At 71.8% G+C, this 57,139-nt stretch carries 51 protein-coding genes and 3 pseudogenes (2 of these 54 cut by a window edge); 33 read left to right on the top strand and 21 right to left on the bottom strand.

What is annotated here, in order from left to right; translation table 11 throughout:
• Positions 1-938: the 5' portion of an acyl-CoA desaturase gene (locus AB0M82_RS05350; RefSeq protein ID WP_364717882.1), read on the bottom strand. The gene continues 1 nt to the left of window position 1, outside the view; only the first 938 of its 939 coding nucleotides appear in the window; it begins with the start codon at positions 936-938; only part of the stop codon is in view: it crosses the left edge, with 2 bases visible at positions 1-2.
• Positions 939-1,199: 261 nt separating this feature from the next.
• Here AB0M82_RS05350 and AB0M82_RS05345 point away from each other — a divergent pair, with 261 nt between their 5' ends.
• Positions 1,200-1,427 (top strand): hypothetical protein, encoded by a 228-nt coding sequence (locus AB0M82_RS05345; protein ID WP_364717880.1) that lies wholly within the window; start codon positions 1,200-1,202, stop codon positions 1,425-1,427.
• Between the two features lie 71 nt (positions 1,428-1,498).
• Here the strand turns inward: AB0M82_RS05345 and AB0M82_RS05340 are convergent, their stop codons facing one another.
• The 5 genes from AB0M82_RS05340 to AB0M82_RS05320 form a co-directional block, all read right to left on the bottom strand.
• On the bottom strand, positions 1,499-1,702 hold the full coding sequence (locus tag AB0M82_RS05340; RefSeq protein WP_072479091.1) for a cold-shock protein: 204 nt from the start codon (positions 1,700-1,702) through the stop codon (positions 1,499-1,501).
• Between the two features lie 98 nt (positions 1,703-1,800).
• Positions 1,801-3,096 carry a class I SAM-dependent methyltransferase gene (locus tag AB0M82_RS05335; RefSeq protein WP_364717878.1) on the bottom strand — a complete coding sequence of 432 codons (1,296 nt, stop codon included), beginning with the start codon at positions 3,094-3,096 and terminating at the stop codon, positions 1,801-1,803.
• Positions 3,078-4,484, bottom strand: coding sequence for an FAD-binding oxidoreductase (locus AB0M82_RS05330; protein WP_364717877.1), 1,407 nt, complete (start codon positions 4,482-4,484; stop codon positions 3,078-3,080). The genes AB0M82_RS05335 and AB0M82_RS05330 overlap by 19 nt, the downstream gene beginning before the upstream one ends.
• 100 nt (positions 4,485-4,584) lie before the next feature.
• A complete protein-coding gene (locus AB0M82_RS05325; RefSeq protein ID WP_364717876.1) occupies positions 4,585-5,124 on the bottom strand; it encodes a hypothetical protein in 540 nt (179 codons plus the stop codon).
• Positions 5,121-5,558: a DUF6292 family protein gene (locus AB0M82_RS05320; protein WP_364717874.1), complete on the bottom strand. Its 438-nt coding sequence runs from the start codon at positions 5,556-5,558 to the stop codon at positions 5,121-5,123. Before AB0M82_RS05320 ends, AB0M82_RS05325 begins: the two co-directional genes overlap by 4 nt.
• Before the next feature lie 216 nt (positions 5,559-5,774).
• Here AB0M82_RS05320 and AB0M82_RS05315 point away from each other — a divergent pair, with 216 nt between their 5' ends.
• Complete coding sequence (locus AB0M82_RS05315) at positions 5,775-6,215, top strand: DUF6292 family protein (RefSeq protein WP_364717872.1); 441 nt, start codon at positions 5,775-5,777, stop codon at positions 6,213-6,215.
• 7 nt (positions 6,216-6,222) lie between these two features.
• Positions 6,223-6,723 carry a flavin reductase family protein gene (locus AB0M82_RS05310; protein ID WP_364717871.1) on the top strand — a complete coding sequence of 167 codons (501 nt, stop codon included), beginning with the start codon at positions 6,223-6,225 and terminating at the stop codon, positions 6,721-6,723.
• Between the two features lie 12 nt (positions 6,724-6,735).
• On the opposite strand, the gene AB0M82_RS05305 is transcribed toward AB0M82_RS05310, so the two are convergent.
• Positions 6,736-7,191 carry an ATP-binding protein gene (locus AB0M82_RS05305; RefSeq protein WP_364717869.1) on the bottom strand — a complete coding sequence of 152 codons (456 nt, stop codon included), beginning with the start codon at positions 7,189-7,191 and terminating at the stop codon, positions 6,736-6,738.
• A gap of 114 nt (positions 7,192-7,305) precedes the next feature.
• Between AB0M82_RS05305 and AB0M82_RS05300 the strand changes: the two genes are divergently transcribed.
• The 7 genes from AB0M82_RS05300 to AB0M82_RS05270 all read left to right on the top strand — a co-directional run bounded on the left by AB0M82_RS05300 (position 7,306) and on the right by AB0M82_RS05270 (position 21,008).
• Complete coding sequence (locus AB0M82_RS05300; protein ID WP_364717868.1) at positions 7,306-9,180, top strand: prolyl oligopeptidase family serine peptidase; 1,875 nt, start codon at positions 7,306-7,308, stop codon at positions 9,178-9,180.
• Between the two features lie 130 nt (positions 9,181-9,310).
• Positions 9,311-11,545 (top strand): tetratricopeptide repeat protein, encoded by a 2,235-nt coding sequence (locus tag AB0M82_RS05295; RefSeq protein WP_364717866.1) that lies wholly within the window; start codon positions 9,311-9,313, stop codon positions 11,543-11,545.
• A 58-nt stretch (positions 11,546-11,603) separates the two neighbouring features.
• A complete protein-coding gene (locus AB0M82_RS05290) occupies positions 11,604-11,864 on the top strand; it encodes a hypothetical protein (RefSeq protein ID WP_364717864.1) in 261 nt (86 codons plus the stop codon).
• Positions 11,865-12,302: 438 nt separating this feature from the next.
• Positions 12,303-16,856, top strand: a complete 4,554-nt coding sequence (locus tag AB0M82_RS05285) for a HAMP domain-containing protein (protein WP_364718030.1) — start codon at positions 12,303-12,305, stop codon at positions 16,854-16,856.
• A complete protein-coding gene (locus tag AB0M82_RS05280) occupies positions 16,853-19,249 on the top strand; it encodes a SpoIIE family protein phosphatase (protein WP_364717862.1) in 2,397 nt (798 codons plus the stop codon). Before AB0M82_RS05285 ends, AB0M82_RS05280 begins: the two co-directional genes overlap by 4 nt.
• Positions 19,250-19,372: 123 nt before the next feature.
• Positions 19,373-20,254 carry a hypothetical protein gene (locus AB0M82_RS05275; RefSeq protein WP_364717861.1) on the top strand — a complete coding sequence of 294 codons (882 nt, stop codon included), beginning with the start codon at positions 19,373-19,375 and terminating at the stop codon, positions 20,252-20,254.
• A gap of 94 nt (positions 20,255-20,348) precedes the next feature.
• Positions 20,349-21,008, top strand: a complete 660-nt coding sequence (locus tag AB0M82_RS05270; RefSeq protein ID WP_364717860.1) for an HNH endonuclease family protein — start codon at positions 20,349-20,351, stop codon at positions 21,006-21,008.
• A gap of 2 nt (positions 21,009-21,010) precedes the next feature.
• Here AB0M82_RS05270 and AB0M82_RS05265 read toward each other — a convergent pair whose 3' ends face one another.
• Entirely contained in the window at positions 21,011-21,838 is an 828-nt protein-coding gene (locus AB0M82_RS05265; protein WP_364717859.1) for a fructosamine kinase family protein, read from the bottom strand.
• A gap of 53 nt (positions 21,839-21,891) precedes the next feature.
• Between AB0M82_RS05265 and AB0M82_RS05260 the strand changes: the two genes are divergently transcribed.
• Positions 21,892-22,248: an MmcQ/YjbR family DNA-binding protein gene (locus tag AB0M82_RS05260; protein WP_364717857.1), complete on the top strand. Its 357-nt coding sequence runs from the start codon at positions 21,892-21,894 to the stop codon at positions 22,246-22,248.
• 58 nt (positions 22,249-22,306) lie between these two features.
• Here AB0M82_RS05260 and AB0M82_RS05255 read toward each other — a convergent pair whose 3' ends face one another.
• Positions 22,307-24,379, bottom strand: a complete 2,073-nt coding sequence (locus AB0M82_RS05255) for a putative Ig domain-containing protein (protein WP_364718028.1) — start codon at positions 24,377-24,379, stop codon at positions 22,307-22,309.
• A gap of 107 nt (positions 24,380-24,486) precedes the next feature.
• A complete protein-coding gene (locus AB0M82_RS05250; RefSeq protein WP_364717856.1) occupies positions 24,487-24,708 on the bottom strand; it encodes a hypothetical protein in 222 nt (73 codons plus the stop codon).
• A 470-nt stretch (positions 24,709-25,178) separates the two neighbouring features.
• Between AB0M82_RS05250 and AB0M82_RS05245 the strand changes: the two genes are divergently transcribed.
• From AB0M82_RS05245 to AB0M82_RS05235, 3 genes are all read left to right on the top strand, one after another.
• The gene (locus tag AB0M82_RS05245; protein ID WP_364717855.1) at positions 25,179-25,802 is read left to right on the top strand and encodes an SUMF1/EgtB/PvdO family nonheme iron enzyme; all 624 of its coding nucleotides are present in this window, start codon (positions 25,179-25,181) and stop codon (positions 25,800-25,802) included.
• Positions 25,803-25,891: 89 nt separating this feature from the next.
• Positions 25,892-27,112, top strand: coding sequence for a phospholipase D-like domain-containing protein (locus tag AB0M82_RS05240; protein WP_364717853.1), 1,221 nt, complete (start codon positions 25,892-25,894; stop codon positions 27,110-27,112).
• 100 nt (positions 27,113-27,212) lie between these two features.
• Positions 27,213-27,578, top strand: a complete 366-nt coding sequence (locus AB0M82_RS05235) for a DUF488 family protein (RefSeq protein WP_364717851.1) — start codon at positions 27,213-27,215, stop codon at positions 27,576-27,578.
• 39 nt (positions 27,579-27,617) lie between these two features.
• Here the strand turns inward: AB0M82_RS05235 and AB0M82_RS05230 are convergent, their stop codons facing one another.
• Positions 27,618-28,661, bottom strand: coding sequence for a LacI family DNA-binding transcriptional regulator (locus tag AB0M82_RS05230; protein WP_364717850.1), 1,044 nt, complete (start codon positions 28,659-28,661; stop codon positions 27,618-27,620).
• A 195-nt stretch (positions 28,662-28,856) separates the two neighbouring features.
• Between AB0M82_RS05230 and AB0M82_RS05225 the strand changes: the two genes are divergently transcribed.
• From AB0M82_RS05225 to AB0M82_RS05155, 15 genes are all read left to right on the top strand, one after another.
• Positions 28,857-30,374, top strand: coding sequence for a sugar ABC transporter ATP-binding protein (locus AB0M82_RS05225; RefSeq protein ID WP_364717849.1), 1,518 nt, complete (start codon positions 28,857-28,859; stop codon positions 30,372-30,374).
• On the top strand, positions 30,371-31,411 hold the full coding sequence (locus tag AB0M82_RS05220; RefSeq protein WP_364717848.1) for an ABC transporter permease: 1,041 nt from the start codon (positions 30,371-30,373) through the stop codon (positions 31,409-31,411). Before AB0M82_RS05225 ends, AB0M82_RS05220 begins: the two co-directional genes overlap by 4 nt.
• Positions 31,404-32,411 (top strand): ABC transporter permease, encoded by a 1,008-nt coding sequence (locus AB0M82_RS05215; RefSeq protein ID WP_364717847.1) that lies wholly within the window; start codon positions 31,404-31,406, stop codon positions 32,409-32,411. Before AB0M82_RS05220 ends, AB0M82_RS05215 begins: the two co-directional genes overlap by 8 nt.
• 5 nt (positions 32,412-32,416) lie before the next feature.
• The gene (gene rhaS, locus AB0M82_RS05210) at positions 32,417-33,478 is read left to right on the top strand and encodes a rhamnose ABC transporter substrate-binding protein (protein WP_364717846.1); all 1,062 of its coding nucleotides are present in this window, start codon (positions 32,417-32,419) and stop codon (positions 33,476-33,478) included.
• A 55-nt stretch (positions 33,479-33,533) separates the two neighbouring features.
• Positions 33,534-33,878, top strand: coding sequence for an L-rhamnose mutarotase (locus AB0M82_RS05205; RefSeq protein ID WP_364717844.1), 345 nt, complete (start codon positions 33,534-33,536; stop codon positions 33,876-33,878).
• Complete coding sequence (gene rhaI, locus AB0M82_RS05200; RefSeq protein WP_364717843.1) at positions 33,875-35,050, top strand: L-rhamnose isomerase; 1,176 nt, start codon at positions 33,875-33,877, stop codon at positions 35,048-35,050. The genes AB0M82_RS05205 and rhaI overlap by 4 nt, the downstream gene beginning before the upstream one ends.
• A 2-nt stretch (positions 35,051-35,052) precedes the next feature.
• A complete protein-coding gene (locus AB0M82_RS05195; protein ID WP_364717842.1) occupies positions 35,053-37,122 on the top strand; it encodes a bifunctional aldolase/short-chain dehydrogenase in 2,070 nt (689 codons plus the stop codon).
• Between the two features lie 10 nt (positions 37,123-37,132).
• Positions 37,133-38,554, top strand: coding sequence for an L-fucose/L-arabinose isomerase family protein (locus AB0M82_RS05190; protein WP_364717840.1), 1,422 nt, complete (start codon positions 37,133-37,135; stop codon positions 38,552-38,554).
• Positions 38,555-38,559: 5 nt separating this feature from the next.
• Positions 38,560-39,966, top strand: coding sequence for a rhamnulokinase family protein (locus AB0M82_RS05185; RefSeq protein WP_364718026.1), 1,407 nt, complete (start codon positions 38,560-38,562; stop codon positions 39,964-39,966).
• A gap of 68 nt (positions 39,967-40,034) precedes the next feature.
• Positions 40,035-40,523 (top strand): DinB family protein, encoded by a 489-nt coding sequence (locus AB0M82_RS05180; protein ID WP_364717838.1) that lies wholly within the window; start codon positions 40,035-40,037, stop codon positions 40,521-40,523.
• A gap of 134 nt (positions 40,524-40,657) precedes the next feature.
• Entirely contained in the window at positions 40,658-43,882 is a 3,225-nt protein-coding gene (locus AB0M82_RS05175) for a TIM-barrel domain-containing protein (RefSeq protein ID WP_364717836.1), read from the top strand.
• Between the two features lie 83 nt (positions 43,883-43,965).
• On the top strand, positions 43,966-45,027 hold the full coding sequence (locus AB0M82_RS05170; RefSeq protein ID WP_364717834.1) for a hypothetical protein: 1,062 nt from the start codon (positions 43,966-43,968) through the stop codon (positions 45,025-45,027).
• Between the two features lie 212 nt (positions 45,028-45,239).
• Entirely contained in the window at positions 45,240-45,674 is a 435-nt protein-coding gene (locus AB0M82_RS05165; protein WP_364717832.1) for an XRE family transcriptional regulator, read from the top strand.
• 19 nt (positions 45,675-45,693) lie between these two features.
• The gene (locus AB0M82_RS05160; RefSeq protein ID WP_364717830.1) at positions 45,694-46,284 is read left to right on the top strand and encodes a hypothetical protein; all 591 of its coding nucleotides are present in this window, start codon (positions 45,694-45,696) and stop codon (positions 46,282-46,284) included.
• 9 nt (positions 46,285-46,293) lie between these two features.
• Positions 46,294-47,382 (top strand): hypothetical protein, encoded by a 1,089-nt coding sequence (locus tag AB0M82_RS05155; protein ID WP_364717829.1) that lies wholly within the window; start codon positions 46,294-46,296, stop codon positions 47,380-47,382.
• An 18-nt stretch (positions 47,383-47,400) separates the two neighbouring features.
• On the opposite strand, the gene AB0M82_RS05150 is transcribed toward AB0M82_RS05155, so the two are convergent.
• Positions 47,401-47,934: a 2'-5' RNA ligase family protein gene (locus AB0M82_RS05150; RefSeq protein ID WP_364717828.1), complete on the bottom strand. Its 534-nt coding sequence runs from the start codon at positions 47,932-47,934 to the stop codon at positions 47,401-47,403.
• 55 nt (positions 47,935-47,989) lie between these two features.
• Entirely contained in the window at positions 47,990-48,409 is a 420-nt protein-coding gene (locus AB0M82_RS05145; RefSeq protein ID WP_364717827.1) for a hypothetical protein, read from the bottom strand.
• A 156-nt stretch (positions 48,410-48,565) separates the two neighbouring features.
• On the opposite strand from AB0M82_RS05145, the gene dinB reads away from it, so the two are divergent.
• Positions 48,566-49,756 carry a DNA polymerase IV gene (gene dinB / locus AB0M82_RS05140; RefSeq protein WP_364717825.1) on the top strand — a complete coding sequence of 397 codons (1,191 nt, stop codon included), beginning with the start codon at positions 48,566-48,568 and terminating at the stop codon, positions 49,754-49,756.
• A gap of 31 nt (positions 49,757-49,787) precedes the next feature.
• On the opposite strand, the gene AB0M82_RS05135 is transcribed toward dinB, so the two are convergent.
• Together AB0M82_RS05135 and AB0M82_RS05130 are read right to left on the bottom strand one after the other, a co-directional pair.
• On the bottom strand, positions 49,788-50,246 hold the full coding sequence (locus AB0M82_RS05135) for a class I SAM-dependent methyltransferase (RefSeq protein ID WP_364717824.1): 459 nt from the start codon (positions 50,244-50,246) through the stop codon (positions 49,788-49,790).
• A 49-nt stretch (positions 50,247-50,295) separates the two neighbouring features.
• Positions 50,296-50,565, bottom strand: a pseudogene (locus AB0M82_RS05130) (SAM-dependent methyltransferase); the annotation flags it as partial.
• Between AB0M82_RS05130 and AB0M82_RS05125 the strand changes: the two are divergent.
• Complete coding sequence (locus AB0M82_RS05125) at positions 50,447-50,701, top strand: hypothetical protein (protein ID WP_364717822.1); 255 nt, start codon at positions 50,447-50,449, stop codon at positions 50,699-50,701. The pseudogene AB0M82_RS05130 and the gene AB0M82_RS05125 sit on opposite strands and share 119 nt — an antisense overlap.
• An 82-nt stretch (positions 50,702-50,783) precedes the next feature.
• Entirely contained in the window at positions 50,784-51,194 is a 411-nt protein-coding gene (locus AB0M82_RS05120; RefSeq protein ID WP_364717821.1) for an Lsr2 family protein, read from the top strand.
• A gap of 543 nt (positions 51,195-51,737) precedes the next feature.
• On the opposite strand, the gene AB0M82_RS05115 is transcribed toward AB0M82_RS05120, so the two are convergent.
• Positions 51,738-52,475, bottom strand: a complete 738-nt coding sequence (locus tag AB0M82_RS05115; RefSeq protein WP_364717820.1) for a GntR family transcriptional regulator — start codon at positions 52,473-52,475, stop codon at positions 51,738-51,740.
• A 105-nt stretch (positions 52,476-52,580) separates the two neighbouring features.
• On the opposite strand from AB0M82_RS05115, the gene AB0M82_RS05110 reads away from it, so the two are divergent.
• The gene (locus AB0M82_RS05110) at positions 52,581-52,979 is read left to right on the top strand and encodes a ketopantoate reductase C-terminal domain-containing protein (RefSeq protein ID WP_364717819.1); all 399 of its coding nucleotides are present in this window, start codon (positions 52,581-52,583) and stop codon (positions 52,977-52,979) included.
• On the opposite strand, the pseudogene AB0M82_RS05105 reads toward AB0M82_RS05110, so the two are convergent.
• The 5 genes and pseudogenes from AB0M82_RS05105 to AB0M82_RS05085 all read right to left on the bottom strand — a co-directional run.
• A pseudogene (locus AB0M82_RS05105) lies at positions 52,953-54,170 on the bottom strand (ISL3 family transposase). The gene AB0M82_RS05110 and the pseudogene AB0M82_RS05105 overlap by 27 nt on opposite strands.
• Before the next feature lie 158 nt (positions 54,171-54,328).
• Positions 54,329-55,558, bottom strand: a complete 1,230-nt coding sequence (locus tag AB0M82_RS05100) for a DUF222 domain-containing protein (RefSeq protein ID WP_364717817.1) — start codon at positions 55,556-55,558, stop codon at positions 54,329-54,331.
• 113 nt (positions 55,559-55,671) lie between these two features.
• Positions 55,672-55,836: pseudogene (locus AB0M82_RS05095) on the bottom strand (IS66 family transposase); the annotation flags it as partial.
• The gene (locus AB0M82_RS05090) at positions 55,785-56,549 is read right to left on the bottom strand and encodes a transposase (RefSeq protein WP_364717816.1); all 765 of its coding nucleotides are present in this window, start codon (positions 56,547-56,549) and stop codon (positions 55,785-55,787) included. The gene AB0M82_RS05090 and the pseudogene AB0M82_RS05095, both read right to left, overlap by 52 nt.
• A gap of 385 nt (positions 56,550-56,934) precedes the next feature.
• A protein-coding gene (locus AB0M82_RS05085) for a response regulator transcription factor (RefSeq protein WP_364717815.1) crosses the window boundary here: on the bottom strand, positions 56,935-57,139 show its end. The gene runs 464 nt beyond the window's last position; only the last 205 of its 669 coding nucleotides appear in the window; its start codon lies off the right edge, out of view; the stop codon is at positions 56,935-56,937.

Genomic DNA, 57,139 nt, shown 5'->3' with positions numbered 1-57,139 from the left:
CACCGGGCCATGGCCGCCAGCCGCTTCGCGGTCGGCCAGCGGACCTGCCAGGCCCAGCCGAACTTCTCGAACACCCAGATCACGCGCGCGGAGATGTCGATCTGCCCCCGCTGGACGCCGTGGCGCGCGGACGTCGGGTCGGCGTGGTGGGAGTTGTGCCAGGACTCGCCCATCGACAGGATCGCCAGCGGCCAGAAGTTGGCCGAACGGTCCCGGCTCGCGAACGGCCGCTCGCCGATCATGTGGCAGATCGAGTTCACCGACCACGTCACGTGGTGCTGGAAGGAGATCCGCGCCAGACCGGCCCAGAGGAACGCGGTCAGCGCGCCCCACCACGAAAGCGTGATCAGGCCGCCGAGCAGGGCCGGAAGCAGCAGGCTCGTCACCACCCACAGCGGGAAGAGGCGGTCGACGACGCGGAGGTCGCGGTCGGCGGCCAGGTCGGGGGCGAACCGGTCGACGTTGGTCTTGTCCCGTCCGAAGAGCCAGCCCATGTGGGCGTGCCAGAAGCCGCGCGCCAGCGCCGCCGGGGACGTGCCGAACAGCCACGGCGAGTGCGGGTCGCCCTCGCGGTCGGAGAAGGCGTGGTGACGGCGGTGGTCGGCGACCCAGCCGATCACCGGGCCCTGCGCCGCGAGGCCGCCGGCGACGGCCAGCGCGATCCGCAGTGCCCGCTTCGCGCGGAACGCGCCGTGGGTGAAGTAGCGGTGGTAGCCGATGGTGATGCCGAGGGTCGACACCACGAAGAACGCGCCGCCGATGATGAGGTCGAGCCAGCTGACGCCCCAGCCCCAGAACACCGGGACGGCCGCGCCGAGCGCGAGGAACGGGACGAGCAGGAACGTGCGGATGGTGATGAGCTCGGCCAGTGTCTGCCGGCCGGAAAGCACCGGTTTCGGCGCCGGGCGCGCGGGTTTGACGGGTGTGGCTGTGGTCAAGGCACTACTCGATTCGAAGTCTTCGCCGCGCCGGATCGAGCCGCGCGGAAGGCCGGGGAGCGAACACACCCGGCGGGGCAACAGTGAGCTGGTGGGGGAGGGGGCGTGGTCGCCGCTCCTGATCGGCGATCGGCCCCCGCGGGCCACGTGAACGGAAGTGAGACCGGCTCGGACGCCGGCGTACGAGGTGCTCCCGCTCCTTCGAGGCTACATGAACGCCGGCCTCCCGCAGCGCGGACGCGGGCCGCGTACGGTGGGGCGATGGCATCCCCAGCAGGCGGACCTGCGCTGGAACAGACTCTCTCCGAGTGGCTCAAGGCCCGTGCCGAGACCCACCGGCACCTCGACGGCGCCGTCACCCCGGTCGACGCGGGCTGGGCCCAGCGGCTGGCCGACCTCCTCGCGACGGAGCAGTCCTGGCAGGTGCAGTACACCGAGCTCGTCGCCCTCGGCACGCCGGAGCACCGGTTCCCGTCATCCAACCGATGACGGCCGGTGCGATGACGGCGAAAAAGAAGACCCCCGCCCGGTGAGGGGCGGGGGCCTTCGTGCCTCGTGGCTCAGATGACGCTTACGCGCTGGGCCTGCGGGCCCTTCTGGCCCTGGCCGATTTCGAACTCCACGCGCTGGCCCTCGTCGAGCGACTTGAAGCCGTTGCCCTGGATCTCGGAGTAGTGGACGAAGACGTCCGGTCCCCCGCCGTCCTGCGCGATGAAGCCGAAGCCCTTTTCACCGTTGAACCACTTGACACTGCCCTGAGCCATACCAATACCTACTCTTTGTAGTGAGCCTGGGCGCCCCATTCGGACGCCCGGTCTCGTGACCATCATTCCATTACCCGCCCGAAGACGCGAGACCGGTCTCAGACTCCCCAGTCGGGGCGCAGCGGCATGCCCATTCCGCCCTCGCTGTCGGTCCGGACGCCCAGGATGTGGTGCAGCTCGATCTCCCGGCGTTCGAAGGCCAGCCGGCAGGCCGCGAGGTAGAGCGCCCACACCCGGGTGCGCCCGGCGCCGGCCTCGGCGACCGCCTCGTCCCAGTGCTCGTCGAGGTTGGCGCACCACCCGGCCAGCGTCGTCGCGTAGTGCTCGCGCAGGTTCTCCGAGTGCCGGACTTCCAGGCCGGCGTCGTGCATGGCCGTGACGAGCTCGCCGGGGGCCTCCAGTTCGCCGTCCGGGAAGACGTAGCGGTCGATGAACCCGCGGGAGCGGTGGGCGACGCTGGTGTCCGGGTTGGTGATGCAGTGGTTGAGCAGGCGCCCGTGCGGCTTGAGCTTGCCGGCGAGGAAGCGGAAGTACCCGGGCACGTTGCGCGCGCCGATGTGCTCGGTCAGGCCGATCGACGAGATCGCGTCGAACCCCGTTTCGGTGACATCCCGGTAGTCGAGGTGGCGGATCTCGGCGCGGTCGGCGAGGCCGAGGGCCACGATGTTCTTCTGCGCCCACTGCGCCTGTTCACGCGAAAGTGTGACGCCGAGCGCTTCGACGCCGTAGTGCCGGACGGCGTGCGCGACCATCCCGCCCCAGCCGCAGCCGACGTCGAGCAGCCGCATCCCGGCCTTGAGGCCGAGCTTGCGGCAGACCAGGTCGAACTTGTTCGCCTGCGCCTCCTCCAGCGTCGCGTCCGCGGACGGGAACACCGCGCACGTGTAGGCCATCGACGGGCCGAGGACCAGCTCGTAGAACCGGTTGGACACGTCGTAGTGGCTGGCGATGGCCTCGCTGTCGCGTTCCTTCGAATGCCGCAGCGCGGTCATCCCGCGCCGGAACCGGCTCGGGTGCTCCTCGGCCGGCGGCTTGACCACCCGGAGGTGGCGGGGGCCGAGCTTGCGCAGCAGCCACAGCCGGTCGGCCGGGGTGAGCTGGTCGACCTGGGCCGCCAGCGCGCGCAGGGCGGTGTAGAGGTCGCCGGTGACGTCGAGCGCGCCGGCGACGTACGCGCGGGCGAGGCCGAGGTCGCCGGGGGAGGACATGAGGTAGTCCAGCGCGAGCGGCGAGCGCACTTCGATGGACACCGGCGCGTCGGGCGCGCCGCTGCTGCTGCCGTCGTAGGCGGTGATCGACACCTCGGCGCGCGGGCCGAGCAGGCGCTCGAAGACAGCGCCGACCGTGGTGGTCTCCTGGGGCACGTTCGTTCCTTTCACCTGCGGCGGACGCATTTTTCGTAGAGGCCGAGCAGCCGCTCGCCCGGGTCGTAGATCCGCTTGAGCTCGCGGTAGGCGTCGCCGTTGTACAGCCGCCAGAACTCGTCCTCGGTGTAGAAGCTGTCCGAGTAGAGCGACTTGTGGCCGCCGAGCCGGGTGACCTCGGCTTCGATCATCCGGTTGTGCGCGCCGTCGCGCTCGCCGGGGTCCAGCGGCACGGCCGACCAGAAGCCGAAGTTGACGTAGAGCTCGGCCGGGTCGAGCTCGTAGAGCGGCCAGCGCACGTCACCGGGCCGCTGCCGCAGCGGGCAGATCCACACCGGACTGATCGGGATCTCCCGCTCGAAGAACTCGAGGAACTCCGCGGCCCGGCGGAGCGGGACCTCGATGTCCTGCACGATCGTCTCTTCGGGCGGCAGGCGCCGCAGCCGCAGCAGCCGCTCGGCGATCCGGAACCGGCGGTCGAGCGCGACGGCCTTCCAGTACACCGAAGACCGCAGGAACCGGCGGCCGAGCAGCAGCCTCGGCAGCCGGTGCTGGACGCCGAAGGCGCGGGAGCACCAGAACCAGTCGGTGTCCCAGCGCCACAGGTAGTCGCGGACGGTGAGGTGGTCGGTCTCACGTCGCCGGATCGAGTGGTAGTAGATGTCCAGCCAGGTGTAGTCGCTGGTCGCGGGCGCGGTGTCGGTGAACGTGGCCAGGGTGAGGTAGAGCTCGTCCGGGCCGAACACCGTGCCGTCGACGAAGTCGACGTGCTCGCCCTGGTGCTCGCTCTTCGCGCAGACCTCGCCGAGCGCGGCGAAGTAGCTGTCGCGGTCGTGGTGGCGGACGTGGCGCAGCCGCACGAACGGCTTCACCGGCTCCAGGAGGATCCGCAGCCGCAGCGCGTAGCCGAGGGTGCCGTACGAGTTGGGGAAGCCGTGGAACAGGTCTCGGTGCTCGTTGTCCGGCGTGGCGACGACGATCCGGCCGTCGCCGGTGAGCACCTCCAGTTCGAGCACCGACTCGTGCGGCATGCCGTTGCGGAACGACGAGGACTCGATGCCGAGGCCGGTCACCGCGCCGCCGAGGGTGATCGTCTTCAGCTGCGGCACGACCAGCGGCATCAGCCCGTGCGGCAGCGTCGCGTCGACGAGCTGTTCGTAGGTCACCATCCCTTCGACGTCGGCGGTGCGGGTCTCGGGATCGACGCGCAGCACGTGCGTGAACCCGGACACGTCCAGTCCGGGGTGTTTCGCCGCGGCGCGGGAGCGGAAGAGGTTCGACGTCCGCTTCGCCAGCCGGATGGTGGCTTCGCCGCTGATCGCGGTGAGCTGCCGTCTCAGTGCGTCGACGCGGGATTCGTGCTCGGGGAAGGCCGGGCCCGGACGGGCTTCGGGCACCCCGGCCTGATGGGTGGTCACACCTTGATCCTGCCTCACCGGGAGGACGGACGCACACTCCCGGCCGGCTGGGTTTTCCACCCTCCCGGGAGCCGGGATCCGCCCGCGCGCGCCGGGACGATCAGGCGGCCGCGCGGAGCGGGGTCTCCTCGGCCACGAGCGTTTCGGCGTCGGCCAGCAGGGCGTCGACCTCCCGCAGCCGGGCGGCGGTGCGGCGCTCGACGGCGGCCAGGCGCTCGGCCCGCCGGCGGGCGTCGTCGACGATGCCCGTGGCCCGCGCTCGGGCGTCGGCGTCGCGGCGTAGCGCTGTCTCCTCGGCTTCCCGGACGATCGCGGCGGCCCGGTGCCGGGCCGTGGCGACGATCCCGGCCGCTTCCGCGTGGGCCAGTTCGAGCAGGTGGCGGACGCGGTCGCCGACGGCCGCCGGGTCGGCGGGCGTCCGGCAGAGCCGGTCGGCGCGGGCGCGCAACGCGGCGTTGTCGGCGCGGGCCTGTTCGAGCCGCCGCGCCAGGTTCTCGGCCTCGGCGACGGCGGCGTCGCGGTCGGCCGTGAGCAGGCGGAGCTCGCCGAGGAGTTCCTCGATCCGCTCGTCGACCTGCTCGCGGTCGTAACCGCGGAACGTCAGCGCGAAGCTCTCCGGCAGGGGCAATGGCGCGGTCATCGGGCGGCGGCCGGCCGGCGCAGCAGCGCGGCGAGCCCGTCGGCGTCGCCCGCGGTCCGGAGGGTGACCGGGTCGGGCCGTCCGACGGTGTGGTCGTCCTCGTGCAGCGCGGCGACGAACCGCGCGACCCGGCGCGGCGACGGGACGACCGCCGGGCCGCCCAGGTAGCGCAGGACGATCAGGTCCTCGCCCGAGTGCGTCTCGATCGCCGCCGCCCAGCCGCGCTCCTCGTCCCAGAGCAGCGCGACGTCGCGGTCGGGGTAGTGCGGCAGCCGGGTGTCGAGGGCGACGTAGGCCGAAACCGGGCGGTCGTGGTCGACGGTGCACGACTCGAGGCCGATCCCGAGCTCGGCGGTGACGTCGCGGAGGTAGTCGAGCAGCGCGGGGACGGCGGGGTGCTGGTAACCGGTCGGGAGTTCGATCGATGCGGTCACGGGTGGTGCGAAGCCTTTCTCGGAGTGGGAGCCGGCGCGCTCCCGGGGTTCGTCAGGTCCTTCTGTTCTAACATGTCATCGAAAGGATGACAAGAAGAATGTCGCCGGAATGATGACGCAGTGCCGGGGCTTATGTCGGGATTGATCGGGCCGGCACCGGGGTATCCGGCGCTCGGACCGCGGGAACCCCGCGGCGGGACGGGAAGCGAGGCGGCGTTGAGCATTCTGATCGACTTCGGGCGCGACACGGAGTTCTCGTTCGAGCGGCGGTTGCGCGGCTACTTGGGCGCGGTGGCCAGGGCCGTCGGGGTGGGGCTGGAGTCCTGCACCCTCGACGCGGGCGCGCCCGCCGCCGCGTACATCGCCCTCGACTGGCGGCTGGCCCGCTTCCCCGGCCACGACCTCGCGCTCGTCTGGGACGAGGTGCACGGCTGGGCGGCGGCGATCGAGGACGCGACCGGCGAGGCCGCGACCGTCCTGTGCTACCTCGGCGGCGCGGTGCTGCCCGAACCCCGCGCCGTGGTCCGGTTCCTCGCCGCGGTGCGCGCCGGCGACCCGGACGCGGGAACGCTCGACGCGCCGGTGCTCCGCGAGGCCGGCGATCACGAGCAGCTGCTGACGCTGGTTCCCGACGTGGCGGTCCGCGGTCACGGGTAGGCACGGGGTGACCGGCGAGAACGGGCCACCGGACTTCGACGCCTTGGTCGGGGTCCTGGACTACCCCATGTACATCGTCACGTGCGCCGACGGCACGCGCGCCGCGGGCTGCCTGGTCGGCTTCGCGGCGCAGTGCAGCATTTCGCCGCCGCGGTTCATGGTCTGGCTGTCCGACAAGAACCACACGCGCGAGGTCGCGCGAGGAGCCGAAGTGCTGGCCGTGCACCGGCTGACCACGGCACAGAAGGACCTCGCGCGGCTCTTCGGCGGGACGACGGGGTTCGACGCCGACAAGTTCGCCCGCTGCCGCTGGCACCGCGGGCCTCGCGGCGTCCCGGTGCTCGACGACTGCCCCCGCTGGTTCGCCGGCGAGATCCTCGGCCGCGAGGTCACCGGCGATCACGTCGCGCACCTGCTGCGCCCGATCGCCGCCGCGGCCGGCGGGGAGGCCGGCCGGCAGCTGGGCTTCCAGGACGTCCGCGACCTCGAACCGGGCAACGAGGCCTGAACCGGGGCGGGTTCAGGCCTCGCGGAAGAGGTAGCCGGGCACGAGCGCCCAGACGACCTTCCCGGGCGCCGCGGCCCGGACGCCCCAGTGGACGGAGAGCCGGCCGACCAGCTTCAGGCCGTGCCCGCCACCGACCGACACGCGGCCGATCGCGGCGTCGTCGTCGGCCACCTCGACCAGCATGCCCCGCCGCTCGCGGGTGACCCGCAGCCCCGATGGCCGTGCGGTGTGCCGGTAGGCGTTGCCGACGAGTTCGTCCACGACCAGCAGCGGCGCGCCGAGCGGCTCGTGGCGCCCGAAGCCGAGGCAGGCGGCCACGGTGGAGCGGATCCGGCGGAGCGCGGGCCGCCCGGTCAGGTCGAGGGTCACCTCCGCCGCGAGGGCCACGCGCAGGCTGAGCTGCTCGACGGCCTGGTCCCACTCCGGCGGCCGCAAGTCTTCCGAGCTCGCCGCTTCTCCGCCGTTCATCGCCACCGCTCCCTCGCGCCGGATCTGCTTTACGAGGTGTTCGGTGCCGCCCGCGACGTGGATGGGTCGGGTTCGGGGATGGCAGACTGGCGCCGACGGGAAGAGGGGGCGGCTGTGGGGGAGCTGACGGCGGAAGCCGTGACCGATCGGGTGGTACCGCGGACGCCGCGCGTCTCCCCGGACGGCCGGTGGGTCGCGTTCGTGACCGGCACCGTGGGCCGGGCGGGGCGGCATCCGGTCAGCGCGCTGTGGGTCGCCCCCGCCGACGGCAGCGCGCCGCCACGGGAGCTCGCGCCCGCCACGGCCGAGAACCACGCACCCCGCTGGGCGCCGGACTCCGGCTCGGTCTTCTTCCTCTCGGACCGGGCCGAGCGGGGCACCGCGCGGCTGTACCGGGTGGGCCGCACCGAGGGTGATCCGGAACCGCTGACCGCCGCGGGCATCAGTGGGTACCTCCCGCTGGCGGACCCGGGGCGGATCGTGGTGCTCGCGCCGGACGAGCGGGAGCGGCCGGCCGATCCCCGGATCCGCACGGTCTCGGCAAGCCGTCCGCCGGTCTGGGACACCGAGGCCCGCCCCGACCGGCTGTGGCTCCTCGACTCGCCGACCGGCGCCCCGCGTCCGCTCGGCGACTTGGGCGCGCGGCACGTCGTCGAGGTGGCGGCCCGGCCGGACGGGGGCGCCCTCGCCGTGCTCACCTGGTCGGTCGCCGACCTCGACCCCGGCCAATTCGAACCGGGGCTCCACCTCGTCGACCCCGCCTCCGGGGCCACCCGGGACCTCGGCACGCCGGCGCTCGAAGCGTCGTCCCTCACCTGGTGGCGCGACGAAACCGGCTGGCGCCTCTGCTACCTCGGCCTCACCCCGCCCGCCCTGGTCGGCGGCCGCGCCGTGTTCGACGTCGGCGACCGGGGCGGGACGCACCGCAATCTGACCTTCGGGATGAGTGTCTGCCCCGTCGAGCTGGCCGAGACCGACGGTGGCCCGCCGCTGGCGTTGTTCGCCGAAGGCCTGGACACCACCGTCCGGCGGCTCGACCCGGCCACGCGCCGCTTCACGGAGGTCTCGCGGGCCCGGGGTCAGCTGGCGTCCTTGACCGTGGGCCGCGAGGTCCTCGCGGTGGTCGCGAGCACCGCGGCCGAGCCCGACGCCGTCCACGCCGGGCCACCGGGCGGGCCGCTCGCCCGCCTCGGCGAAACCGCTCTCCCCGGAATCCGGTGGGGCACCCAGGAACGCCTGTCCTACCGCGCTCCGGACGGCCTGGCCCTCGACGGCCTCCTGGTCCTCCCGCCCGGCACGACCCGCGACGACGGTCCCTTCCCGCTCGTCACGCTGGTCCACGGCGGGCCGTACGGCCGCTACGCCGACCGGTTGAACCTGGGCTGGTACCCCTCGGGCCAGTGGCTCGCGGCCGCCGGGTTCGCGGTGTTCCTGCCGAACGCGCGGGGCGGCCTCGGCCACGGGCACGCCTTCGCGGTGAGCGTCGCCGGAGCGGTGGGCGGTCCGGACTGGACCGACGTCCTCGCCGGGATCGACCTCCTCGTCGACGAAGGCGTCGCCGACCCGGGGCGGCTCGGGATCGGCGGCGGGAGCCAAGGCGGGTTCATGGCCGCGTGGGCCGTCGGGCAGACCGATCGCTTCGCCGCCGCTCTCGTCTCGGCGGGTGTCACCGACTGGCCCCTGCTCGCCGCCACCGGCGAGCTCACCCGGTTCGAAGCGGCCCTCGGCGGCCGGGAGAACAGCCCGATCACCCACGCCGCCAACATCCGGACTCCCGTTCTCATCCTGCACGGCGAGGACGACACCAACGTCCCGCTCTCGCAAGCGGAACTGCTGCACCGCGCGCTCCGCGGCTTCGGTGCCGAGCACGAGTACGTCGTCTACCCCCGGGAGGGCCACTCGATCCGCGAGCGCGACCACCAGATCGACGTCCTGAACCGGTCGCGGGAGTGGTTCTCGCGGTGGCTCACACCTGTTCGCCCAGCTTGAACTCCGCCTGCCCGGCACCGAACGAGAAGCCGTCCGCGCCGACGGTGACCGTCCGGGGGAACCCGCGATTCCCGCGCCGGTGGCGCCCGGTCGGCTCGCCGTGTGATCCTCGTCCGGGAGGAGGGGCGGGATGGATTCGTTCGGGGCGCGGCTGCGCCGGCTTCGGCGGGCGGCCGGGCTGACCCAGGAGGCGCTGGCCGAGGCGTCCGGACTCAGCGCGCAGGCCGTGGGCGCCCTCGAACGGGGCGACCGGCGGTTCCCGCACCGCGAAACCCTCGACCGGCTCGCCGACGCCCTCGGCCTGGCCGGCGAAGGACGGTCGGACTTCGCCGCCGCGGCCGCGCGCCCGAGGACGCCGGCGCGGTCGGCCGTCGTGCCGCGCGAGCTGCCCGGCGGGATCGCGGCGTTCACCGGCCGGGAAGCCGACCTCGACCGCGTGCTGGGCCTGCTGGCCGAACCACGCGAGGGCGTGGTGGTCGCCATCGCCGGAATGGCCGGAATCGGCAAGACGGCGCTGGCGCTCGAGGCCGGGCACCGGCTCGCCCGGCGCTTCCCCGACGGGTCGCTGCACCTGGACCTGCGCGGGCACGCGGCCGACCCGCCGGACCCGCTCGACCTGCTCGACCGGCTGATCCGCGAGCTCGGCGGCGAGCCGCCGACGCCGTTGTCGCCCGGCTCCGCGTCGGCGCGTCTCCGCACGCTGCTGGCCGGGAAGCGGGTGCTGCTGGTGCTCGACAACGCCCGCGACGCCGCGCACGTCGAGCCGCTGCTGCCCGGGGCGGGCGGCTCGGCGGCGATCGTGACCAGCCGCGCCGCGCTGCCGGACCTGCCGCAGGCGCACCAGGTGCTGCTGGACGTCCTGCCCGAGTCCGACGCGCTGCGCCTGCTGGCGGCGGAGATCGGCGCGGACCGGGTCGCCGCCGAGCCGTCCGCGGCGCGGGCGGTGGCGCGCCTGTGCGGGTACCTGCCGCTCGCGCTGCACCTCGCCGGCGCGCGGCTGGCGACGCGGCCGGCCTGGCCGGTCGCCCACCTCGCGCACCGGCTCGACGACGAGCGCCGGCGCCTCGACGAAACGGGCGTCCGGCCCGGCTTCGCGCTCGCGTTCGGCGCGCTGGAGGCCACCGATCCCGCCGCGGCCCGCGCTTATCCGCTGCTGTCCCTGCTCGACGTCCCGGAACTGTCGGTGCCGATCGCCGGCCGGTTGCTCGACGTGCCGGACCGCGAAACCGAAGCCCTGCTGGACCGGCTCACCGACGAGCACCTGCTGACCTCGCCCGCCCCCGGCTGGTACCGGCTGCACGACCTGCTCCGGCTCTACGCCCGGGAGCACGCCGAACGGCTGACCGCGGCCGAACGGGCCGCGGCGATCACCCGCGTCGTCGAGCTCTGCGCGGCGATGGCGTGGCAGAGCATGGCGCTGGTCTCGGCGGCTTCGCACCGCCACGAGTGGGCCGCCGGGCGGTGGTCCGTGCCGGCCGCTCCAGCTTCTTCAGCATCTTCGGAGGAGGTCTTCGGCTGGCTCGATCGGCACCAGGCGCACCTCGTGACCGTCGTGCGGCAGGCCGCGGCCACGCCGGGGGTGCCCGCCGAGACGATCGCCGCCGTCGGGCTCGGCCTGTTCGAGTACCACCGGGCGCGAGCCCGGTGGCGCGACGCCATCCAGGTCGACGAGGTGGCACTGGACCTGGTCGACGGCGTCGACCCGGTGGCGGCCGCGACGCTGCGCAACGACCTCGGGGTCGCCGAGGCCGAGCTCGTCCACGGCGGCGAAGCAGCCGACTTCCGGCGGTCCCACGCCCACCTCCGGCGGAGCCTCGCGGACTGGGAGGAGATCGGGAACCCGCGCCAGCTCGCGGCCGCCCTCAACAACCTGTGCTTCGTGTTCGGCCTCGGCGACGACGTCGACGCGGCCATCGAGTTCGGCGAGCGGAGCCTGGCGCTCAACCGGTCGCTCGGCCTGCGCCACGTCGAAACGCTGAACCTGGTCAACCTCGGCGTGCTGTACGGGCGCCAAGGCGACCCCGAGCGCGAGCTGGCGTACGCCACCGAAGCGGTGGCCGTCGGCGAAGGTACCGATGACCTGCGAGGCACGGCCTACGGCTGGCTGCGGATCGGCGTCGTGCACCGCGAGCTGGGCCGGTACGACTCCGCCGTGGCGGCGCTGTGCCGCAGCGTCGAGCTCTGGAGGGCCGCGGGGGTCCGGCTCTACGAAGCGATGACGCTCGCCGAACTGGGCCGCGCCCACCGGGGCCTGGCCGACCGCGACCGGGCGCGGGCGGTGCTCACGGAGGCGCTGGCGCTGCTGCGGGAGTACGGCGGTGCGGAGCGCGCGGCCGAGGTGCGGGCGGAGCTGGAACGCTTGTGACGGTGGCGGTCAGGTAGGGCCGCGGCCGGTGGGTGGCGGCGCAGGTCACCTTGCCCGCGTGCGGTCCGCAGGCGAGCTGGACGGTGTCGCGCACCCGGTGGACGAGGACGAGCCGGACCCGCGGATCCGCGGCCGCGCCGGCGGGCACGCCGACGAGGGCGGCCGCCGCGAGCAGCACGGCCGGAACCATCCTCCAGGCGGTCGTCACCAGTGCCTCCCTCCCCCCGAAGCCGCGGCACGCCGATCTTCGCGGCGCGCCGCCGGCGACGACAGCGACAACCTCTACAACCGGCCTCCACGAACGGCCCACGTCGGGTGAACCTCCGCCGCGGAGGGTGACGCCGCGGGCGCTGACCGTGCGCACGACCACGCCCGGCAGGCCGCGGAGCGGACCGCGGCGCGCGGGCGAACGGAAGGGCCGGCTCTGCTGGCGACACTTTCTCGGCGCTCCACAATGGAGTGTCTATTTCGGACACGAATCCAGGGCGCGACGAAGCGCGGCGACGTCGTCGAGCAGACGTCACCGGGCGTTGTGCCGGCGTTCGGCCGAATGGCCCAATGGGGCCGGATGGCCTGGGAGGAAAGGAAAGGCTCTTGAGCACCGCCTGGGGAGCACGCGCGGATTCGGGTGCAGCTGGTTGCTCAACTGTTGCCGCTCAGCATAGTGCAGCTGCACTATGCTGAGCCTCCGGCGTGCACGGCGAGACGGCGCAAGGGTGCCGACAAACGAAGAAACGGGTGGCGGATGGGTGGGGCAATGGTCGACGGCGGGCGCCCGGGTACGGACGCTTCGGGCGTGGGCGAGGCGGGGGAGCAGGAGCTGCGACGGCTCCTCGCCGGCCTGACCGCGGTGCGCGACGGCGACTTCGGCATCCGGCTGCCGGGCGGCGCCGACGGCCTGCTCGGCGAGATCGCGACGGTCTTCAACGGCATGGCCGACCAGCTGTCGCTGTTCACCTCCGAGGTCACCCGCGTCGCGCGGGAGGTCGGCAGCGAGGGGCAGCTGGGCGGGCAGGCGAAGGTCCCCGGCGTGTCCGGCACGTGGAAGGACCTCACCGACTCGGTGAACGCGATGGCCGGCAACCTCACCACCCAGGTCCGCGACATCGCGCAGGTGGCCACCGCGGTGGCCAAGGGCGACCTGTCGCAGAAGATCGACGTCGACGCGCGCGGCGAGATCCTGGAGCTCAAGGACACCGTCAACACGATGGTGGACCAGCTGTCGTCGTTCGCCGACGAGGTCACGAGAGTGGCCCGCGAAGTCGGCAGCGAAGGCCGGCTCGGCGGGCAGGCCCAGGTGCCCGGCGTCGGCGGCGTCTGGCGCGACCTCACCGACTCGGTGAACTTCATGGCGGGCAACCTGACCGACCAGGTCCGCAACATCGCCCAGGTGACGACGGCGGTGGCCAAGGGCGACCTGTCGCAGAAGATCACCGTCGACGCCCGCGGCGAGATCCTGGAGCTCAAGAACACGATCAACACGATGGTGGACCAGCTGTCGTCGTTCGCCGACGAGGTCACGAGAGTGGCCCGCGAGGTGGGCACCGAGGGACGGCTGGGCGGCCAGGCCGACGTCAAGGGTGTCTCCGGCACCTGGCGCGACCTCACCGACTCGGTGAACTTCATGGCGGGCAACCTGACCGACCAGGTCCGCAACATCGCCCAGGTCGCCACCGCGGTGGCCAAGGGCGACCTGTCCCAGAAGATCAACGTGACCGCCCGCGGCGAGGTCCTGGAGCTCAAGGACACGCTGAACACGATGGTCGATCAGCTGTCGGCGTTCGCGGACGAGGTCACCCGCGTGGCGCGCGAGGTGGGCACCGAGGGCCGCCTCGGCGGCCAGGCCGACGTCAAGGGCGTGTCGGGGACCTGGAAGGACCTCACCGAGTCGGTCAACGTCATGGCCGACAACCTCACCGCGCAGGTCCGCTCGATCGCCCAAGTCACCACCGCGGTCGCGCGCGGCGACCTGTCGCAGAAGATCCGGGTCGACGCCCGCGGCGAGATCCTCGAGCTCAAGGACACCATCAACACGATGGTGGATCAGCTGTCCGCGTTCGCGGACGAGGTCACCCGGGTGGCGCGCGAGGTCGGCACCGAGGGCAACCTCGGCGGGCAGGCGACCGTCCGCGGCGTGTCCGGGACGTGGAAGAACCTCACCGACAACGTCAACGTCATGGCGTCCAACCTGACCGGCCAGGTCCGTTCGATCGCGCAGGTCGCCACGGCGGTCGCGCGCGGCGACCTGTCGCGCAAGATCACCGTCGAGGCCAAGGGCGAGGTCGCGGCGCTGGCCGACGTCATCAACACGATGGTCGACACGCTTTCCGCGTTCGCCGACGAGGTCACGAGAGTGGCGCGCGAGGTCGGCACCGAGGGCATGCTCGGCGGGCAGGCGCGGGTGCCGAACGTCGCCGGCACGTGGAAGGACCTGACCGACAACGTCAACTCGATGGCGAACAACCTCACCGGACAGGTCCGCAACATCGCCCAGGTGACCACCGCCGTCGCGCAGGGCGACCTGACCCGCAAGATCGACGTCGACGCCCGCGGCGAGATCCTCGAGCTCAAGACCACGATCAACACGATGGTCGACCAGCTCTCGGCGTTCGCCGCGGAGGTCACGAGAGTGGCGCGCGAAGTCGGCAGCGAAGGCCGGCTCGGCGGGCAGGCCGAGGTCGAAGGCGTGTCCGGCACCTGGAAGCGGCTCACCGAAAACGTCAACGAGCTGGCCGGGAACCTCACTCGCCAGGTCCGGGCGATCGCCGAGGTGACCAGCGCGGTCGCCGAGGGCGACCTGACCCGGTCGATCACCGTCGACGCCTCCGGCGAGGTCGCCGAGCTGAAGGACAACATCAACTCGATGGTGGAGTCGCTGCGCGAGACGACGCGGGCGAACCAGGAGCAGGACTGGCTGAAGTCGAACCTGGCCACCATCACCGGGCTGATGCAGGGCCGCCGGGACCTCGCCGTCGTCGCGGCGGCGGTGATGGACGAGCTCGTCCCGCTGGTCAACGCCCAGTACGGCGCGTTCTACCTGGCGGACGACACCGCCGAGGTCCCCGAACTGCGGCTGGTCGGCGCGTACGGCCACCCGGAGATCGGCACCGTCGGTGACGGCCCCGCCGTGCGCTTCCGGGTCGGGCAGTCACTCGTCGGGCAGGCCGCGCGCAGCCGCCGCCCGATCGTGGTCGACGACGTGCCGCCCGGCTACGCCACGATCTCCTCCGGCCTGGGCAGCACGGCGCCGGCCAGCCTGATCGTGCTGCCGATCGTGGTCGAGGACCAGGTGCTCGGCGTGCTCGAACTGGCGTCGGTGCACGGCTTCACCGCGGTGCACCGGGCGTTCCTCGAACTGCTGATGGAGCAGATCGGCGTCAACGTCAACAGCATCGTCGCCAACGCCCTCACCGACGAGCTGCTCGGCGAGTCGCAGCGGCTGACCGCGGAGCTGCAGGCCCGCTCGGAAGAACTGCAGGCGCGGCAGGAAGAACTCCAGTCCTCCAACGCCGAGCTGGAGGAGAAGGCGGCGCTGCTGGTCACGCAGAACCGCGACATCGAGACGAAGAACCTGGAGATCGAGCAGGCCCGCCAAGAGCTGGAGGCCCGCGCGCAGCAGCTGACGCTGGCGTCGAAGTACAAGTCGGAGTTCCTGGCCAACATGAGCCATGAGCTGCGCACCCCGCTCAACAGCCTGCTGATCCTCGCCCAGCTGCTCGCGCAGAACCCGACCCGCAACCTCACCGCGAAGCAGGTCGAGTACGCGGGCATCATCCACTCCGCGGGCTCGGACCTCCTGCAGCTGATCAACGACATCCTCGACCTGTCGAAGGTCGAGGCCGGGAAGATGGACCTCACCCCGGAGCAGGTGTCGCTGCGCGGCCTGCTGGACTACGTCGAGGCGACGTTCCGGCCGATGATCGCGCAGCGCAACCTCGACTTCCGGATCACCGTCGCGCCCGGCTCGCCCACCGAGCTGCTCACCGACGACTCCCGGCTGCGGCAGGTGCTGCGCAACCTGCTGTCCAACGCGGTCAAGTTCACCGAGGTCGGCGGGATCGAGCTGCACATCGAGCCGGTGGACCTCGACCGGCTGCCCCGGCCGCTGCGCGCGCACGGGCCCGCCGTCGCGTTCCGGGTCACCGACACCGGCATCGGGATCGCCGAGCACCAGCTCGAGTCGATCTTCGGCGCCTTCCAGCAGGCCGACGGCACGACCAGCCGCAAGTACGGCGGCACCGGGCTCGGCCTGTCGATCAGCCGCGAGATCGCCCAGCTGCTCGGCGGGTTCATCACCGCCGACAGCACTCTCGGCGAGGGCAGCACGTTCACCTTCTCGCTGCCGGTCGCGCGGCCGGACTTCGCGACGCTCCCCGCGGGCGAGCACCCGTCCACCGCGATCGCGGAGGGCGACTCCGGGGCCGGTACCCCGGTGCCCGGGCCGCGTCCGCACCGGCGGCTGCTGGTCGTGGAGGAGCGCCAGCACGGGCTGCTGACCCTCGTCGCCGAAAGCGCCGCCTCGGACCTGGCCGACAGCCGGGACATCGGCCACTCACCCGCCGACGTCGAAGTGGTCACGGCGGTCGGCACCCAGGAGGCCGTGGCCGCCCTCGCCACCGACGCCTACCACTGCGTGGTGCTGAACCTGGACCTGCCGGACCGGACCGCGTTCACCTTTCTCGACGCGATGCAGGGCGACAGCGCGCTGCGGCTCGTGCCGGTGCTCGCGCACAACAGCCGCCGCCTCGACGTCGAGCTGGCGGAGCTGGTGCGGTCCCGCGCGGACGTGCAGTCGCTGGAAGTGCTGTCCGGGCTGGACGAGCTGCGCGAGCGGATCGCGCTGCACCTCTCGGCGGAGAAGCCGGGCGCGGTCCTGCCGCTGGTCCGCGCGGACGAGCAGGCCGCGCCGGTGCGGGCCGCCGACGTCGACACCACCCTGGCCGGGCGCACGGTGCTGATCGTCGACGACGACCCGCGCAACGTCTACGCGCTCACCGGGATCCTGGAGCTGCACGGGATGGAGGTGCTGCACGCCGAGGACGGCCGCAAGGGCGTCGACACCGTCGCCGCGCACCCCGGCATCGACCTGATCCTGATGGACGTGATGATGCCGGAGATGGACGGCTACACCGCGACGGCGAAGATCCGCGCGATGCCCGGGCACGCCGGGATCCCGATCGTCGCGGTGACGGCGAAGGCGATGCCGGGCGACCGCGAAAAGAGCCTCGCGGCCGGCGCCACCGACTACGTGACCAAGCCGGTCGACGCGGACGATCTGATCGCCCGCATCAAGCGGCACGTGACGGCGTGACCGGGGACGAGCGGTCGCCGGAGGACCAGGGCGTCCCCGGGCCGCCCGCCGAGGTGTCGACCAACCTCGCCCGGCTCGCCGACACCGTCGCCCGGCTGCGCGACGAGGTCGACCACGCGCAGGCGGTCGCCGACGGCCGCGCGCTGATCGAGCTCGCCAAGGGCGTGCTGATGGAACGGCTGCGCTGCACGCCCGCGGACGCCGCCCGGCAGCTGGAGAGCCTGGCCGGGCGCGCCGGGATGACGGCGCTGGAATTCGCCGCGGACGTCGTCGGCGAGGCCGCCGAGGACCGGATTTCCGAGGTGGCCCGGGAGTTCCTGGCCCGCGCGGACGGCGAAGAGTCCGTGGCGGTGCGGCTGCGCACCGCGGAGAGCGGCGTGCTCGCGGCCGGGGACACCCAGCGCGTCGCGGAGTCCATTTTGGAGCACGCGCTGCGGCCGATGGGCGCCACCGCCGTCGCGGTGTGGCTCGCCGGGCCCGACGGGTCGCTGACGCTGGCCGGGTCGGCCGGGTTCTCCGCCGAGGAGGCCGCCCGCTGGCGCTACGTCCCACCCGGCGTGGCGACCCCCGCCCGCAGCGCGCTGATCGAGCGCGACACCGTCTGGGCGCCCACCCTTTCCGCCGCCGGGCTGCCGTCGATCGGGCAGCACACGCTGGCCGGTGGCGGGCGGGTCGCGGTGCCCACCGGCACCGGCGGGCGGATCATCGGCGTCGTCGAGATGTGCTGGCCGGACCCGCTGCCCGCCGAACCCGGGCGGCAGCGCCGTCAGCTGGAGGCTCTCGCGGAGCTGTGCGCGCACACCCTCGACACCTGGGACGGCGTGATCGCGCCGGTCCGGGTGACGGGCCAGTCCGGCGACTTCGGTGACTTCATCGGTGAGCTGGTGGACTTCGTCGACGGCCTGCACGACCCGGCCGTGCTGCTTTCGCCGTGCGTCGACGGCGGCCGGCTGAGCGACTTCCGCGTCCACCACGCCAACATCCGGTTCGCCGACCCCGGCGGCCGGCCCCGCAGCCGGATCGTCGGCACCCGGCTGCTCGAGGCGTACCCGCTCGCGGCCGGGGAAAGCGGCCTGCTCGACAAGATCCAGCGCGTCTACGCCACCGGCGAGCCGTTCCGCGCCGACAACATGGCGATCACCACGCTGGTCGACCAGGTGCCGCTGACCGTCATCACCGACGTCAGCGTCACGCGCTTCGCCGGCAACGTGCTGCTGGTGCTGCGCATCCAGGACGACGCGGCGAAGCTCGCCGTCCTGCTGCAGCACGCCCAGCGGCTCGGCCGGATCGGCGGGTTCGAAGAGAACGTGGTGACCGGGGTGATCACCTGGAACACCGAGCTGTTCGCGTTGTACGGGCTGCCGCCGGACGCCGAGCCGCTGTCGCTGCACGAACTGGCCGGGCACGCGCACTCCGACGACGCGCTGTCGATCGGCCGGTTCCTGCGGGCGGTGCTGCACCACAAGCGCCCGTCGTCGACGGCGTTCCGGCTGCAGCGCTCGGACGGCGTCGCGCGGCACATCCGGGTGGTCGCCGAGCCGGTCGTCGACGGCCGGGGCGAGCTGGTCGCGGTCCGCGGGGCCTACCAGGACGTCTCGGCACAGCACTGGACCGAGGTGGCGCTGGCCGCGACGCGGGACAGGCTGGCCGAGACCGAGCAGCAGGCGATCGAGCGCAACCGGCTCGCGCTGCAGCTGCAGCAGGCGATCATGCCGCCGGCCAAGGGCCCGATCGACATGCCGGGCCTGCGCGCCGCCGTCCGGTATCGGCCGGCGGAGAAGGAGCACCTCGTCGGCGGCGACTGGTACGACGCGGTCGCGCTGCCGACCGGGGAGATCCTGCTGTGCGTCGGCGACGTGGCGGGGCACGGCATCGACGCGGCGACGGGGATGGTGAGCCTGCGCAACGCGCTGCGCGGCCTCGCGGCGACCGGCGCCGGGCCGTCGCAGCTGCTGACGTGGCTGAACCTGGTGGCCTACCACCTCACCGACCATGTCACGGCGACCGCGGTCGCGGCCGTCTACAACCCGGCCGACCGGAAGCTGCGCTGGGCCCGGGCGGGACACCTGCCGCCGATCGTGCGGCGCCGCAGCGGCGAGGCGACGACGTTGCCGCTGATCCAGGGCTCGCTGCTCGGCGCGGTCCGCGACGTCGTCTACCAGGAAGAGGAAGTCCAGCTCGACGAGGGCGACATCCTGCTGATCTACACCGACGGCCTGATCGAGCGCCGGGACCGCCCGGTGCAGGAGTCGGTGTCCCGTCTGGTGACGCTGGTCGACGGCCACGACGGCGGGCTCGAGCACCAGCTGGACCGGCTGCTGACGTACAGCACGGCCGACACGGACGACGACACCTGCGTGGTCGGCATCGAGGTCACGGGCATCAGGGGTTGACCGCCAGGCCCGTGCTACACACGGTGGTGTTCGATCACTCGTTCGGCTGCTGGGGCGGCGGCCGGTCCGCCTCCTACGGTCGAGGGGAATGCTCGCCGTCTCGGCAGGGGAGGGGTGACCGGCGTGCTAGTGGCCCTTCAGCACACCGGCGACGACCGGCGCCTCCCCGCGGCGGCGGAGCACCTGGTGCGGTTGCTGCGGTCGTGGGTACCGGGTCCGGACCACCTCACCGGGCTGGCGCTGGCCGGGATCAGCGTCCCGAGCCGGCTCGGGCCCCGGTTCGTCGACGCGCTGGTGTTCACGCCGCGCGGCGTGATCGTCATCGTCGCGCACGAGCCGGGCCCGGAGCGGCGGCCCGGTCCGGGCGAGCGGGCCGGAGCGGGCGTGGCGGCGGTGCGGGCCGCGCTCGCGGGGCACGACGGGGGCCGGTATGTCACGGGCCTGGTCGCGGTGGTGCCGCCGACGGCGGATTCGCGGGGGAGCGAACCGGAAGCTGACCCGCCCGGGCGTGAGCCGGCGGAGGACTCGCATGGCCGCGAGCCGACACCGGACCCCCGCGAACCCGAGGCCGGCCCGGGAGTGGCCGTCGTGCTCGCCGATCCGCGCGGTCTCCGGCGGATCATCGGGCAGCACAACCGGTGGCGGACCGTCTGGTCGGCCGACGACGTTCTCGACGCCTGCTACGCCCTCTCCCTCGCCCATCTCGCTCCGTCCCGGGCGGCGCTGCTCGCCGAGGGGTTCCCGGCGCGGCTGCCGGCGGTGTCCCAGCTTTCCCGGCTGCCGCCGCTGCCCGTCGTGGTTCCCCTGCCGCCCGCGCCGCCGCCGCCCGTCGTCGAGGACGAGCCGCCGCTCGTCTCGCCGGCGCGCGGGCCGGTCTCCGCCGTCTTCCCGCGGCCGCGGCCGATCCGGCAGGTGCCGTGGGGGCTGGTCGTGGTGCTGATCCTGCTCGTCGCGGCGGGTGCGGTGGCCGCGGTCGTCGTCGCGCAGGTCTTCCACGGCTCGTGAGCCGCCACGCTCGGTTCGCGTCAACTAGGCCATCTGCACCGTTTCCCCGCGCCGTCTCCTGGGCACCTCCCGGTAGATGTGAAAGGGGTTCACAATGCCGCGCTCGCTTGTCCTCGCCCTGGTGGCCGTCCTCGCGGGCGCCACCCTGACCAGCTGCAAGGTCCCCGACGAACTGGCGTCCGGGACCCAGCCGGGCGCGACGGCCGCCGCCCCGCCGATCGCGCCCGCCGAGGCGCGGACCCAGCTGGCGGCGCTCAAGGTCGCGGTGCGCGGCACCATGGACGGCTACGACCGCGAAGCGTTCCCGCACTGGGACAAGGTCGACGCCAACTGCGACGTCCGCGAGCAGGTGCTCAAGCGCGACGGCAAGGACGTCAAGACCGACGCGCAGTGCGCCGCGAAGTCCGGCACCTGGGTCAGCCCCTATGACGGCGAGACCTGGCACAAAGCGTCCGATGTGGACATCGACCACGTCGTCCCGCTCGGCCAGGCCTGGGTGAGCGGCGCGAACAAGTGGACGCGGGAACGCCGCGAACAGTTCGCGAACGACCTCGTCCGCCCGCAGCTGAAGGCGGTCACCGACAACCTCAACGAGCAGAAGAGCGACAAGGCCCCGGACGCGTGGAAGCCGCCGCTGGTGTCGTACTGGTGCGCCTACGCCACCGACTGGATCGTGGTGAAGAGCAACTACGGCCTGACGATCACCGTGCCCGAGAAGAACGCGCTGACGACCATGCTCGAACACTGCGGCTGACGTCAGCCGAGCGCCCGCGCGGCCGCGACCGCCTGCCCGGCGTACGACCCTCCGAACAGGACGGTGTGCACGAGCAGCGGGAACAGCTGGTGCAGCCCGATCCGCTCGGCCCAGCCGTCGGCCAGGGGAGCGATCTCCTCGTACGCGGCCAGGACGCGGTCGAGGTGCGGGCAGCCGAACAGCCACAGCATCGCCAGGTCCGTCTCGCGGTGCCCGCCGTGCGCGGCCGGGTCGATCAGCCAGGCCTCGCGGCCGTCCCACAGGACGTTGCCGTTCCACAGGTCGCCGTGCAGCCGCGCCGGTGGTTCGGTCAGCGCCGGGAGCCGGCGGCAGGCACGTTCGAACAGCGCGGCCTCGGCGCTGCCGAACGTCCCCGCGTCGACGGCCCGGCGGACGTACGGCAGCACCCGGTGCTCGGCGTACCAGGAAGCCCAGTCGCCGGCCGGAACGTTCGCCATCGGCGCCAGGCCGATCCACGCGTCGGCGGGCCCGTCCGGGGGAGCCGCGCCGAACGCCGGCGCCCCGGCCGCGTGCAGCCGCGCCAGTCCGCGCCCGAGCCGTTCGGCCGCCGGCGCGGACGGCTGCCCGGCCGGGACGCGGTCGATGACCAGCCAGTCCTCGTCGTGGCCGGCGACGGCCGGCACCGGAACCGAGGCCGCCGAAGCCAGCCAGCGCAGGCCGGCCGCCTCGGCCGCCGTGGCACCCGGCGCGTGTCCCCGCTTCACGACGACCACGCGGCCGTCGTCGAGGACGGCTTCGCGGAGTTCTCCCGCCATCCGGCGCGTCTCGGTGACGGCGTGCCCGGTGAGCCGGGCCACGGGCTCGCTCATGTCCCGCACGGTACCGACACGCTACGGTTGCTGCCGTAGACAGGGGAGCGACGGTGACAGTGCGGGTCCAGGAATTCGAACGTGTGCTCGGCGAGCTGGCGGAGGTCCAGCGGTCCGAAGCACGTGACTACTCCTCGTTCAGCGTCCGTGGCAAGCGGTTCGGCTACTTCTGGCCGCGGACCCGGACCGTCGGTCTGAAGCAGACGATCTCCGAGCAGCTGGCGCTGGTGTCGGAACGGCCGGACGTGTTCGAGCCGCAGTTCACCGCCGGCGGGTTCGGCTGGGTGGTCGTGTACCTCGACGGGATCGAGATCGACGAACTGGCCGAACTCCTCTACGAGGCCTGGCGGCTGTCCGCCCCGGAAGACCTCGTCGCCGAGGTGCCCTTCACCCGGATCGCCCGGGCGTAGCCGTTCCCCGTCCGTGTCCTCACGGTGGCGGACACGGACGGGGAACGGAACTTCTTGGTCAGCCCTCCACGCGGTGCGAAGCCCAGAACGACGTCAGGTCCGTCGACCCGGCCGCCGCCTGCGCCGCCGCCTTGAACTCCGCCGTGGTCGACACGCCGTACCAGTGCGACTGCGCGTACGACTTGAGCAGGTTGGCCATCGCCGTGTCGCCGATCAGCCGCCGCAGGTCGTGCAGCGTGCACTTCCCGTAGTTGTAGACCACCGTGGAGTACCGGGACGAATGCGCGTCCCAGTAGGCCATCGAGTTGGTCAGCTTCTCCGCGCTCGACTGCCACGTGATGCCGCAGCCGCTGCCGGTGATCCCGCGGTAGAGGTCGGTGGCGTAGTCGGTGAAGCTCTCGTCGAGCCAGGGCGAGGTGTACTCGTCGTCGCCGACGATCCCGTAGAACCACTGGTGGGCGATCTCGTGCGGGAGCGCGACGTTCGACACCAGGTCGAGCACGAAGCCGGGGTACTCCATCCCGCCGAACCAGAAGTTGTTGTCCAGCACCACGTCCAGCTCGCCGTACGGGTAGTCGCCGAACCGCCCGGAGTGGGTGTCGACGGAGTCGGCGGCCAGGGTGAGCATCGAGCTGGCGCTGCTCGTGGAGATCCCGCCGGCCGAGTAGACGTTCACCCGCACGCCCTTGCCGGACGTCGTGGCGATCTTCGCGAACGGCCCGGCGGCCCACGCGAAGTCCCGCACCTTGTTCGCCACCGCGTGCGTGGTGGTCGTGCTGCCGCTGGTCGTCTCGGTGGACGTGCCGGTGGCCGGGGTCAGCAGCGCCGTCGGGTGCGCGAGGGTGACGTCGAAGTCGCCGATCAGGGTGTAGAACGACTCGCCGTTGTTCGTGTACGGGTCCAGGTGCCAGCCCGCGCCGTCGCGGACCGCGAGCACCGGAAGGGCGTTGCCGATCATGTTGTAGGCGCCGTCGTGGCCGAACCGGTCGGCGCCGCTGGGCACGACGATCTTCAGGTCGAACCCGATGGTCGCCGACTGGCCCTGCGCGAGCGGCGCGGGCAGCGTGACCTTCAGCGCGGTGCAGTTCACGCTCAGCGCCGACGGCGTGCCGCCGGTGACGTTCGTGACCGTGATCGGCGTCGTCGGGCAGCTGCCGTGGTAGTTGTCCCAAAGCCGCAGGTAGACCTCGGGCAGCGCGGTCGCCGACCCGTTGGTGAAGCTGACGCTCTGGTGGCCGTTCCAGGTGTCGCCCGCGGTGTTGGAGGTGAGGCTCACCGTGTACGCGGGGTTGACGGGTGTGCGCGTGGTGTCGGCGGGCGCCGCCGCGATCGTCCAGGCGAACGTGGCGCTGCCACTGTTCCCGGCCGGGTCCTTCGCCGTCACGGTCACCGAGGACGTGCCCGCGGTCGTCGGCGTGCCGGTGATCTTCCCCGTGCTCGCGCCGATCGCGAGCCCAGCGGGCAGGCCGGCCGCGCTGTAGGTGAGCGCGTCGCCCTGCGGGTCGCTCGCCTGGACCTGCAGCGACACGGCCTGGCCGACGGCGCCGGACTGGGCGCCCGGCGAGGTGACGACCGGCGACTGCGGGTTCGGCGAGCCGGTGGTGGTCAGCGAAAAGTCGTCGAGGAGGAAGTTGGTCGCCAGGCTCGAGTCCTCGGTGCCGGTGATCTTGAGCGTCACCGTCTGGCCGAGGTAGCGCGAGACGTCCACGGTGCGCTGGACGTAGCCGGTGTTCTTGTCGAGGTTCGAGTAGCTCGCGAGGGTGTCGGCGCCCGCCTGCACCAGCAGCTTGTCGTACTTCGTGCTGGTCGTCGTCTCCTTCGTGTCGATGTGCGACCACCACGACAGCGTCGCCGACGCACAGCCGGCGGGGAGCGTCAGGGACTGGGACAGGGTGTCGGTGTGCGTACTGCCCGTGCCGTCCAGCCAGGCGACCATCGTCCCGCCGTGCGCGGGCTCCGCCGCGGTGGCGGCGGAGACGACCCCGCTGGTCTGGGTCCACGGCGCGGTACCGCTCTCGAACCCGCCGTTGCCGACGACCTGGTCACCGCAGACCGCGGCGGCCTCGGCCGGCGCGGCGACGACGACTGTGCCCAGCAGGCCGGTGACGGCGCTGAGCACAGCAGAAAGCACCCTCGATCTCATGGAGGTAGTCCTTTCCCGGCTCCGCCCGTGGGAGCCACGAAAAGCGTCCTCCGCGGCCAAGGCCGCAACAACCCGCCATGAGTCGGGTTCCGGCGTCAGCCTTGCTGGAGGGCGTTGAGGAGGATGACGAGCAGCACGATGGTCCCGGCCACCGCGACGACGGCGGTGACCATGCTCCGGATCCACAGCCCGAACCCCTTGGCGGTGCGGGAGCGGTAGGCGGCGTAGTTGGCGCGGGCCTCCTTCGCGGAGTGGACCCGGGCGCCGACGATCAATCCGGCGCCCAAGGCGAGCAGTACGGCCATGAAAACGGACACGAGCGATCCCTTCCGGTCGGAGCCACCGCCGGGAAACGGTGGATGGTCTCCTTTTCTAGACCCGACGGACGCCGCGCGCCACGGCTTATGGGTATCGGGTTTCCGGGCCGGACGGCCCTGGCGGGGACGGTGCCCACGTTCCTCGGACCGCGCGGCGGACGCGGTCCACGGTATCCGTGGCTTTCCCTGCCCCGCAACCGGATTTCGTCGGGAGCGGCCGTCCACGGGGGACCGGTGTGCCGTTCGGAAAATTCTCGTTCGGCGGTCTTTCGCCGGGGGATTCCCGGAAAGACGGTCGGTGAATACAGCGTATTTTGGTCAATCAATCACCGGTGTGTCCCGAGCGTAATCGATCGGTCGCACGGCGGTGATATCCGGTGTGGAGGGCCGGTCACGGACAAGCCGGGGAAATGATCCACGAGGGATAGTCCCCTTCGGACAGCGGGCGCTGTCGGCTAGGTTCGGTGATCATGACGGTGTTGATCGAGGTGCCCCCTGGGGAAATCGTCCTGCGCGACGAGGGCACGCGCGCCGAGTGGGCGGTGGCGGTCGCCGCGTTCCGGCTGGCCGCGCACCCGGTGACGGTGCCGGGCACCCGGCTGCCGGTGACGGAGACGTCCTGGCTGGACGCGGTCCGGCTCTGCAACCGCTTCTCGGCGGAAGCGGGGCTGACGCCCTGCTACACCCTCGGCGACGACCCGGACGGCCTCGACGTCTCGTGCGACTGGACGGCGGACGGCTACCGGCTGCCGTCGGAGGCCGAGTGGGAGCACGCGTGCCGGGCCGGTTCCGCGGCCGCCCGCTACGGCGAACTGGACGAGATCGCCTGGTACCGCGGCAACTCGGGCGGCGAACTCCGTGAAGTCGCGGAGAAGACGCCGAACGCGTGGGGCCTGTACGACATGATCGGGAACGTCTGGGAGTGGTGCTGGGACCGCTACGACCCGGCGGTGTACGGCCCGTACCGGGTGTTCCGGGGCGGCGGCTGGTTCGATCCGCCGCGGGGGTGCCGGGCGTCGTGCCGCCGCAAGAGCCATCCGACGTTCCGGGTCGACGACCTCGGCTTCCGCCTCGCCCGGTCGGGGACCGCCTGATCCTTCCGTCGTGTACGCGAGCCGACGTCCGGGTGTACGGATCTTGTACGGCGGGTTGCGAGCTTGGGGCCACCGACAGGGAGGAAGACATGGTCCCCAAGATCAAGGCACTCGCCGCGGGCCTCGTGGCCGTCAGCGCGGTGTTCGCGCTGTCCGGCGGCGCGGTCGCGAACCCGGCGACCGCGGCGACGGCGGTGGCCGCGAGCGGCATGGAAGCCATCTTCAACACGCCACCCGAGAACGGCGATCGCGACCACTCGATCGAAACGCGGCTGGTGCGGCTGGTCGACGGCGCGCCGGCCGGTTCGGAGATCCACTTCTCGGTCTACAGCTGGACCCGCCCCGCGGTCGCCGAGGCGATCAAGGCGGCGCAGGCCCGCGGCGTCAAGGTGCGGATCGCGATCGACGGCGGCGCGGACGACGACCCGGCGAACACGGCGATGCCGATCCTCAAGTCCGCCGGGCTCACCCAGCTGGTGTTCTGCGGCACCGGCGGCGTCAACACCGGCTGCATCGCCCACGACGGCAGCCCGCACTCGATCAACCACGACAAGCTGTGGATGTTCTCCGAGACCGAGGGCAAGAAGGACGTCGTCGTCATCGGCTCGCACAACCTGACCACGGTGCAGGGCAACATGTTCAACAACGCCCTGCTCACCTACGGCGACGCCGACCTGTACGGCTTCTACCTCGGGCACGTGCGCAAGATGCTGGCGCAGAAGAAGGACAACAACTACTACGACGACGCGGGCTACCACAAGTCGCTGAACAGCATGGTCACCAGCTACCTTTCGCCGCGTGCGGACTCCAAGGGCGGCACCTCCGAGGAGTTCGCCACCGACACCTGGGCGCAGCTGCTCAAGTGGATCACCAAGTACGAAGCAGGCTGCTCGCTCAACGTCGTCCAGGCGAACATCGCCGATTCGCGCACCCCGGTCGTGTCGGAGCTGGTCCGGATCGGCAAGCTGGGCTGCAAGGTCCGCATCGTCTACGACGACATGGGCACGGCCGCGCTCGCGGCGCTCAAGGGCAAGGCGAACGTCACGCTCAAGCGCTTCAACGCGGCCGTGGGCGACCGCGAGGTCACGGTGCACTCGAAGTACATGCTCTACACGGGCCACTACAACGAGACGGGCAACCGCTCGATCGTCTTCACCGGTTCGCACAACGTCTCCGGCGCGGCTCTGCGTGACAACGACGAGATCCTGATCAAGGTGGAGAACCCGGAGATCAGCGCGGCGTACCAGGCGAACTTCAGCACGATCCTGGCCCGCGCGAAGTGCGTCACCTCGACCGGCGCCACCTGCTGAACCCTTCCGGCCGGTGCTTCGGGTTTCCGCGCCCGGCACGGGCGCACCGGGATCCCCGCTTCCGGTGGCGGGGTAGGCGGCCGCGTCGCAGAATGCGCGCATGCAGCCCACGGTCGTCCGGGTGGCGCGCCTGGCGGACCCCGCCGGGCCCGCCGACGGCACCCGTGTGCTCGTGGAACGGCTCTGGCCGCGTGGCACCGCCCGGACGGCCGTCGTCCTGGACGGCTGGTACCGGCAGCTGGCCCCGTCCGACGAGCTGCGGACCTGGTACGGCCACGATCCGGACCGCTTCGCGGAGTTCGCCGAGCGGTACCGGGCGGAGCTGCGGGAGCCGGACCGGGCGGCGGCGCTGGAGCGGTTGCGGGAGCTGGCCCGTGGCGGCCCGGTGACGCTGCTGACCGCGAGCGGGTCGCCGTCGATCAGCCAGGCGGCGGTGCTGGCCGACGTCCTCACCGGCGAAGCGTGACGTCATGAGCGCGGGGCGGCGGTGGTCACCTGCGGTTGCTCACCGGAGGGTGGAGGCGCGAACCACCAGCTCCGGGGTGAACACGACCTGCCGGTGCTGGTGCCCGGGTTCGGTCTCCGCCAGCAGCAGCTCCGCGGCCGTGCGGCCCAGGCGCCGCCGGGGCTGGCGGACCGACGTCAGCGGGACCGCGGCCGCCGCGGCGAACTCGATGTCGTCGTAGCCCACGATCGCCAGGTCGTCCGGGACGCGCATGCGCAGGTTCGCGCAGGTCTGCAGCAGGCCGAGGGCGACGAGGTCGTTGGCGCAGAACGCGGCCGTCGGGCGGATCGACGCGGGCAGCCCCGCCAGCCGCTCGCCCGCGCCCCGGCCGTCGGCCACCGTGAGCGCCGTCGTCGTGAGGTCGACGAGGTGGTCCGGGCCGAGACCCGCGGCCTGCAGCGCGCGCAACGCGCCCAGCCGCCGGTCGCGGACCTGGCCGACCGCGGTGTGGTTGCCGACGAAGGCGATCCGGTCGTGGCCCTGCTCCACCAGGTGCCGCACGGCGATCTCCCCGCCGTACACGTCGTCGACCGCGACGGAGCAGTGGGTCGTGCCGCCGGGTGTGCGGTCGACGATGACCACCGGCGTGCCGCGGTCCGCGATCTCGCGCAGCAGGGCCGCGTCCGGGTCGACCGGCGTGATGAGGATGCCCTGCACGCGCTGCTGTTCGAGACGGTTGAGGTAGGCCTCTTCGCGCGCGGGCTGGTGCGCGCTGTTGCAGAGGAACAGCGAGAGGTCGCCCGCCTCGGCGGCGTCCGCGGCGTCTTCCATGCCGGCGGCGACGTCGGTGAAGAACGGGTTGCTGCCGTCGAGCATCACGTAGGCCAGCACCCGGCTGTGCCCCGCCCGCAGCTGCCGCGCGGATTCGTTGCGCACGAAGCGGAGCTGGGCCATCGCGGCCTCGACCTTCGCGCGCGTGCCGGGGCTGACCCGGTCGGGCCGGTTGAGCACGTTGGACACCGTGCCGAGGGAGACGCCGGCGGCGGCCGCGACGTCCTTCATCCCGGCCGCCTTCGGTTCGGCGCCGGACTCCTGGACCGTCATCGGACCCCCTCAGTCGACGAGCAAGGACCAGCGCTGACGGGCGCCGGTCCAGCGCTGTTGAAACGTAACATCACGACGAACGACCTGGTCGAGAAGTCGTTTGGCCCCGGTTGGGCCGATGCATTGACTTGTTCTTCGAACGCATAGTAGCTTCACCGCACCAGGTTTGTGAAACCTTTCAATCCGGAGGTCGCGATGACGCGCCAGGACCCCGGCCGGGCTCCTCTGCTGGAGGTGCGCGGCGTGACGAAGTCGTTCGGCGCGGTCGCGGCGGTCGCCGGAGTGAGCTTCGGCCTGCACGCCGGGGAAGCCCACGCGCTGGTCGGGGAGAACGGCGCCGGCAAGTCCACGATCGTCAAGATGCTCGCCGGGGTGCACAAACCCGACGACGGCACGCTGCTGCTCGACGGCGAACCGGCCGAGTTCGGCTCCCCGGCCGACGCGAAGGCCGCCGGCATCGCGGTGATCTACCAGGAGCCGACGTTGTTCCCGGACCTTTCGGTCGCCGAGAACATCGTGATGGGCCGCCACCCGCGCAAGAGCCTCGGCCGGATCGACCGGGCGGCGATCCGCGCGGAGGCGGAGCGGCTGTTCGCCCGGCTCGGCGTCCGGATCGACCCGGCCCGCCCGGCCCGCGGGCTGTCGATCGCCGACCAGCAGATCGTCGAGATCGCCAAGGCGCTCAGCGCCGACGCCCGCGTGCTGGTCATGGACGAGCCGACCGCCGCGCTGAGCCGCGTCGAGGTCGAGCGGCTTTTCACCGTGGCGAGGGCGTTGCGGGAGGAAGGCGCGGCGATCATGTTCATCTCGCACCGCTTCGAGGAGATCACCGAGCTGTGCCGGCGCGTGACGATCATGCGCGACGGCCGGCACGTCTCCACCGATCTGGTCGAGGACGTCACCGTCGACGAGATGGTGAAGCGGATGGTCGGCCGCGACCTCGACGCGCTGTTCCCGAAGCAGGACGTCGAGCCCGGCGCGGTCGTCCTCGAAGTCGACGGCCTGGCGCGCGAAGGGGTCTTCCGCGACATCTCCTTCTCGGTCCGCGCGGGCGAAATCGTCGCGTTCGCCGGGCTGGTCGGGTCCGGCCGCTCGGAGGTCGTCCAAGCCGTCTTCGGCGTCGACGAGCGTGACGCCGGTGTCGTGAAGGTGAGCGGGAAGAAGCTCAAGGCGCACTCGTCGCGGGCCGCGATGGGCGCCGGCATGGCGCTGGTCCCCGAGGACCGGCGCCAGCAGGGCCTGATCATGGACCTTTCGATCGAGCGGAACGTGACGCTGCCGCGGTCCCGGGCGCTCTCGAAGCTCGGGTTCCTGACCGGCGCGAGCGAGCGGCAGGAGGCGCGGCACTGGACCGAACGCCTGCGCACCAAGTACCGCCGCCTCGGCGATCCCGTCGGCACGCTCTCGGGCGGCAACCAGCAGAAGGTCGTGCTGGCGAAGTGGCTGGCGATGGCGCCGAAGGTGCTGATCGTGGACGAGCCGACCCGCGGGATCGACGTCGGCACGAAGGCCGAGGTGCACCGCCTGATGTCGGCGCTGGCCGCCGAAGGCGTCGCGATCGTCATGGTGTCGTCGGAACTGCCCGAGGTGCTGGGCATGGCCGACCGCGTGCTCGTGATGCGGGAGGGCCGGATCGTCGCCGAGCTTCCCCGCGCCGACGCGACCGAGGACGCCGTCATGTTCGCCGCGATGGGCCAGGGAGCCGCCGCATGACCGTCACCAAAGAGGCCGCGCCGGCCGGGGCGGCGACCGTCCACTCGCGACGGTCGTGGACCGCGAACGTCTTCAAGGCCCGCGAATCCGGCATCGTGCTGGCTCTCGTCGTCCTGGTCGCGTTCACCGCGACGCAGAACTCCCGGTTCCTGTCCGGGCAGAGCATCCGAGACATCCTGCTCGGCACGGCGATCCTCGCGGTCCTCGCCGTCGGGCAGGCGATCGTGATGATCACCCGCAACATCGACCTGTCGGTCGGCTCGGTGCTCGGCCTCGCGGCGTTCGCCGTCGGCTCGCTGATGCGGGACAATCCGGGGCTGCCGGTGATCGTCGCGCTGCTGGCCGGGGTGGCCGTCGGCGCGGTGTGCGGGCTGCTCAACGGCGCGCTGGTGCGGTTCGGCCAGGTGCCCGCGCTGGTCGTCACCCTCGGCACGCTCTACGCCTTCCGCGGCGTCAGCTACTTCTGGGCCGGTGGCCAGCAGATCAACGCCGACAAGCTGCCCGCGTCGTTTCTCGGGTTCGGCACGGCGTCGGTGCTCGGCGTGCCGTGGCTGGTGCTCATCGCGGTGCTGGTGCTGGTGCTCGCCGGGATCGTGCTGCGCAGCTACCCCGCCGGGCGCGAGCTCTACGCGATGGGGTCGAGCCCGCAGGCCGCGCGGCTCGCGGGCATCCGCGTCGGCCGCAACACCAGCGCCGCGTTCCTGGTCAGCGGCGCGCTCGCCGGCCTGGCCGGGGTCCTGTTCGCCGCGCGGTTCGGCACCGTGGACGCGGCCGCCGGCACCGGCTACGAGCTGAACGTCGTCGCCGCGGCCGTCGTCGGCGGGGTCGCGGTGTTCGGCGGCAGCGGCTCGGCCTGGGGCGCGGGCCTCGGCGCGCTGCTGCTGACGGTCATCGGCAGCGCGCTGGCCGTCCTCGACATCAACCAGTTCTGGCAGCAGGCGATCGTCGGCGCGCTGATCCTGCTGGCCATCGGCGCCGACCGGCTGGTCGCCGTCCGGGTCGCCAAGGCACTGAAGAAGAGGGACTCCCATGTCTGAACCCGGGAACCGGCTCTCCAGGCTGCTCAGCTGGGACGCCGCCGTCGTCCTCGTGACGGTGATCGTGCTGGTCGTCGCCTCCGGCGCGGTCGAGAACTTCGGCACCAGCCGCAACTTCACCTTCCTGCTGCTCGACCTGCTGCCGATCGCCCTGGTCGCGCTGCCGATGACGTTCATCATCGTGACCGGCGAAATCGACCTCTCGGTGGCCAGCACGCTCGGCCTCACCTCCGCGGTGATGGGCTCGCTGTGGGACGCGGGCCTCTCGATCGAGACGATCATCCCGCTCTGCGTCGTCCTCGGCGCGGTCCTCGGCGCGTTGAACGGCTTCTTCGTCACCGTGCTGAAGCTGCCGTCGCTCGCCGTCACGATCGGCACCCTGGCCCTCTACCGCGGCCTGGCCTTCGTGGTCCTCGGTGACGGCGCGGTGGCCGACTTCCCGCGTGCCTACACGACCTGGGTCACCGGCACGATCGGCGACGGCCCGATCCCCAACGTCCTGGTCCCGCTGGTCGTGGTGGCGCTCGTCTTCGGCGTCGTGCTGCACGCGACCCCGATCGGCCGTGGCGTGTTCGCGGCCGGCGCGGGGGAGCAGGCGGCGCGGTTCGCCGGGATCCGCACCGGACGGCTGAAGTTCTGGCTCTACGTCGTCAGCGGCGCGATCGCCGGGCTGGCCGGGGTCCTGTGGACGCTGCGGTACTCCAGTGCCCGCGCGGACAACGGCTTCGGTATCGAACTGGCCGTCGTGGCCGCCGTGCTGCTCGGTGGCGTGTCCATCTTCGGCGGCAAGGGCACGCTCCCCGGCGTGCTCGCCGGGGTGGTCCTGCTGGCGTCACTGCAGAACGCGCTGCGCCTGCAGGACGTCTCGAACGAGGCGCTCAACATCGTGACCGGCGTGCTCCTGATCGTGTCGGTCCTGCTCCCCAACATCGTGACTTCGGTCCGGGCGGCGCTGCGTCGTCGTCATCGGGCTCCCAGTGCGGTAACCCCAGAAAGGTGACAAAGATGTCCCGACGGTTCCTCACCGGCGCAGTGTCGGCCGGGCTGGTGCTGGTCCTGGCCGCGTGCAGCGGTACGACCAAGAACGACAACGCCGGCTCCGGCGCCCAGCAGTCCACCGCCGCGGCGAACCCGAACGCCGCGGCGAAGGAGGGCGTCAAGATGGCCTTCCTGCCCAAGCAGCTCAACAACCCCTACAGCGACATCGAGGTCAGCGGCGGCAAGGAGGCCCTCGGTGAGCTGAAGGGCGAGTACAAGCTGGTCGGGCCGAACGACGCCAGCGCGTCGTCGCAGGTCAGCTACATCAACACGCTGATCCAGCAGCAGCAGGACGTCATCGGCATCGCCGCGAACGACCCGAACGCGGTGTGCCCGTCGCTCAACCAGGCCCGCGGCGCCGGCATCAAGGTCGTCGCGTTCGACTCCGACGCCGCGAAGGACTGCCGCGACGTCTTCATCAACCAGGCCACCACCCAGGGCATCGGCGAGGCGCTGGCCAAGCAGGCCAAGGACCTCTCCGGCGGGTCCGGCGAGATCGCGGTGCTGTCCGCGACGCCGAACGCCACCAACCAGAACGCCTGGATCGAGGTGCTCAAGAAGGAGCTGGCCAAGCCGGAGTACGCGGGCCTGAAGCTGGACAAGATCGCCTACGGCAACGACGACGACCAGAAGTCGTTCCAGGAGGCCCAGGGCCTGCTGCAGTCGTTCCCGAACCTCAAGGTGATCGTCTCGCCGACCACCGTGGGCATCGCCGCCGCCGCCCGGTACGTCAGCTCGTCGAGCTACAAGGGCAAGGTCGCGGTGACCGGGCTGGGCACGCCGAACCAGATGCGCGCCTTCGTCAAGGACGGCACGGTGAAGCAGTTCGCGCTGTGGAACCCGGCCGACATCGGCTACCTCGCCGCCTACGCCGGCGTCGCGCTCAAGTCCGGCCAGATCACCGGCAAGGAAGGCGAGAAGTTCAAGGCGGGCAAGCTCGGTGAGTACACGATCGGCGCGAGCGGCGAGATCGTGCTCGGCCCGCCGACGACGTTCGACGCGAACAACATCGACAAGTTCAACTTCTGAGATTCCCGGCCGGGTCGCGGTTCGCGGCCCGGCCGGGCTCCACAAAGGACGGACCGTGCCCCGATACTGCTTCTGCCTCCAGGTGAAGCCCGACCGGAGGGCCGAGTACGCGCGGCGGCACCGCGCGGTGTGGCCGGAGATGCGGCAGGCCCTGCACGACACCGGCTGGCGCAACTACTCCCTCTTCCTGCGCGAGGACGGCCTCCTGATCGGCTACGTCGAGGCGGACGACCTCGCCGCCGCGCAGGCCGCGATGGCGCGGACCGAGGTCAACGGCCGCTGGCAGGCGGAAATGGCCGAGTTCTTCACCGGCCTTGACGGCGGTCCGCCCGACGAAGGGTTCCAGTTGCTCGACGAAGTCTTCCACCTCGAACCCCCCACCGCCGCGGAAGGACAGTGATCGCCGTGGGTGACTTGACGGCCGTGAAACAGGCCCTGCGGGCCCAGCGCATCGAGACGCCGTCGTGGGCGTACGCGAACTCGGGCACGCGCTTCAAGGTGTTCCCGCAACCCGGCGTGCCGCGCACGCCGGAGGAGAAGATCGCCGACGCCGCGACCGTGCACCGGTTCACCGGGGTCGCCCCGAGCGTCGCCTTGCACATCCCGTGGGACCGCGTCGACGACTACGGCGCCCTGACCGCGTACGCGCGTGATCTGGGCATCGAGATCGGCGCGATCAACACGAACGTGTTCCAGGACGAGGACTACAAGCTCGGCTCGGTGACGAACCCGGACGCCGGGATCCGCCGCAAGGCGACCGACCACCTGCTCGAAGCGATCTCGATCATGGACGCGACGGGTTCTCGGGACCTGAAGCTGTGGTTCTCCGACGGCATCAACTACCCGGGCCAGGACGACATCCGCGACCGGCAGGACCGGCTGGCCGCCGCGTTGAAGGAGACCTACGACCGGCTCGGCCCGGATCAGCGGATGCTGCTGGAGTACAAGCTGTTCGAGCCCGCGTTCTACGCCACCGACGTCCCGGACTGGGGCACGTCCTACGCCCACTGCGTCGAGCTGGGGGAGCGGGCGACGGTGTGCATCGACACCGGGCACCACGCGCCCGGGACGAACATCGAGTTCATCGTGGCGTTCCTGCTGCGGGCCGGGAAGCTGGGCGCGTTCGACTTCAACTCGCGGTTCTACGCCGACGACGACCTGATGGTCGGGGCGGCGGACCCGTTCCAGCTGTTCCGGATCATGTACGAGATCGTCCGCGGCGACGCGCTGGACCCGGCGTACGGGATCGCGTTCATGCTCGACCAGTGCCACAACATCGAGGCGAAGATCCCGGCGATCATCCGGTCGGTGATGAACGTCCAGGAAGCGACCGCGAAGGCGCTGCTGGTCGATCGTGACGCCTTGCGCGCGGCCCAGCAGTCCGGTGACGTGCTCGCCGCGAACGCGGTGCTGATGGACGCCTACAACACCGACGTCCGGCCGCTGCTGGCCGAGCTGCGGGCGGACTCTGGGCTGGACCCGGATCCAGTCGCGGCCTACCACCGCAGCGGGTACCAGGAGAAGATCGTGGCCGAGCGGGCCGGCGGCACGCAGGCCGGATGGGGAGCATGAGCATGACCGTGCCCGAGGAGCTGATCGCCCGCAGCAACGCGCTGGGCGCCGACCCGCGGAACACGAACTACGCCGGTGGCAACACCTCCGCCAAGGGCGACGTCACCGACCCGGTGACCGGCGCGCCGACGGAGGTGCTGTGGGTCAAGGGTTCCGGGGGCGACCTCGGGACGCTCACGGAGGCGGGGCTCGCGGTCCTGCGGCTGGACCGGCTGCGAGCGCTCGTCGACGTCTACCCGGGCGTCGAGCGCGAGGACGAGATGGTCGCCGCGTTCGACTACTGCCTGCACGGGCGGGGCCGCGTCGAAGCACGCTTTCCCGCTGAGACGCCATCAGAGCCAGCGGCGCCATCGATCGACACGGCGATGCACGGTCTCGTGGAAGCGCCGCACGTCGACCACCTGCACCCCGACTCGGGCATCGCGCTGGCCACGGCGGCCGACGGGCCCGCGTTGACGAAGGAGTGCTTCGGCGACAGCGTCGCGTGGGTGGACTGGCGGCGACCGGGCTTCCAGCTGGGTCTCGACATCGCCGCGGTGAAGGCGGCCAATCCCCAGGCGATCGGCGTGATCCTCGGCGGGCACGGCATCACCGCCTGGGGCGCGACCTCCGAAGAGTGCCGGCGCAACTCCCTGGAGATCATCCGGAAGGCCGAGGAGTTTCTCGCTTCGCGGGGTGCCGCGGAGCCGTTCGGACCGGTCGTCCCGGGCTTCGAGGCGCTGCCGTCGGTTGAGCGGCACGCCCGGGCGGCCGCGCTGGCGCCGGTGATCCGCGGGCTCGCGGCCACCGACCAGCGGGTCGTCGGGCACTACACCGACAGCGAGGTCGTGCTCGAGTTCCTGGCGCGGGAGAAGCTCGCGCCGCTGGCCGCACTCGGCACGTCGTGCCCGGACCACTTCCTGCGCACGAAGGTCCGGCCGCTGGTGGTGGACCTGCCCGCGACCGCGCCGCTGGAAGACGTCGTCGCGCGGCTGAAGGAACTGCACGCCGAGTACCGCGACGCGTACCGCGCCTACTACGAGCGGCACGCCACGCCGGACTCGCCCCCGATGCGGGGCGCCGACCCGGCGATCGTGCTCGTCCCCGGCGTCGGGATGTTCTCCTTCGGCCGGGACAAGCAGACCGCGCGGGTCGCGGGCGAGTTCTACGTCAACGCGATCAACGTCATGCGTGGCGCCGAAGCCGTGTCGACGTACGCGCCGATCCCGGAGAGCGAGAAGTTCCGGATCGAGTACTGGGCGCTGGAAGAGGCGAAGCTGCGGCGGATGCCGAAGCCGAAGCCCCTGGCCGGGCGGATCGCCCTGGTCACCGGCGCGGGCTCGGGCATCGGCAAGGCCATCGCGCGGCGGCTGGCCGCGGAAGGCGCGTGCGTCGCGATCGCGGACCTGAACGCGTCCGCCGCCTCGGAGGCGGCCGCGGAGATCGGTGGCGCCGACAAGGCCATCGCCGTCACCGCCGACGTCACCGACGCCGGCGCCGTCCAGGCGGCGGTCGACGCGACCGTCCTGGCCTTCGGCGGGATCGACCTGGTCGTCAACAACGCCGGGCTGTCGATCTCCAAGCCGTTGCTGGAGACGACGGAGCGGGACTGGGACCTGCAGCACGACGTGATGGCCAAGGGCTCGTTCCTGGTCGCCCAGGCCGCGGCGAAGGCGATGGTCGGGCAGGGCATCGGCGGCGACATCGTCTACATCTCGTCGAAGAACTCGGTGTTCGCGGGCCCGAACAACGTCGCCTACGGTGCGGCGAAGGCCGACCAGGCCCACCAGGTGCGGCTGCTGGCCGCCGAGCTGGGCGCGCACGGCATCCGCGTCAACGGCGTCAACCCCGACGGCGTCGTCCAGGGCTCCGGCATCTTCGCCGGCGGCTGGGGCGCCCAGCGCGCCGCCGTGTACGGCGTGCCGGAGGAGAAGCTCGGCGAGTTCTACGCCCAGCGCACCATCCTCAAGCGCGAAGTGCTGCCCGAGCACGTCGCGGCCGCGGTGTTCGCGTTGACCGGGGGCGAGCTGACCCACACCACCGGCCTGCACGTGCCGGTGGACGCCGGGGTGGCCGCCGCGTTCCTGCGCTGAAGGAGGACTGATGACCCTGGATCGCATCGCGCCACGCCGCACCCACGTCGGCCTGGTCGCGGGCGGGCTCGGCGCGTACTGGCCCCAGTTCCCTTCGCTGCTGCCTCAGCTGGAGGCCTCCGCCCGGCGCGTCGCCGAGCGGATGTCCGAAATGGACTGCGAGGTCGTCGACGTCGGGTTCGTCTCCGATGCCCAGGAGGGCGCGGCCGCGGCGGAGAAGCTCCGGGTGGCCGGGTGCGACCTGATCGTCGGCTTCCTCACGACGTACCTCACCTCGAGCATGCTCGCGCCGATCGCGCAGCGGTCCGGCGCGCCGGTGCTGCTGCTGAACCTGCAGCCCACCGAGGCGATGGACCACGAGTTCTTCGACACCGGCGCGTGGCTGGCCTACTGCGGCGCGTGCCCGCTGCCGGAGATGGCCAACGCGTTCCGCCGGCTCGGGGTCGAGTTCCGCTCGGTGTCGGGGTACCTGGAGGACGAACGAGCCTGGACCCGCATCGAGCGCTGGATCAAGGCCGCCGGCGTGCGGGCCGCGCTGCGGCACGGGCGCCACGGCCTGCTCGGGCACCTCTACCCGGGCATGATGGACGTCTCCACCGACCCGACCCTGGTGTCGGCCCAGCTCGGCGGGCACGTCGAGATCCTGGAGATCGACGACCTGCGGGTGCGCGTCGAGAAGGTCACCGAGGCGGAAACCTCCGCCCGCGTCGCGCTGGCGCGTGAAGTGTTCACTGTGGACGAGTCCGTCGTGGACGAGGACTTCGCCTGGGGCGCCCGGGTTTCGGTCGCGCTGGATCGGCTCGTCGAAGACTTCTCGCTCGACTCGCTGGCCTACTACCACCGTGGCCTCGACGGCGAGACGCACGAGCGGGTCGGCGCCGGGTTCATCCTCGGCGCGTCCCTGCTCACCGCGCGCGGCATCCCGGCCGTCGGGGAGTACGAGCTGCGGACGTCGCTGGCCATGCTGGTCATGGACCGGCTCGGTGCGGGCGGCTCGTTCACCGAGCTGCAGGCGCTGAACTTCCACGACAACGTCGTCGAGATGGGCCACGACGGCCCGGCGCACCTCGGGATCAGCGCCCGGAAGCCGCTGCTGCGCGGGCTCGGCGTCTACCACGGCAAGCGCGGCTGGGGCGTGTCGGTGGAGTTCGACGTCCGGCACGGGCCGGTGACGCTGTGCGGGCTCGGGCAGCGGCGGGACGGGGCGTTCACGCTCATCGCGTCCGAAGGCACGGTCGCGCCAGGGCCGCTGCTGCGGATCGGGAACACCACCTCCCGCGTCGACTTCGGATGCGACCCGGGCGAGTGGACCGACGCGTGGTCGGCCAGCGGCGTCGCGCACCACTGGGCGCTGGGCACCGGCCACCGCGTCGCCGAGCTGACGGCCGTCGCCGACCTGCTCGGCCTGGAGCTGACCGTGGTGCGCGCGTGACGCGGGTGGCGGCGGTCGACCTCGGCGCGTCCAGCGGGCGCGTGATGGCCGGGACGGTCGATCCGTCGGTGCTGAGCGTCGAGGAGGTCCGGCGGTTCCCGAACGGCGGAGTGCGAGCGGGACCGGCGCTGTACTGGGACATCCTGGGGCTCTTTCGCGAGACCCTGGCCGGGATCCGGGACGCCGGTGCGCTGGACGGCGTCGGCATCGACTCGTGGGCCGTCGACTACGGGCTGCTGGACGACCGCGGCGCCCTGCTCGGCAACCCCGTCCACTACCGCGACTCGCGCACCGACGGCGTGCCCGGGAAGGTCGCCGCGTCGGTTTCCGCCCGGGAACTCTACGACGTGACGGGGTTGCAGCAGCTGCCCTTCAACACGCTGTACCAGCTGGTGGCCGAACAGGACCGGCTCGCCGCGGCCCGCACGATGCTGCTCATCCCGGACCTGCTGGGCTACTGGCTGACGGGTTCGATCGGGGCCGAGCGCACCAACGCGTCGACCACCCAGCTCTACGACGTGCGCGCGCGGGCCTGGGCGACCTCCCTCGCGGCCCGGGTCGGCATCCCGCCGCGGCTGCTGCCGCCGCTGCGCGACCCCGGCACGGTGATCGGCACGGTGCTGCCTTCGCTGGACCTGCCCGGTGTGCCGGTGGTCGCGGTCGGCTCGCACGACACGGCGTCCGCGGTGGTCGCGGTGCCGGCTTCGCCCGGGACGAACTTCGCGTACATCTCCTCGGGCACCTGGTCACTGGCCGGGCTGGAGCTTCCTTCGCCGGAGCTGAGTGACGCGGCGCTGGCCGCGAACTTCACCAACGAAGGCGGGGTCGACGGCACCATCCGGTTCCTGCGCAACGTGATGGGCCTGTGGGTGCTGTCGGAGACGCTGCGCACGTGGTCCGCTTCGGACCTGCCCGGGTTGCTGGCCGCCGCGGCCGGGTCCCCGGCCCTGGCGGCGGTGGTGGACATCGACGCGCCGGAGTTCCTGCCACCAGGCGACATGCCCGCCCGCGTCGAGGCGGCCTGCCGGGCGACCGGCCAGCGCCCGCCCACGGACCGGGCCGCGGTGGTCCGCTGCATCGTGGACAGCCTGGCCCTGGCCCACCGCCGCACGATCCACGAGGCGGCGCGCCTGGCGGGCCGCCGGGTCGACGTGGTCCACATCGTCGGCGGCGGCGCCCGCAACGAGCTGTTGTGCCAGTTGACCGCGGACGCCTGCGGAGTGCCGGTCCTGGCGGGCCCGGTCGAGGCGGCGGCGCTCGGGAACGTGCTGGTCCAGGCGCGGGCGCTGGGGGAGGACCTGCCGGACCTGGCGGCGATGCGGGCGTTGGTCCGCGAGACGCAGGAGGTGCGGAGCTACGAGCCCGCCGGCAACGCCGACTGGGCGGCCGCCGAGGCCCGCCTGTCCGGCTGAGCGTGCCGACGAACCGTGATCGCGGGAGACGCCCGTTGACGATCATCGTGACGCGCTAGATTCCCGGTATGGCCGAGACCCAGCGTCAACCCGTTCCCCGCGACGACAGCGGCGAACTCGACACCGCGACGGCGTTCCTGTCGTTCGCCCGCCAGTGTGTGCTCAAGAAGACGGACGGGCTCACCGAGGAGCAGCTGCGCCGGGTCCTGGTCGGCTCGGGCACGACGTTGCTGGGGCTGGTCCACCACCTGGCCGGCGCCGAGCGGGTCTGGTTCGGTCACCACGTCGCGGGCGGCGCGGATACCGGGGACGTGGAGATGGCCGTCCCGGACGGGCTCACCGCGGAGGAGGTCCTGGCCGGCTACCGCGCGGCGATCGAGGCGAGCGACGCGGCGATCCGGGCCGCCGGGGACCCGGAAACGCCCGTGGCGATCCCGGTCGACGGCAAGTTCCACACCCTCCGGTGGGTGCTGGCCCACATGACGAGCGAGACCGCCCGGCACGCGGGTCACGCGGACATCCTGCGGGAGCAGATCGACGGCGTCACCGGCCGTTGAGCGCTGGTTGTTCCGGACAGGTCCGGGACAGGTCCGCCGACTGGTCTGGACAACAGCCCGGCCGCTGTGCTCAGATCGGGACGACTTTTCCAACGTTGTAAACAGTCGGTCTCCTCCCGGAACGGAGTTCCGCCGTGCGGACGAGCAGAAGGAAACCCCTCCACCTGGCGTGCGCGCTGGCCGTCGCCGCGGGCGCGGTCGCGGCCGTGACCGTCGCGACCCCGGCCGCCGCCGGGCCCGCGCGCCAGACCGTCACCGCCGGGAACGCCCGCTTCCAGGTGCTGTCCCCGACGCTGATCCGCACGGAGTACGCGGGTGACGGCCGGTTCCAGGACTCCGCCACCTTCAACGCCGTCGGTCGCGGCGCGTTCACGCCGACGCCGTACACCTCGGCCGTTTCCGGCGGGGTGCTCACGATCCGGACGAGCGCGACGACCCTGACCTACCGGCTGGACTCGGGCCCGTTCGACGGTGGCAACCTCGAAGTGCGCACGACCGCCGGCGCGGCGCCCGTACTCGCGGCGCCCTGGCACCACCTGACCTGCGCGGTCGGCGCCCGGTGCGAGGCCGAAGACCTGACCGCCGACGGGCTCGGCGTCGCCACCGACCACGTGGGCTTCACCGGCGAAGGGTTCCTCGCCGGGTTCGAAAGCACCGGTGCCGCGGCGACCGCGGACGTCCAGGCCACCACGGCCGGGACATACACCCTGACCGCCCGTTACGCCAACGGCCAGGGCGGGGACGGCCAGTACGTCACGCGCACCCTGAGCGTGTCCGTCGACGGAGGCGCGCCGCGGAAGCTCACGCTGCCCGTGACGGGCGGCTGGGACACCTGGGCGCTCGCCTCGGTCCCGGTCACCCTCGGCGCGGGGCACCACAGCGTGCGCCTCGCGCGGACCGCGGCCGACTCCGGCAACGTCAACCTCGACGGCCTGGCGGTGCTCTCCGACGGCGCGCCGTTCCCGCCCGTGTCGGCCCGCGCGGTCACCGCGTGCCCGGCCGGGGTGAGCTGCGAGGCGGAATCGGGGCTCCGGACGGGCTCGGCCGTCGTGGCGGCCGACCACACCGGGTACGCCGGCCGCGGCTTCGTCGCCGAGCTGAACCGCGGCTCGACGCTGACCCACCGCGCGTCGGACGTCCCGGCGACCGGCACCTACCTGCTGCACGTCCGCTACGCCAACGGCGCCGGCGGCGACGGCCGCCACGAGACCAGGACCGCGCCGGTCACCGCGAACGGCGTGACCCGCACGCTGACCTTTCCGGTCACCGACGGCTGGGACGCCTGGAAGACGGCGTCGGTCCCGGTCGACCTCCGGGCCGGCGCGAACGACGTCGTCCTCGGTTGTCCCGACGACACCAGCTGCCACGTCAACATCGACACGGCCGCGGTCACGCCGTCCGGCGCCGCCGCCCCGCGGCCGCACCTCGCGCTCGGCGGCTACCGGCGCGGTCTCGACGGCGTCAACGGCGACAACGGCACGCCGTCCACCACCGAAGGGCTGCTGCACCAGGACGGCTGGTACCTGCTCGACGACAGCCCGTCCGCGCTGTACGACACCCGGACGCGCGCGGTGACGCAGCGGCCGTCGCACGGCGGAAACCCTTACCAGGACGGCTACGTCTTCACCTTCGGCCACGACTACAAGGCCGGGCTCCGCGACCTCGCGACGCTGACCGGGCCGCCCGCGCTGCTGCCGCGCTGGGCCTACGGCGTCTGGTATTCGGAGTACATCGACCGCACCGCGGCCGACTACCGGGACACCATCCTGCCGCGGTTCCGCGGCGAAGGCGTGCCGCTGGACGTCCTGGTGACCGACACCGACTTCAAGGCGCCCGACACCTGGAACGGCTGGCAGTTCGACCCGAAGAAGTTCCCCGACCCCGCCGGGTTCTTCGCCTGGTCGAAGTCCCAGGGGCTGCACAACAACCTCAACATCCACCCCAGCGTCATGGGTTCGGACCCGCAGTTCGCCCGCGCGCAGGCGACGGCGAAGGGCAAGCTCACCAAGTCGGCGTGCGGCACGGACTGCCACACCTTCGACTGGGGCGACCCGGACCAGCTCAAGGCCTACCTCGACCTGCACGCCGGGATGATGAGCCAGGGCAACGACTTCTGGTGGCTCGACTGGTGCTGCGACAGCTCCCGGTCGAGCCTGGCCGGCGTGACCCCGGACGCCTGGATCAACCAGCAGTACGCCGACCTGGCCGCCCCGGCGATCGGGCGCGGGTTCGCCGTCTCCCGCGCGTACGGGTCGCTGCAGGCCGGTGGCTACGGCGGGCCGGTGGGGCTGCCGACCGGGCCGTGGGCGGAGAAGCGGAGCACGCTGCACTTCACCGGGGACACGTCCTCGACGTGGGGAACGCTGCGGATGGAGGTCGGCGTGACGCCGGCGGAGTCGGCGGCCACCGGGATGTCGGCGATCAGCCACGACATCGGCGGGCACAACGACACGACCGGCCTGCGCGGCAGCGAGACCTACACCTCGGGCGGGCAGCAGCACCAGACGTTCAAACTGCCCGACGACCTGTACGCGCGGTGGGTGCAGCTCGGCACGTTCCAGCCGATCGACCGGCTGCACAGCAACCACAGCGACCGGCTGCCCTGGCAGTACGGCGGCGCGGCGAAGGACTCGGCGGCGAAGTTCCTCAACCTCCGCGAAAACCTGGTGCCGTACACCTACACACTGGCCCAGGAGGCCGCGACGACCGGCGTCCCGGTGGTGCGGCCGACGTACCTGGAGTACCCGGACGAGCCCGGCGCCTACGCGGCCGCGGGGAGCGAGTACTTCTACGGGCCGGACATGCTGGTGGCGCCCGTGACGTCCCCCGGTGCCCCGGCGGTCACCTCGGTCTGGTTCCCGCCCGGGCAGTGGACGGACTACTTCACCGGCAAGACCTACGCCGGCGGGACCACCCGGCAGGTCACGACGGATCTCTTGACGATGCCGGTGTTCCTCCGCGCCGGCGGCATCACGGCGACGCGGACGGCGAACGTCACGAACGACGTCCAGAACCCGCTGAACCGCGTGACGGTGACGGTCGCGCCGGGCGCCTCCGGGACGTTCTCGCTCTATGAGGACGACGGCGTTTCGTCGTCGCGCGGCACCACGACGAAGATCACGTACACCGAGCGGCGAGGCGCGCACACGGTGACGGTGGCGCCTTCGCCGGGCCGGTTCCCGGTGAGCGGTCGCGAGTGGACGGTGAAGTTCCTCGGCGTGGCCGCGGCCCCGGCCCGGGTGCGGGTGGGTGGCTCCTGGGCGCCGTCGAACAGCTGGAACTGGGACGCCGCAACACACACGCTGACGGTGACCGCCCCGGCGCACGCGGGCCGGGGACCGATCACCGTGACGTACTGACGTCCCGAATTAGGCCGAAAGCCCGCGTCACGGCGGTACTTTTGCCGCACCGGGCCGCGCCCGGGTGGCCTACCTTGTGGCGAATGTCGGACGTTACGACGACGCGCGTCCCGTTGTCCCGGGCCCGCCGGTGGACCTGGGGCCTCGTCGCGGTCGCGCTCGCCTTCGCGGTGTGGCACGGCTACGGCGTCACCGTGGCCCCGGAACGCCCGTTCTTCTGGATCGGCGTCGCGCTCGACGTGCTGGTCGCCGTGATCGCGTACGCGCTGGGCCGGAACTGGCCGCCGGAAGCCGTCTTCGAGCCCGGCGCCCTCGTGCTCGGGACGGCCCGCGTGCCGTACCCGGCCATCACGGACCTGCGGCGCGGCGCGGTGTCGGCGAAGCCGTTCTGGCTGGCCTTCTGGGTGCCGACGTCCCTGGTGGTCGGCCTGCTCGTCGCGCTGCGCCCGGCCGGCGACTTCGACCGCGAGGTCGTCGAGTTCGGCACGGGCACCGCCCGCACCCGGCTCCGGTGGCGTGACCACCGCGCCGCGGACCGGTTCGTCACGGCGGTGCGCGACGCGCGCCCGGACCTCGAGCCGCAGTACGGCGTCGACCCCGCGGCCTTCGCGAAGGACCGCGCGCCCCGGCTGGGCGCCGGCGGCGGCTTCCTCGCGTTCGGACTCGGTCTCTGGCTGTTCCTCGGTGGCTGGTTCGGGATGCAGCTGTCCGACCAGTCGCTCTACCGCGGCCCGTTCCCGGCGGAACCGACGTCGGCGGCGCTGCGGGACCTGACCGGCGACCTGTCCGGCTTCGCGCCGCTGCCCGGCGTCGCCCCGGAGTTCACCGAATGGCCCTGCGACCGGACGAACGACCTCATCCTCGGCCCCGACCCGGACGCGGCCGACCTGCACCTGAAGCTCGAGAGCCGGACCCTGCCGGTGGCGGAGGCCGGCGTGGTGGAGGACCGGCTCCGGGTGGCGGCGGGGATGGAGCCGGGCGAGTACCTCCACGGGATCGGCCCGGACAGCATCGACGCCGACGTGGACATCCCCGAAGACGACGGCCTCTACGTGGAAATCTCGACCGGCTGCGTCACCCGGGAAGCGGTGCCGGGGTTGCGGGACGACCTCACGAACCTCGCCACCGCCCTGGGTGCGCGATGAGGAGGGGCGACGCGGCGGAAAGGGATGGGCGCGTGGCCACCCCCAGCGGCCACGTGAGTCACCCCCAGCGGCCGCTGCGCCGCCCCGGGTCCTGTGTCTTGTTTCCGAAACACTGATCGGGAGTATCGTAGTCTTTCCGGGACATGCTGTGTCAAGTTTTCGGGACAGTTAGGCTGACAGGTGTCACGTTGCATGGCTGAGGGTGGTGTGTGGTGAGCGAGCAGCGCAGTTTCGCGGAACGGTTGGCGCATTTGATCGCGACCGTGCACCCGCCGGACCGCAAGCCGTACTCCTACCGGGAGATCGCGTCCGGCGTCGCCGAGCAGACCGGCGTGACCATGTCGGCGACCCACGTGCAGCAGCTCGCCGTCGGCGCGCGCAAGGACCCCAAGCGCTCGCACATCCAGGCACTCGCCCAGTTCTTCGGTGTGCCGGTGACGTACTTCTTCGACGACGACGTCGCCGGGCAGGTCGATCGGCAGGTCGAAGACGTCGTGGCCTGGCGCGACAGCGAAGCGCGGAACCTGGCGCAGCGGGCCATGCGGCTCTCGCCGCGCGACCGCGAAACCGTGACGGCGCTGCTGGACCAGCTCAGCAGCTACGACGACACCCGCCGCCGCGAAGGCCGGCGCCGGAAGCCGGAGTGACCGTCCGCGGTCGGCTACGATGACCTCGTCCGTGATCGCGCCCCGGTGCACCCGGCTGGCGCCCGGTGAGCGGGGAGGACCCATCGACGTGCGCGGCCTGTCGGAACTCCGTGCCGGGGCCCGGGAACGGGTGCGGACCGTGCTCGCCGCCGTCCCCCTGCCGCGGCCGTGGTCGATGAACGCCTGGGTCGACCGCCTCGAAGCCTGGCGCGGGCGCGAGATCGACCTCGTCCCGGTCCGCTACCGGCCCGGGCAGCCGTCCGGCGCCTGGCAAGCCCGCCCGGACTACGACCTGATCGCCTACACCGAGCACACGTCGGCGCTGCACCAGGACCACATCATCGCCCACGAGCTCGCCCACATGCTGTGCGCGCACACCGGCACCTGCCTGATGTCGGAGTCCGAAGCCGCCGAACTCGCCCCGGACCTCGCGCCGAATGCGTTGTCGCATCTGCTCACCCGGGTCACCAGCGGCACCGACGAGTACGAGGCCGAGCTGATCGCCGTGCTCCTGATGAGCGCGGCGACGAGCGAACCACCCGCCGTTCAGCCGGGCGCGTCCGGCCGGGCGGCCGATCAGGCTAGGCGGCTGGCGGCACTCCTGGGATAGTGCGGTCCCGTGATCGACATTCTGTTCCTCGGGGTCGGGGTTTTCGCGCTGGTGGCCGGGATCTGGCGGGCCGTCCGCGCGCGACGCACCGGCGCGGGCGCCGGCGTCGCCGTCTCACTCATCGCGCTCGGCGCGGCGTTCTGCTTCCTGTCCAACCGCGCCCAGTACGTCGAAAGCGCGCTTTACCCCAGCCTTGGCCGGCTGCTGTCGAACCTGGCGACCATGGTCGCCGCATACGGCATCGGGCTGACCGTCGCGGAGATCAGCGGCACCCGCGACCGCGGCGGGCGCGTTCGGTTGGCGGCGCTGGGGGTGGCGCTGACCCTGCTGACCGTCATGTTCTTCAGCACGCCGGACCTGCCGCGCGGCATCGGCCTCTTCGACGAGCTGTACCGCACCCACCCAACGCTGGTCGTCTACGTCTTCACCTACACCGTCTACCTCGGCTTCGCCGTCCTCGACATCGGAGTGGTGGCCGCGGTGACGATCCGGGCGAGCGGCGGCGCGCTGCGCGCCGGGCTCGCGCTGTTGCTGCTGGCATCGGCGTTCGCCGTCGCCTACCTCGCCGGCAAAGTCGTCGCGACGAGCCACGCGCTGCAGGCCGACCACCCGGCGAAAGCGTTCTGCCGCGGGCCGTTCTCGACGCTGCCGTGCACGCTCGACGTCGGCTTCCCGGCGGTGTCGGTGCTGCTGATCGTGCTCGGGCTGACGATCCCGTCGGTGCCGGGGCTGGTGGCGGCGCGCCGGGACGCGCGGACGCTGCGCCTGCTGCGGCCGCTGCGGACGCACCTCACGCGGCGGTTCCCGGAGATCGTGCGCATCGACCCGGGCGGGCCGTCGCGCCGCGAGCGGCTGCTGACGGCGATGAGCGAAACCAACGACGGCCTGATCCTCGCCGGGGTGACGCCGGACCTGGCGGCGCCGGCGGCCGCGCGGCTGGTGCGCGACCTCCCGGACGAGCCGGGGGAGGCGGAACCGTCCGCCGCGGGAACGGAACCGTTCGCCGCGGACGTGGCGCGGCTGCGGGCGATCGCCCGTGCGTACTGCCGGTTGGACAGTGCCGCGCCGGGACACGGGATGGCCGATCCGGCGCGGTGAGCCGGCTTCCGTGCCAAGTCAGGCGGGAGCGGAACCGGCGCTGCCGCCGAAGGGGACCGAGAGCCGCGGCTCCCACCCCTGTTCGGTGAGGGCCACCAGTTGCAGCGCTTCCGCCGTGTCGGCCAACGGCAGCAGCGGCCGGACTTCCGCGGCGACGCGCTCGAGGACCGCGTCCTCGCCGCCCATCGCCACCGTCAGGTGCGCGGCCGGGCGGGCGCCGAACCGGCCGCCGTAGGGCGGGACTTCCGGCCAGCGCGCACAGACCGCGTCGGCGATCGGCTGCAGCGAAGGCGCCGGTATCGCCGCGAAGCCGCGCGTCATCACGAAATCGGTGAGCCGCACCTCGACGGGCGGCCAGGCTCCGGCTAGCTCGCGGACCGCGGCGGTGACCTCGTCCGTCAGCTCGCCGTCCGGCAGGAACGGGTACAGCGCGGTCACGTGGGCGGCCAGGCCGGGACGGACCAGGGCGGGGTCGACGCGCCGAGCCGCGGCGAGCACGGGTTCGGCGGCGGGCAGCAGGATCACCAGCGCGGTGGTTCCGGGTTCGGGCACCTCCGCATCATGGCAGGCGGAAGTTCGCGCACTCCTGGCTGCCGGCCACGCTCGCTCAGGCGGCCGCGCGCACCGGGAACCGGCCCGAGCGGGCCAGGGCGAGGCTGCGCCGGCACAGTTCCACGAGCTCCTGGTTGGCGCGGCTGAACGGGTAGCGGCCGCAGAGCCCGCAGCTGATGGTCACCTCGCCGGCCAGTTCGTCCACCGCGACGAGCGCCTGGTGGTCGCAGCGGCGGCACCAGCGGTAGCCGATCGCCGGGTTGGCGTGCACCGGGGACGACACGCAGTCGTGCAGCCACCGCCGGTGCGTCCGGCAGGTGACGCGGTCGGTCGGGTCGAGCCCGCCGGCGTCCTCCCCCCGGTCTTCCTGCACCAGCGTCGAAGCCAGCAGCGGCTCCCGCGCCGCGGCCGGCCGGTCCTCGGGATTCGGCGCGGCCCACGCGTGGTGGTCGCCGCATCGGCACTTGTCGGTCATGTCGCCCCCAGTGGTCGGGCTGTTCGATGCCTTGAGTGTGAGCGCGGCCACGCACGGTGGACAACCGGGAAAACGCTCAGTTTCGCCAAGCGGCGACCCGGCCGCGGCGGGCGGAGCAGGGGTCTTCGGCCCTCGGTTTGTGCGAACATATGTTCTATGACGGATGAGGGACCCATCCTGCACGCCGACCTCGACTCGTTCTACGCGTCGGTCGAGCAGCGCGACGATCCGGCGCTGAAGGGACGGCCGGTGATCGTCGGCGGCGGGGTGGTGCTGGCCGCTAGTTACGAGGCCAAGGCCTATGGCGTGCGCACCGCGATGGGTGGCGCGCAGGCCAGGAAACTGTGCCCGCACGCGGTCGTCGTGCGCCCGCGGATGTCGGCGTACCTGGCCGCCAGCCGGGCGGTGTTCGAGGTCTTCCACGACACCACCCCATGGGTGGAAGGCATCTCGATCGACGAGGCGTTCCTCGACGTAGGGGGGTTGGCCAGGATCGGCGGGCGGCCGAGCCGGATAGCCGAACGGCTGCGCGTCGCCGTCGCGGAACGGGCCGGCCTGCCGATCACGGTAGGGGTGGCCAGGACCAAGTTCCTCGCCAAGGTCGCCAGCCGCGTCGCCAAGCCGGACGGCCTGCTGGTGGTCCCGCACGACGCGGAGCTGGCGTTCCTGCACCCGCTGCCGGTCTCGGCGCTCTGGGGCGTCGGCAAGGTGACCACGGAGAAGCTGCGGGCCCGGGGGATCACGACGGTGGGGCAGCTCGCCGCGTCCGAGGAGGTGGACCTGGTCGGCCTGCTCGGCCGCGGCGCGGGCACACACCTGCACCACCTGGCGCACAACGAGGACCCGCGTCGCGTCGAGCTCGGCACGCGCCGCCGTTCGATCGGCGCCCAGCGGGCCCTCGGACGAGGCAGGCGGACCCCGGCCGAGCTCGACGTCGTGCTGGTGGCGCTCATCGACCGGATCGCCCGCCGGCTGCGCGCCGCCCACCGCGTCTGCCGGACGGTGACGATCCGCCTGCGCTTCGCCGACTTCACCCGGGCCACCCGCTCGCAGACGCTGAACGAGCCGACCGCCGGCACCGGCGTGCTGCTCGCGGCGGCGCGGGACCTGCTCGTGGCCGCGCTGCCGCTGATCGCCGACCACGGGATCACGCTGCTGGGCGCGGCGCTGTCCAACCTGGCCGACGACGACCCGATCCAGCTGGCCCTGCCCTTCGAGCGGCAGCGGGCGACCGAGCTCGACACCGCGCTGGACGCGGTGCGGAACCGGTTCGGGAAGGCCGCGGTCACCCGGGCCGTCCTGCTCGGCCGCCCGGACGACCTCGAAGTGCCGATGCTGCCCGATTGACCGCGAAAGCGGCGTCACGATCGGAAAGTGTTCAGCTTCCGCCGCCGGTCGTCGCGGGCCGGCCGGGAATCCGCGCGTGGGTGAGCGCGGAAAGCGCGGCGGGCCGCAGCGCGTCGATGCGGTTCCACAGCCGCGTGCCGACGCTGTTCCGCTGCCCGGCCTGCTCGACGACCTCGAATCCGGCTTCGCGCAGGAGGCCGGCCAGTGCTGCGACGGAGAGGAAGGTGCGCCACGGCTCGCCCTGTTCGGCGACGACCGGCCCGGCGGCTTCGACGTAGCCGTTTCCGGCCGCGTCGCGCAGTTCCGCGGGAAGCAGGTGATCGGTCACGATTTCCGATCCCGGTGCGAAACCGCCGAGGTCCGTCAATGTGGCGAGAATCGCCTCCCGCGTAAGGTACATGGTGACACCGAGCCAGCTCGCGAACACGGGGCGGAACGGGTCGAGTCCACTCTGGACGAGCCGTTCCGAGAGCACGTCGGCTTCGGGCACGATAGGCGAACGAATCGAGACCCGCACCCAGAATCGCATACTGGTCTATACCAGAATTGACGCAACTGAGCCGCGCTTCGGTGAACCGGCTTCGGCAGACCGCCTCGGCGCGGGCGCCGGCCGGTACCGGGTGGGTGCCATGGAGCCGGTGATAGGCCAGGAGTTCCGCGGCGTGCTCGCCCAGGAGCGCCGCGGCGAGGGTGTCGGAGAAGATGATCGGCTCGGCGTCGGCCGGCAAATGTGCCGCTCGCGCGGCGGCCGCGGTGAAGGCCGTGCGGCTGACGCGAGGAGCATTACCGGAAAATCCATCGTTCGTCATACCGCCACGGTACCGATTTGATTTCAAGCATATCACGAAAACAAATATTCAGGAAGATTATCCCCCTTTCGGCTCGGTTGCGGTCACCCTGTACTCGGACGGCCCGTTCGCCCGAGCGGCCATTGTGGACGCTTGACGGGTGTCGCGCGTGCCGGACGTGATTCGACACGTTAGGGTCTGTCCGACCGTGTTCTGGAGAAGATGAGGAACGACGAATCATGGCGCAACGGGTGCACGTCGAGATGGTGGACGATCTCGACGGGAGCGAGGCTTCGCAGACCGTCCCCTTCAGCCTTGACGGGGTGACGTACGAGATCGACCTGTCCGAGGACAACGCCTCCGCGCTGCGGGACGAACTCGGCCGCTACGTCGCCGCGGCGCGGCGCATCGGCGGCCGCAAGGTCCGCCTCGCGACGGGCCAGTCACTCTCCGGTGCGGCCGGCTCGGGCACCGACCGCGAGCGCAACCGGCAGATCCGCGAATGGGCCCAGGCCAACGGCTACGAGGTGGCCGAACGGGGCCGCCTCTCCAGCGAGATCATCGCCGGCTTCGAAGCCGACCAGGCCGCGGCGGCCGAGCCGGCCGAAGTCAAGCCGGCCCGGAAGCGGGCAACACGCAAGAAGGCTTGATTCATTGGCGCTTACTCACGAAGCCGCCCCTGGCGGCGCGGCTTCGTGAGTAACGCGCCGTTCGTGAGGATGGCGCCTGCCGTCGCGCCGTCGCGCCTTCGTGCGGCCTGGCGGCCGCGAAAGAGGGCGCGGCGCGCGCGGGGAAGTCGCGTCCTGGCGCGTTGCGTCCCGCGATCTCTTCGGTGCGGGTTCACAGTCCCTCCGTTTCGAGGCCGCGCGGTGGGCGCGGCTCGCGGCGGCCGAGGGGTCGCGCACTTTGGCGAGCAAGAAAAGCTTGTCGGAGGGTGGCTCCGATGGCCAGACTGTCAGTGCTCCACGCGGCCGGTACCGCGCCGGAGCACCGGCCCGGTGGCCGCCTCCTCCCTCGATGGCCACCGGGCCGCCTTCCACCCGCCTCGGTCATCCGGCCGTTCGGCCCAATGACCGTGCGACCTCGGGGTCATCGCGAATCCGCGCCGCCGCGTTCAGCCGGGTGGCTGGTGGCGCGGCCGCCGGCGGCTGCCGGGTGGCTGATCCGGATTCCACGCCCCGGTCCTGCCGAAATCAGGGCCGAGGCGCTTCTGGACGTTCGTGGTACGCCCGGCGCGTGCGTTCGGTGTGCCGGGTCATGATCTGCTCGGCGGCGTCGGCGTCCCGGTCGGAGATGGCGTGGATCAGCTCGTCGTGTTCGCTCCACGCGTCGCGCCCACGGGGCCGGGCGATCGGCGTGTAGTACCAGCGGACCCGCCGGTCGACCAGCCCGATCAGCTCCGCCAGCACCGCGTTCCCGGAAAGCTGGGTGATGAACGCGTGCAGAGCGGCGTTGGCGGCCACCAGTCCTTCGGTGTCCTCTTCGGCGAGGGCGTTGACGCCGACGTTCTGCAGTTCCCAGAGCCGCTTGACGTCCTCCGGGCCGGCGTTGGCGGCGGCGAGCTTCGCGGAGTGCGCCTCCAGCACGCCGCGGACGCTCAGCAGCTGGTCGGCCTCCTCATCGGTGGGCAGGTGGACGAAGGCGCCCTGTGCGGGCCGGAGGTCGACCCAGCCTTCGCTCTGCAGCCGCTGCAGGGCTTCCCGGACGGGCTGCCGGCTCACGCCGAGGTACTCGGCGAGGTCGGCTTCGACCAGGTGCTGCCCGGGTTCGAGGGTGCGGTTGGTGATCAGCTCGGCGAGGGCCTCGTACACGACCTGCCGCAGCGGGGCGGGCCGTTCGACCCGCTTGGCGGGGGTCGAGCCGAGCGAGCCCTTGGCCGTGCGGCGGCCGGTCGGGCCGCGGTCTGGGAGCGGGGAAGCGGGCTGGCTCACGGGACACCTCAAGGGGAAGGAGAACGCGGCGATCTGATCTCAGGATACAGGTTTTGGTATGCAAAATCCCGGAATCTCACCCGATGTCGGCCGTTCCCCTGGACCATGGAGGCTCATCATGAAGGTGGCTGTTCTCGGGGCCTGCTCGTCACGATGATGACCGAAACACTGGCCATCCCCCGCGCGGCGGGCAGCGACCCGAGTGTCTCGGTCGACGGCGCCTGGCGCGTCGGCCGCCACAAGACGTCGATGCTGCAGGACCTCGAAGCGGGCAAGCCGCTGGAGATCGGCGCGGTGGTGGAGCTGGCCGGCCTCACCGCGTCCAGTTTGGACGACTACCGCGCGACCGGCGACTATGCCGCGCTGCGCAACGCCCTGGCCACGGGCGAGGCCGCGGTGATCCGCGAGGTCACCGATGCCGGGCTGCTCGGCCGGGTCTGTCAAACGAACGGCTCTGGCGCACTTTCGGTGGTGGTCTTACTCGAGGAGGATGCGGTGGCGTAGGAGAGCGAAGCTGGCTCGTCCGTACATTTGCCGCTTGAGGAGCTTTGTCTTGGTGTTCACGCCTTCGGTGCGCCCGTTGTGGTGATCGAGGGTGATGGCAGCGGTGACGGCGTCGATGTCCTGGTCGATGCCTCGGGCGAAGGAGTGCACGTGGGGTAGATCAGCTTCGCGTGCGGTGGTGGTCCATGCCGCCAACTGGGCCGGATTGTCCTTGTGGGGTGCGAGAAGGGCGGCGAAGGAACGCACAACGGCGGCCAGCGCCGCCATTTCGGGGCAGGCCGCGGTCAGGGCTTCGAGTCGTTCGCGTTGCGGTTCGGTGAGGTTCTCGGGCCGGGTCAGCAGCAGCCGGGTGGCCCGGCGTGGCGAGAGGTGCGGATGGTCGTCGAGAAGCCGTCCCTGGTTCAGGTACCGCACGAGGAGGTTGTGGCTGCCGTTGTAGCCCAGAGCGCGGATTTCGGCCAGCAGCGCGGTGGCTCCCACGCCCGGCTCCTGTTCACGGCGGGCGCGTAGGTGGTCCCGATAGGGGTCGACCATGCAGACCCGGTACTTGGGGACCCGCTGGATGCGCTCCGGTGTGGCCGCGCGGGCGTAGCGCTTGACGGTGTTCAGCACCAGGCCGAGGCGGCGTGAGCATGCCAGAGATGCCATCGGTCGGCGACCTGGATCGCTTGCGGCAGCGCGTCCCGCACGGCTTGGGCGTAGGCTGCCGAACCGTCCCGGCACACGACTTCGACTCCTGGATGTGCCCGCAGCCAACCGGCGACCACCTCAGCGCCGCGCCCGGGCAGCACGTCGATCCGGGCGCCGGTGTCGGCGCCGACCAGGACGGTGGCGTAGTCATGAGACCTGCGCAGGGCGAAGTCATCGATCCCCAGTACTCGCGGCACGACCTGATCCGGCAAGGGGATGCCCAGCAAGACCCGCACAGCGGTGTCCCGCCCGAGAACGATCCCGACTTTGGGCAGCAGCCGGGCGGAAGCTCTGCCGGCCAGCTCGTCCATCAACCGGCACATCCGCCGGGACCCGCTCGTGGAAGGCATGAACCCGGCCCCTCGGCGTTCCGCAGGCAGGGCACGCCACCGCATCACCCCTGGTTGATGCCCGTACCACGATCACCTCTCCAGCGTCCTCGACACCCTCGATCGCCAGCGCCGAAAGCCCCAAGAACACCGCACCGACCAGCTTCGCCATCTCAGCCACAAACGATCATGGCAACCCCGCAAAACCCGTCCCGGCCGGGGACCCACCACCCCACCACCGAAAGTGCGCCAGAGCCGTTCGTTTGACAGACCCGGCATGGGTGTAGGCCCGGAGCCGGTGGCTGCGGGCCTTTCCCGTTGTGTGGTTGGTCAGGCGGCGTGGGGTAGTGGTTGGTGGAGGTTGTTGCGCCTCGGTTTTCGTTGTTTGTCCAGGAATACTGGTGGGAGGAATTCGGGGAGTCCGTCGGTGGCGATGCGGACTTCCCATCCGGAGCGGTGCAGCAGCCGGTGATGGTGAGAACACAGCAGGACGAGGTTGCCGAGGTTGGTGGGGCCGCCGTCGGCCCAGTGGCGGATGTGGTGGCCCTGGGAGTGTCGGGGTGGGCGGTGGCACCCCGGGAAGGTGCAGCCGCCGTCGCGTAGGTAGAGGGCTCGGCGGAGTCCGGGGGAGATCAGTCGTCGGATGCGGCCGAGGTCGAGGGGTTCACTCTTCGCCCCGAGGACTGCGGGGATGACTTTGCAGTCGCAGGCGTGGATGCGTGCTTCGGCTGCGGATATGGTGGCGGTGTCGCCGAGGGTGGCTTTGCCGATTCCGGTCTTCAGATCCTCGAGCGAGATCGTGATCATGACGTGGGCTCGTTCCCCGGCTTGGATGGGCAGGTCGGGGGAGTTGAGGGCGAGGTCGATGGTGTCGGAGAAGGCGTCGCCGTAGCGTTCCTGCGGCGATCGCAAGTCTGGGCCTTCGTCGCTGCTGCGGCGCTGGGCGAGGGAGTCCAGCACGGAGCTAACGCGGGTGCCGGTCTCGTCATCGAACTTGCCGTGCAGTTCCCAGATGCCTGAGCGTTTGCGGCGCAGGGACACTTCTCGGGTGGGGGTGGCGGGTTCGGTGTCGTCGGGTTCGGAACCGTCCGGGTCCAGGTGCGCCAAGATTCGGGTGCCGAGGGCGGCGACCTGCTTGTGTCCGGCGTCCTCGGCGAAGGTCAGGAGATCCTGTTCGACGCGGTCGCGGTGTTCGGGCGGGGCTTTTTTCACCACGTCGACGATCGCGTCGATCGTCGGGTTGCTCAACGCACCAGTCGAGGCGGTGGCACCGGTGGCTGGGGCGAGGGCGGGTATGGGGCTACCGTCGAGGTTTTGGCTGGGGTTGAGTGCCCGCGCTCGTTTCACGACGTGCTCGGCGGCGGCTTTCGGGACATCGGCCAGATGTTCCAGCAACCTGGCCACAGACCGATATCCGAACAGGTCCATGACTCCGCGGGTTTCGATCTCGACGAGGAGGGTGCCGAGTTCGGCTTCGGTGGCTCGCATGCGCGTGAGCAGCTCACCGACGCGGTCGGCGAGAGCGACCGCATCGGTTTGCCACACAGCAACACTGGACATAACCCAAGAATACCGGTACATGAACGTGTGTTCATCACACGATCGGGGGTAACTGTTCGGGCCGTTTCGGTTGGCAGCCAAGGGTTTCTGGTGAGGGCGTCGCGTAGCGCGGTGATGACGTGGAGATCATTCTTGCGGGCGGTGGAGATGTAGCCGCGGACCCGCAACCACCTCTGGGCGCCGTGCTGGGTGCGCCGGCCATCGGAGATCTTCAACTGTGCCTTGATCATCCGTAGGTCGCGGTCGGCTTGGTTGTTGGTGAACGGGACGGTGAGGTCGCGGGCGAACAGCAGGTTCCGTGTCTTGCTTGCTTGCGTCCTCGGTCGGGTGGGTGCAGCAGCAGGCCAAGATTGACGGTGCGGACGAACCTGGAGATCAACGGGTCGACGATATGGGCGGGTATCGCGGCCAGGTCGGCGTCTCGCGCGGTGTGAGCAGCGGTGTTGAGTTCTTCGAGGGTCTTCTTGGCGATCCTGGGGCAGGCGTGCTCGGGATGGGCTTCGCCGGCCGCGACCAGTTCGCGGAGGTGGTGGGCGTTGCAGCGGGCATGTTTGCGCCCGAAGTCTTGATACGACATCAGTCCGTCATGGACCGCGACACCACGGAACCGGGTCAGGATCCCGAACTCGTCCATCGCCTCACCACCACGCTGGGGGTGGGGCAGGTAGGTGGTCAGATGTGGGGTGCAGGCGACGTGCAGCCACCAGTTCTTTCCTTCGACCCGGATGCCGGTCTCGTCGAAGTGTGCCACCGACGCTGCTCGTAATGCCTGCTCGACCCGCTCGGCGAACCCGGCCGCGGTCGTGATGTGGCGGCATGCGTGGCACCGCAGCCGGTGCAGACGATGCTCGGTCACCGACGGACAGACCGGAGGCAGATCCACGACCTGCCGCCGGATGACCCCGGCACGGTCGGTGCGGCGCAGACCCGCGCCGCACCCCGAGCACGCCGACGGTGCGTGGTCGACGATGGTGTCCGGGTTCTCCCCCATGGACAGGCTCGCTCCGGGCGGCTTGCCCTGCTTACGTCCGGTCCTGCCGCGCAGTGACTTGGGCGCGGGTTTGCTGAACCGGTCCGGCGAGCTCCACCGCCGGCGCTGCAACCAGCGCGGCCGGCTCGTCATACGACGGACGAACACCCTCCCCCACAACAAGATCATCCCACAGGCCCGCTCACAGCCCGACAACGACCTGAACAGTGACCGATCAGGTAGTCATGAGATCGAATGTCATTGCGCCGCAACACTTAGCCACGATAGTGAAGGCGGCAGGGGTACCAGTGCGTGGGGAATCGGCGCTGCCGACCACAACGCGAAGGCAACCACGAGGAGCGCCGATTTCCCACGCCACGGCGAAGCTGTATCTTGAAAACAGAGGTCACCGAGGCCGAACGAGCCCGGTTTCGTAAGCCAGAACCACAGCTTGCACCCGATCCCGCAGCTCCAGCTTCCCGAGAATGCGCCCCACATGCGTCTTCACAGTGGCTTCGGAAAGCACCAGCTCACCAGCGATCTCCGCATTGGACAACCCCGCAGCCACCTTCTCGAGCACTTCAAGCTCACGTTCGGTGAGCCGGTGCAGG

The sequence above is a fragment of the Amycolatopsis sp. NPDC051128 genome (genome assembly GCF_040682715.1).
Lineage (GTDB): Bacteria > Actinomycetota > Actinomycetes > Mycobacteriales > Pseudonocardiaceae > Amycolatopsis.
The sequence above is the reverse complement of the archived record's forward strand: the minus strand, read 5'-3'. Positions and strand labels throughout refer to the sequence as shown.

Excerpts from the sequence above, each read along its gene's own strand:
- AB0M82_RS05345 (WP_364717880.1), top strand. The coding sequence starts at position 1,200 with ATGGCATCCCCAGCAGGCGGACCTGCGCTGGAACAGACTCTCTCCGAG.
- AB0M82_RS05340 (WP_072479091.1), bottom strand. The coding sequence starts at position 1,702 with ATGGCTCAGGGCAGTGTCAAGTGGTTCAACGGTGAAAAGGGCTTCGGC.
- AB0M82_RS05335 (WP_364717878.1), bottom strand. The coding sequence starts at position 3,096 with ATGCGTCCGCCGCAGGTGAAAGGAACGAACGTGCCCCAGGAGACCACC.
- AB0M82_RS05325 (WP_364717876.1), bottom strand. The coding sequence starts at position 5,124 with ATGACCGCGCCATTGCCCCTGCCGGAGAGCTTCGCGCTGACGTTCCGC.
- AB0M82_RS05305 (WP_364717869.1), bottom strand. The coding sequence starts at position 7,191 with ATGAACGGCGGAGAAGCGGCGAGCTCGGAAGACTTGCGGCCGCCGGAG.
- AB0M82_RS05295 (WP_364717866.1), top strand. The coding sequence starts at position 9,311 with ATGGATTCGTTCGGGGCGCGGCTGCGCCGGCTTCGGCGGGCGGCCGGG.
- AB0M82_RS05285 (WP_364718030.1), top strand. The coding sequence starts at position 12,303 with ATGGTCGACGGCGGGCGCCCGGGTACGGACGCTTCGGGCGTGGGCGAG.
- AB0M82_RS05270 (WP_364717860.1), top strand. The coding sequence starts at position 20,349 with ATGCCGCGCTCGCTTGTCCTCGCCCTGGTGGCCGTCCTCGCGGGCGCC.
- AB0M82_RS05265 (WP_364717859.1), bottom strand. The coding sequence starts at position 21,838 with ATGAGCGAGCCCGTGGCCCGGCTCACCGGGCACGCCGTCACCGAGACG.
- AB0M82_RS05245 (WP_364717855.1), top strand. The coding sequence starts at position 25,179 with ATGACGGTGTTGATCGAGGTGCCCCCTGGGGAAATCGTCCTGCGCGAC.
- AB0M82_RS05240 (WP_364717853.1), top strand. The coding sequence starts at position 25,892 with ATGGTCCCCAAGATCAAGGCACTCGCCGCGGGCCTCGTGGCCGTCAGC.
- AB0M82_RS05235 (WP_364717851.1), top strand. The coding sequence starts at position 27,213 with ATGCAGCCCACGGTCGTCCGGGTGGCGCGCCTGGCGGACCCCGCCGGG.
- AB0M82_RS05230 (WP_364717850.1), bottom strand. The coding sequence starts at position 28,661 with ATGACGGTCCAGGAGTCCGGCGCCGAACCGAAGGCGGCCGGGATGAAG.
- AB0M82_RS05225 (WP_364717849.1), top strand. The coding sequence starts at position 28,857 with ATGACGCGCCAGGACCCCGGCCGGGCTCCTCTGCTGGAGGTGCGCGGC.
- AB0M82_RS05220 (WP_364717848.1), top strand. The coding sequence starts at position 30,371 with ATGACCGTCACCAAAGAGGCCGCGCCGGCCGGGGCGGCGACCGTCCAC.
- AB0M82_RS05215 (WP_364717847.1), top strand. The coding sequence starts at position 31,404 with ATGTCTGAACCCGGGAACCGGCTCTCCAGGCTGCTCAGCTGGGACGCC.
- rhaS (WP_364717846.1), top strand. The coding sequence starts at position 32,417 with ATGTCCCGACGGTTCCTCACCGGCGCAGTGTCGGCCGGGCTGGTGCTG.
- AB0M82_RS05195 (WP_364717842.1), top strand. The coding sequence starts at position 35,053 with ATGACCGTGCCCGAGGAGCTGATCGCCCGCAGCAACGCGCTGGGCGCC.
- AB0M82_RS05190 (WP_364717840.1), top strand. The coding sequence starts at position 37,133 with ATGACCCTGGATCGCATCGCGCCACGCCGCACCCACGTCGGCCTGGTC.
- AB0M82_RS05180 (WP_364717838.1), top strand. The coding sequence starts at position 40,035 with ATGGCCGAGACCCAGCGTCAACCCGTTCCCCGCGACGACAGCGGCGAA.
- AB0M82_RS05170 (WP_364717834.1), top strand. The coding sequence starts at position 43,966 with ATGTCGGACGTTACGACGACGCGCGTCCCGTTGTCCCGGGCCCGCCGG.
- AB0M82_RS05160 (WP_364717830.1), top strand. The coding sequence starts at position 45,694 with ATGACCTCGTCCGTGATCGCGCCCCGGTGCACCCGGCTGGCGCCCGGT.
- AB0M82_RS05145 (WP_364717827.1), bottom strand. The coding sequence starts at position 48,409 with ATGACCGACAAGTGCCGATGCGGCGACCACCACGCGTGGGCCGCGCCG.
- dinB (WP_364717825.1), top strand. The coding sequence starts at position 48,566 with ATGACGGATGAGGGACCCATCCTGCACGCCGACCTCGACTCGTTCTAC.
- AB0M82_RS05120 (WP_364717821.1), top strand. The coding sequence starts at position 50,784 with ATGGCGCAACGGGTGCACGTCGAGATGGTGGACGATCTCGACGGGAGC.
- AB0M82_RS05110 (WP_364717819.1), top strand. The coding sequence starts at position 52,581 with ATGGAGGCTCATCATGAAGGTGGCTGTTCTCGGGGCCTGCTCGTCACG.
- AB0M82_RS05100 (WP_364717817.1), bottom strand. The coding sequence starts at position 55,558 with ATGTCCAGTGTTGCTGTGTGGCAAACCGATGCGGTCGCTCTCGCCGAC.
- AB0M82_RS05090 (WP_364717816.1), bottom strand. The coding sequence starts at position 56,549 with ATGGGGGAGAACCCGGACACCATCGTCGACCACGCACCGTCGGCGTGC.